This is a genomic window from Providencia sp. SP181 (assembly GCF_050446505.1).
Taxonomy (GTDB): domain Bacteria; phylum Pseudomonadota; class Gammaproteobacteria; order Enterobacterales; family Enterobacteriaceae; genus Providencia; species Providencia vermicola.
In genome coordinates, this window is record NZ_JBBPXM010000016.1 from 1 (window position 1) to 57671 (window position 57671).

The 57671-nt window shown below is 40.1% G+C and carries 42 protein-coding genes and 15 pseudogenes (1 of these 57 running past the window's edge); 31 read left to right on the plus strand and 26 right to left on the minus strand.

Annotated features, from left to right (window positions below; translation table 11 throughout):
- Nucleotides 1-170 precede the first annotated feature (170 nt).
- From AABS66_RS18805 to AABS66_RS18840, 8 genes and pseudogenes are all read left to right on the plus strand, one after another.
- Nucleotides 171-689 (plus strand): DUF2975 domain-containing protein, encoded by a 519-nt coding sequence (locus AABS66_RS18805; protein ID WP_430225282.1) that lies wholly within the window; start codon nt 171-173, stop codon nt 687-689.
- Between the two features lie 2 nt (nt 690-691).
- Nucleotides 692-895, plus strand: coding sequence for a helix-turn-helix domain-containing protein (locus AABS66_RS18810; protein ID WP_430225283.1), 204 nt, complete (start codon nt 692-694; stop codon nt 893-895).
- 249 nt (nt 896-1144) lie between these two features.
- The gene (locus AABS66_RS18815; RefSeq protein ID WP_430225284.1) at nt 1145-1849 is read left to right on the plus strand and encodes an IS6 family transposase; all 705 of its coding nucleotides are present in this window, start codon (nt 1145-1147) and stop codon (nt 1847-1849) included.
- Between the two features lie 572 nt (nt 1850-2421).
- Nucleotides 2422-3150, plus strand: coding sequence for a tyrosine-type recombinase/integrase (locus tag AABS66_RS18820; protein WP_430225285.1), 729 nt, complete (start codon nt 2422-2424; stop codon nt 3148-3150).
- A 387-nt stretch (nt 3151-3537) separates the two neighbouring features.
- Nucleotides 3538-4313: pseudogene (locus AABS66_RS18825) on the plus strand (IS5 family transposase).
- A gap of 206 nt (nt 4314-4519) precedes the next feature.
- Entirely contained in the window at nt 4520-5737 is a 1218-nt protein-coding gene (locus AABS66_RS18830) for an AAA family ATPase (protein WP_430225286.1), read from the plus strand.
- A complete protein-coding gene (locus AABS66_RS18835; protein WP_430225287.1) occupies nt 5727-6710 on the plus strand; it encodes a ParB family protein in 984 nt (327 codons plus the stop codon). Before AABS66_RS18830 ends, AABS66_RS18835 begins: the two co-directional genes overlap by 11 nt.
- A 226-nt stretch (nt 6711-6936) precedes the next feature.
- Complete coding sequence (locus AABS66_RS18840) at nt 6937-7887, plus strand: RepA family replication protein (RefSeq protein WP_430225288.1); 951 nt, start codon at nt 6937-6939, stop codon at nt 7885-7887.
- A gap of 1239 nt (nt 7888-9126) precedes the next feature.
- Here the strand turns inward: AABS66_RS18840 and AABS66_RS18845 are convergent.
- Nucleotides 9127-9832: pseudogene (locus AABS66_RS18845) on the minus strand (IS91 family transposase); the annotation flags it as partial.
- A 128-nt stretch (nt 9833-9960) separates the two neighbouring features.
- The gene (locus AABS66_RS18850; RefSeq protein ID WP_430225289.1) at nt 9961-10833 is read right to left on the minus strand and encodes a LysR substrate-binding domain-containing protein; all 873 of its coding nucleotides are present in this window, start codon (nt 10831-10833) and stop codon (nt 9961-9963) included.
- 100 nt (nt 10834-10933) lie between these two features.
- Here AABS66_RS18850 and AABS66_RS18855 point away from each other — a divergent pair, with 100 nt between their 5' ends.
- Nucleotides 10934-12124, plus strand: coding sequence for an MFS transporter (locus AABS66_RS18855; protein WP_430225290.1), 1191 nt, complete (start codon nt 10934-10936; stop codon nt 12122-12124).
- A gap of 171 nt (nt 12125-12295) precedes the next feature.
- Here the strand turns inward: AABS66_RS18855 and AABS66_RS18860 are convergent, their stop codons facing one another.
- From AABS66_RS18860 to AABS66_RS18880, 5 genes are read right to left on the minus strand one after another with little or no spacing between them, the layout of a single operon-like run.
- Nucleotides 12296-13150: a dimethyl sulfoxide reductase anchor subunit family protein gene (locus tag AABS66_RS18860; RefSeq protein WP_430225291.1), complete on the minus strand. Its 855-nt coding sequence runs from the start codon at nt 13148-13150 to the stop codon at nt 12296-12298.
- Between the two features lie 11 nt (nt 13151-13161).
- Nucleotides 13162-13707, minus strand: coding sequence for a DMSO/selenate family reductase complex B subunit (locus AABS66_RS18865; RefSeq protein WP_430225292.1), 546 nt, complete (start codon nt 13705-13707; stop codon nt 13162-13164).
- A 14-nt stretch (nt 13708-13721) separates the two neighbouring features.
- Nucleotides 13722-16304 (minus strand): molybdopterin-dependent oxidoreductase, encoded by a 2583-nt coding sequence (locus tag AABS66_RS18870; RefSeq protein WP_430225293.1) that lies wholly within the window; start codon nt 16302-16304, stop codon nt 13722-13724.
- A 26-nt stretch (nt 16305-16330) separates the two neighbouring features.
- Nucleotides 16331-17014 (minus strand): TorD/DmsD family molecular chaperone, encoded by a 684-nt coding sequence (locus AABS66_RS18875; protein ID WP_430225294.1) that lies wholly within the window; start codon nt 17012-17014, stop codon nt 16331-16333.
- Nucleotides 17007-18374 carry a radical SAM protein gene (locus AABS66_RS18880; RefSeq protein WP_430225295.1) on the minus strand — a complete coding sequence of 456 codons (1368 nt, stop codon included), beginning with the start codon at nt 18372-18374 and terminating at the stop codon, nt 17007-17009. The genes AABS66_RS18875 and AABS66_RS18880 overlap by 8 nt, the downstream gene beginning before the upstream one ends.
- Nucleotides 18375-18733: 359 nt before the next feature.
- Here AABS66_RS18880 and AABS66_RS18885 point away from each other — a divergent pair.
- Nucleotides 18734-19460, plus strand: a pseudogene (locus AABS66_RS18885) (IS6 family transposase).
- Between the two features lie 58 nt (nt 19461-19518).
- Here AABS66_RS18885 and AABS66_RS18890 read toward each other — a convergent pair.
- Nucleotides 19519-19800, minus strand: a pseudogene (locus tag AABS66_RS18890) (IS6 family transposase); the annotation flags it as partial.
- Nucleotides 19801-20404: 604 nt separating this feature from the next.
- Between AABS66_RS18890 and AABS66_RS18895 the strand changes: the two are divergent.
- The 6 genes from AABS66_RS18895 to AABS66_RS18920 all read left to right on the plus strand — a co-directional run bounded on the left by AABS66_RS18895 (nt 20405) and on the right by AABS66_RS18920 (nt 28139).
- Nucleotides 20405-20881 carry a spore coat protein U domain-containing protein gene (locus tag AABS66_RS18895; RefSeq protein ID WP_430225296.1) on the plus strand — a complete coding sequence of 159 codons (477 nt, stop codon included), beginning with the start codon at nt 20405-20407 and terminating at the stop codon, nt 20879-20881.
- 75 nt (nt 20882-20956) lie between these two features.
- Nucleotides 20957-21682, plus strand: a complete 726-nt coding sequence (locus AABS66_RS18900; RefSeq protein WP_430225297.1) for a fimbrial biogenesis chaperone — start codon at nt 20957-20959, stop codon at nt 21680-21682.
- Nucleotides 21648-23972: a fimbria/pilus outer membrane usher protein gene (locus tag AABS66_RS18905; RefSeq protein ID WP_430225298.1), complete on the plus strand. Its 2325-nt coding sequence runs from the start codon at nt 21648-21650 to the stop codon at nt 23970-23972. The genes AABS66_RS18900 and AABS66_RS18905 overlap by 35 nt, the downstream gene beginning before the upstream one ends.
- Complete coding sequence (locus AABS66_RS18910; RefSeq protein WP_272573754.1) at nt 23963-24913, plus strand: Csu type fimbrial protein; 951 nt, start codon at nt 23963-23965, stop codon at nt 24911-24913. Before AABS66_RS18905 ends, AABS66_RS18910 begins: the two co-directional genes overlap by 10 nt.
- Nucleotides 24914-25089: 176 nt before the next feature.
- Nucleotides 25090-26259, plus strand: coding sequence for a 5-methyltetrahydropteroyltriglutamate--homocysteine S-methyltransferase (locus AABS66_RS18915; protein ID WP_272573755.1), 1170 nt, complete (start codon nt 25090-25092; stop codon nt 26257-26259).
- Between the two features lie 233 nt (nt 26260-26492).
- Nucleotides 26493-28139: an alkaline phosphatase gene (locus AABS66_RS18920; RefSeq protein WP_272573756.1), complete on the plus strand. Its 1647-nt coding sequence runs from the start codon at nt 26493-26495 to the stop codon at nt 28137-28139.
- 130 nt (nt 28140-28269) lie between these two features.
- On the opposite strand, the gene AABS66_RS18925 is transcribed toward AABS66_RS18920, so the two are convergent.
- Genes AABS66_RS18925 through petA form a run of 3 tightly spaced genes read right to left on the minus strand, consistent with a single transcriptional unit; the run spans nt 28270 to nt 30887 of the window.
- Complete coding sequence (locus tag AABS66_RS18925) at nt 28270-29130, minus strand: cytochrome c1 (protein WP_272573757.1); 861 nt, start codon at nt 29128-29130, stop codon at nt 28270-28272.
- 2 nt (nt 29131-29132) lie between these two features.
- Nucleotides 29133-30338 carry a cytochrome b gene (locus AABS66_RS18930; protein WP_272573759.1) on the minus strand — a complete coding sequence of 402 codons (1206 nt, stop codon included), beginning with the start codon at nt 30336-30338 and terminating at the stop codon, nt 29133-29135.
- Complete coding sequence (petA, locus tag AABS66_RS18935) at nt 30339-30887, minus strand: ubiquinol-cytochrome c reductase iron-sulfur subunit (protein ID WP_272573760.1); 549 nt, start codon at nt 30885-30887, stop codon at nt 30339-30341.
- Nucleotides 30888-31319: 432 nt separating this feature from the next.
- On the opposite strand from petA, the gene AABS66_RS18940 reads away from it, so the two are divergent.
- From AABS66_RS18940 to AABS66_RS18960, 5 genes are read left to right on the plus strand one after another with little or no spacing between them, the layout of a single operon-like run.
- Nucleotides 31320-32336 carry an ABC transporter substrate-binding protein gene (locus AABS66_RS18940; protein WP_272573761.1) on the plus strand — a complete coding sequence of 339 codons (1017 nt, stop codon included), beginning with the start codon at nt 31320-31322 and terminating at the stop codon, nt 32334-32336.
- Between the two features lie 3 nt (nt 32337-32339).
- Nucleotides 32340-33356: a FecCD family ABC transporter permease gene (locus tag AABS66_RS18945; RefSeq protein WP_272573762.1), complete on the plus strand. Its 1017-nt coding sequence runs from the start codon at nt 32340-32342 to the stop codon at nt 33354-33356.
- Between the two features lie 3 nt (nt 33357-33359).
- Nucleotides 33360-34124 carry an ABC transporter ATP-binding protein gene (locus AABS66_RS18950; protein ID WP_272573763.1) on the plus strand — a complete coding sequence of 255 codons (765 nt, stop codon included), beginning with the start codon at nt 33360-33362 and terminating at the stop codon, nt 34122-34124.
- Nucleotides 34125-34141: 17 nt separating this feature from the next.
- Entirely contained in the window at nt 34142-34573 is a 432-nt protein-coding gene (locus AABS66_RS18955; RefSeq protein WP_273804968.1) for a pseudoazurin, read from the plus strand.
- Nucleotides 34574-34595: 22 nt separating this feature from the next.
- Complete coding sequence (locus tag AABS66_RS18960; RefSeq protein WP_430225299.1) at nt 34596-35945, plus strand: MATE family efflux transporter; 1350 nt, start codon at nt 34596-34598, stop codon at nt 35943-35945.
- A gap of 426 nt (nt 35946-36371) precedes the next feature.
- Here AABS66_RS18960 and AABS66_RS18965 read toward each other — a convergent pair.
- The 4 genes and pseudogenes from AABS66_RS18965 to AABS66_RS18980 all read right to left on the minus strand — a co-directional run.
- A pseudogene (locus tag AABS66_RS18965) lies at nt 36372-36856 on the minus strand (transposase); the annotation flags it as partial.
- Nucleotides 36857-37098: 242 nt separating this feature from the next.
- A complete protein-coding gene (locus tag AABS66_RS18970; protein ID WP_430225300.1) occupies nt 37099-37872 on the minus strand; it encodes a dimethyl sulfoxide reductase anchor subunit family protein in 774 nt (257 codons plus the stop codon).
- On the minus strand, nt 37865-38491 hold the full coding sequence (locus tag AABS66_RS18975; protein ID WP_430225301.1) for a DMSO/selenate family reductase complex B subunit: 627 nt from the start codon (nt 38489-38491) through the stop codon (nt 37865-37867). Before AABS66_RS18975 ends, AABS66_RS18970 begins: the two co-directional genes overlap by 8 nt.
- A 12-nt stretch (nt 38492-38503) precedes the next feature.
- Nucleotides 38504-40936 carry a DMSO/selenate family reductase complex A subunit gene (locus tag AABS66_RS18980; protein ID WP_430225302.1) on the minus strand — a complete coding sequence of 811 codons (2433 nt, stop codon included), beginning with the start codon at nt 40934-40936 and terminating at the stop codon, nt 38504-38506.
- Between the two features lie 671 nt (nt 40937-41607).
- On the opposite strand from AABS66_RS18980, the gene AABS66_RS18985 reads away from it, so the two are divergent.
- Both AABS66_RS18985 and AABS66_RS18990 read left to right on the plus strand, forming a co-directional pair.
- On the plus strand, nt 41608-42366 hold the full coding sequence (locus AABS66_RS18985; RefSeq protein ID WP_430225303.1) for a DeoR/GlpR family DNA-binding transcription regulator: 759 nt from the start codon (nt 41608-41610) through the stop codon (nt 42364-42366).
- A 53-nt stretch (nt 42367-42419) separates the two neighbouring features.
- Nucleotides 42420-43595 (plus strand): MFS transporter, encoded by a 1176-nt coding sequence (locus tag AABS66_RS18990; protein ID WP_430225304.1) that lies wholly within the window; start codon nt 42420-42422, stop codon nt 43593-43595.
- 716 nt (nt 43596-44311) lie between these two features.
- Here the strand turns inward: AABS66_RS18990 and AABS66_RS18995 are convergent.
- Nucleotides 44312-44890 carry a LysR substrate-binding domain-containing protein gene (locus AABS66_RS18995; RefSeq protein ID WP_430225322.1) on the minus strand — a complete coding sequence of 193 codons (579 nt, stop codon included), beginning with the start codon at nt 44888-44890 and terminating at the stop codon, nt 44312-44314.
- Entirely contained in the window at nt 44891-45214 is a 324-nt protein-coding gene (locus AABS66_RS19000; protein ID WP_430225305.1) for a LysR family transcriptional regulator, read from the minus strand.
- A 96-nt stretch (nt 45215-45310) separates the two neighbouring features.
- On the opposite strand from AABS66_RS19000, the gene AABS66_RS19005 reads away from it, so the two are divergent.
- Nucleotides 45311-45919 carry a short chain dehydrogenase gene (locus AABS66_RS19005; protein WP_430225306.1) on the plus strand — a complete coding sequence of 203 codons (609 nt, stop codon included), beginning with the start codon at nt 45311-45313 and terminating at the stop codon, nt 45917-45919.
- A 147-nt stretch (nt 45920-46066) separates the two neighbouring features.
- Here AABS66_RS19005 and AABS66_RS19010 read toward each other — a convergent pair.
- Nucleotides 46067-46791, minus strand: a pseudogene (locus tag AABS66_RS19010) (IS6 family transposase).
- A gap of 79 nt (nt 46792-46870) precedes the next feature.
- On the opposite strand from AABS66_RS19010, the pseudogene AABS66_RS19015 reads away from it, so the two are divergent.
- A pseudogene (locus AABS66_RS19015) lies at nt 46871-46957 on the plus strand (IS5/IS1182 family transposase); the annotation flags it as partial.
- 47 nt (nt 46958-47004) lie between these two features.
- Here AABS66_RS19015 and AABS66_RS19020 read toward each other — a convergent pair.
- Nucleotides 47005-48115, minus strand: a pseudogene (locus AABS66_RS19020) (IS3 family transposase).
- 175 nt (nt 48116-48290) lie between these two features.
- On the opposite strand from AABS66_RS19020, the gene AABS66_RS19025 reads away from it, so the two are divergent.
- The 3 genes and pseudogenes from AABS66_RS19025 to AABS66_RS19035 all read left to right on the plus strand — a co-directional run bounded on the left by AABS66_RS19025 (nt 48291) and on the right by AABS66_RS19035 (nt 50395).
- Nucleotides 48291-48749, plus strand: coding sequence for a YbaK/EbsC family protein (locus AABS66_RS19025; protein ID WP_430225307.1), 459 nt, complete (start codon nt 48291-48293; stop codon nt 48747-48749).
- Nucleotides 48750-49136: 387 nt separating this feature from the next.
- A pseudogene (locus AABS66_RS19030) lies at nt 49137-49560 on the plus strand (cytochrome b/b6 domain-containing protein); the annotation flags it as partial.
- A 123-nt stretch (nt 49561-49683) separates the two neighbouring features.
- Nucleotides 49684-50395 (plus strand): annotated as a pseudogene (locus tag AABS66_RS19035) (IS6 family transposase).
- 12 nt (nt 50396-50407) lie between these two features.
- Here AABS66_RS19035 and AABS66_RS19040 read toward each other — a convergent pair.
- Nucleotides 50408-51019 (minus strand): annotated as a pseudogene (locus AABS66_RS19040) (kdo(2)-lipid IV(A) palmitoleoyltransferase); the annotation flags it as partial.
- Nucleotides 50994-51691, minus strand: a pseudogene (locus AABS66_RS19045) (IS1 family transposase). The pseudogenes AABS66_RS19045 and AABS66_RS19040, both read right to left, overlap by 26 nt.
- 198 nt (nt 51692-51889) lie before the next feature.
- Between AABS66_RS19045 and AABS66_RS19050 the strand changes: the two are divergent.
- The 3 genes and pseudogenes from AABS66_RS19050 (at nt 51890) to AABS66_RS19060 (ending at nt 54408) form a co-directional block, all read left to right on the plus strand.
- On the plus strand, nt 51890-53038 hold the full coding sequence (locus AABS66_RS19050) for an alanine racemase (RefSeq protein WP_430225308.1): 1149 nt from the start codon (nt 51890-51892) through the stop codon (nt 53036-53038).
- Between the two features lie 94 nt (nt 53039-53132).
- On the plus strand, nt 53133-53345 hold the full coding sequence (locus AABS66_RS19055) for a hypothetical protein (RefSeq protein ID WP_430225309.1): 213 nt from the start codon (nt 53133-53135) through the stop codon (nt 53343-53345).
- A 169-nt stretch (nt 53346-53514) separates the two neighbouring features.
- Nucleotides 53515-54408, plus strand: a pseudogene (locus AABS66_RS19060) (IS481 family transposase).
- A gap of 35 nt (nt 54409-54443) precedes the next feature.
- Here the strand turns inward: AABS66_RS19060 and AABS66_RS19065 are convergent.
- The 5 genes and pseudogenes from AABS66_RS19065 to AABS66_RS19085 all read right to left on the minus strand — a co-directional run.
- On the minus strand, nt 54444-54737 hold the full coding sequence (locus tag AABS66_RS19065) for a cytoplasmic protein (protein ID WP_430225310.1): 294 nt from the start codon (nt 54735-54737) through the stop codon (nt 54444-54446).
- A 29-nt stretch (nt 54738-54766) separates the two neighbouring features.
- Nucleotides 54767-55144, minus strand: a pseudogene (locus AABS66_RS19070) (recombinase family protein); the annotation flags it as partial.
- Between the two features lie 352 nt (nt 55145-55496).
- A pseudogene (locus tag AABS66_RS19075) lies at nt 55497-56235 on the minus strand (IS6 family transposase).
- A gap of 234 nt (nt 56236-56469) precedes the next feature.
- Nucleotides 56470-57510, minus strand: coding sequence for an L-idonate 5-dehydrogenase (idnD, locus tag AABS66_RS19080; protein WP_430225311.1), 1041 nt, complete (start codon nt 57508-57510; stop codon nt 56470-56472).
- 24 nt (nt 57511-57534) lie between these two features.
- Nucleotides 57535-57671, minus strand: the 3' portion of a protein-coding gene (locus AABS66_RS19085; protein ID WP_430225312.1) for an SDR family oxidoreductase. 631 nt of this gene lie beyond the right edge of the window; only the last 137 of its 768 coding nucleotides appear in the window; the start codon falls outside the window, past its right edge; it ends in the stop codon at nt 57535-57537.

Consider the following 57671-nt stretch of genomic DNA (forward strand, 5'->3'; position numbering starts at 1 on the left):
AATCCAATAACGTTGGGTGTTTCTCACTTAGAGTATTTTTTCAATAATATCAATGAAATAGAGTCTTTGCTTAGTGTTTTTATTTATTGATATTCGATAATTGGTCTTGACAAGTTATCGAATATCAATAATTATTAGCTTTTAAAAGCTAAAGCCTATAGGAAATTAATATGAGGAATTTTTCTCACTCGCATAAAATACAAGTTCGGTTGTGTCTGACCTTGGAGGCTACACTATTATTTTTAATGTTTGCTCTTCCGGTTGTTTGTGCTTATTTATTGTTTTGGTCAGGGAGTAATAATCAATTTTTCCCTCAAGATGCGAAAATAATAGAGTGGACATCAGGAGATAGTTTATATTTCATTATTGACAATTTGGTAATTATTCTTGTCCTATTTCAAATGTATCTTTTCTGTAGAGGTGTGCGTAATGGGAATGTATTTACGAAAAGCAGAATTAGAAATGTAAAGTGTATAGGTTTGATACTTGTTATTGGATATATTGCTAATTTTTATATTCGTAATTTTTTTGATTCTATACTTGATGAATGGAACTCTGATTATATATCCATAATAAGTACTGAATTATATAGTTTACAGCAGCTACTACTGGGTGCAGGGGTCTTTTCTTTGAGCTATATATTTGAAAAAGGGAAAGAGTTGAAAGAAGAAAATGAGTTGGTGATTTAAAAATGTCAATAATTATTACTTTGGATACTGTCTTAAAAGAAAAAAAAATGAAATCTAAAGAATTAGCTGAAAGAATTGGAATTACAGAAGCCAATCTATCTATATTAAATAGCGGAAAAGGAAAAGCTATCCGTTTCAGCACTCTTGATGCTATTTGTAAGGTATTAGAGTGCCAACCAGGAGATATTATCAGGTATATCGCATGATAAGGTTAAAAGCTTGCTTTGACGACTGGCTGTGCCGTGACAAACCAGAGCTTTGAGCCAGGTTTGAGCCGCCTTTATGGGGCTTGTTGCAAAAATTATCTAGATGAGAAACACTCACAGTATTGATTATGTCTTATTAGGAATAGGCCATGCCATCGAATGAGTTTAAATGGAAACATTTTGGCACTGTTGCAAAGTTTGAATGGCTCATTATGCTAAGCTAACCAGCCCACTACGGAAGCTTACCTCATGAATGCATTTAAAGGTCGTCATTTCACTGGCATTATCATCCTCTGGGCGGTGCGTTGGTACTGCAAATACGGTATCAGTTATCGAGAACTTCAGGAAATGTTGGCTGAGCGCGGTGTAAATGTGGATCACACGACAATCTATCGCTGGGTTCAACGTTATGCACCTGAAATAGAAAAGCGGTTACGTTGGTATTGGTGTAATCCCTCTGACCTCAACAATTGGCATTTAGATGAAACCTATCTAAAAGTGAATGGTAAATGGGCGTATCTTTACCGAGCTGTCGATAGTCGAGGGCACACCATTGAATTTTATCTCTCATCGCGTCGTAATACCAAAGCAGCTTATCGATTTTTAAGAAAAATATTCAATCGAGCCAAAAACTGGCAAATCCCCAGGGTTATCAATACAGATAAAGCGGCACCGTATGGTCGAGCACTTAACCTTCTAAAAGAAGAAGGTAAATGCCCTGCACATGTAGAGCATCGACAAATCAAATTTCACAATAATGTGATTGAGTGTGATCACGGAAAATTAAAGCGCGTGATTAATCCGGCCTTAGGATTTAAATCCATCAAAACGGCACATGCGACGATTAAAGGAATTGAAGTGATGCGAGCATTGAGGAAAGGTCAGGCTGAGCATTTTTATTACGGACAACCATTAGGAGAAGTGCGTCTAGTGAACAGGGCTTTTGGGCTGTAATATAACTGAGCGCCAAAAACTCAGCACCACCATTTTATTTGCAACAGTGCCCTTTTTTTTAGTTGCGTTCAGGTTGTTTACTCGTTCATCCCTCATTTTCTTCAAAAGAAGACTTACATAGCTAAATCTTCCTATAATCGATTTTAAGCCATTTTTACCATTATTTAATGAATCATATTAGAGGTGGTTAGATATCCTCTCTTAACAAGTTCTGCGAAGCCTGTTTTTTGACCAATTCTTCTTGTTTTTTATTATTGCGCTTTACCGTCATTCTCCGCAATGGCTACATACTGATTATTTTCCCTTATTTAGTATGATCGTAATGCAGATCTTCACCATATCTTGTTAATTTGATTGGAAGATATTTATTGGAATACGTAACTTATTGCGGTTTAAAGGAAAAAACATGATAATAGCTAAATTCGCAGGGATAAAAATCGGCTCTAAAAGGAAAAAGGATCCGATGATCATCATGCGGGAATAGGCAACCTTTTGTTACCGCGTCACTTTTTATTTTATAGAGTAACAATAACAGTTGCTAACTATTAGTATCATGATTATAAAGGTGCTGTATGATGTCTACTTTTTTCCCTATCAATCCTGAAAGTGGTAAATCAATTTTACGTCGCCAATCTCAAGCGCTGTTATCAGAAGGGCATTTAGAGCGAGCTCGCCAATTACGCAGTTTAGCCATTGCTGCCGATTTGGATTGCCCAAAATATTTGTTAGCGCCAGAAGTGAATGAGTTACTCACCTTTATGCCAGATTTACATCAACGGACGTTAATTGAAACACTCTGGAATACGGGGGCACGTATCCATGAAGCGCTGGCATTAACGAAAGGGGACTTTCACTTGGATGAAGCAACCCCATTTGTTGTGCTGAGAACATTAAAGCAAAGAGAAAAACCGAATGAGGTGGGGCAAGTTAAGCCCAAATCGCGATCTAAACGGGTCGTTGCACTTTTTGATCCACACTATGTTCAGCTGATGAAAAGTTACTTTGTGACAATGCGTTATAAAAATCAAAGTCAAATCTGGCCAATACAAAGTGATAACACTGTCCGTAATTGGTTACGTGCGGCCGTTGAGCAAGCTAATGCCAAAGGGATTGATTACCTTGTTGATCCCATTACATGCAAGACATTTCGTCATAGCTTTGCCATGCATTTAATTTTTCATGGTGTCCCGCTAAAACTTATTCAATCGTATCTAGGCCACAAAAAATCCAGCTCTACGGATGTGTATACTAAGATATTTACTTTGGATGCGATGATGCACTTTGACATTTCTTTTAGATAACCATATTAGATATTATATTTTCAATATAGTGGTGATTTCAGAGTGAAATATTTAGTTGCAATTTAATAATTTCATTAAAAATCAATTTATTACAATAAATAAAATGATGGGGAGAATGATTTTAAAGAATATTATTGATAAGTAAACTAATTTTATATAATACTTATTTACTTATTTACTTATTTACTTATTTACTTATTTACTTATTTACTTATTTACTTATTTACTTATTTACTTATTTACTTATTTACTTATTTACTTATTTACTTATTTACTTATTTACTTTTAATATTATTAATCTTTTTTATTAAATATAAAATATCTTCTTAGAACCTATCCCAGAAGGAATTGTCAGTTAATACATAATGGCAATTTCTGAGGAAAAATGTGGCAGGCAGCAAATGGCAGATCAGCGATGAACTTTGGGAAAAAATGGCTCCACTAATCCCTGGGCACAAAACCCGTCATTCGCTGAATAAATACCGTAAACGTGCCGATAATTGTGCTGCAAGGAACGCTATTTTCTTTGTGCTCAGAACCGGTTACCAGTGGAATGCACTCAATGCGACAGGTATCTGCTCATCAAGCTTTGCCACCACCGTTTTTAGGAGTGCTGTGATGCCGGGGTTTTTGAGCGCTTCTGACAGAACGGATTACTTGCCTGTGAGCAATTGGGTAGAATCGACTAGTTATGGTTATCGATAAATGGTTGTATAACCAAATCACCGCTGGCAGGAGCAAAAAAAAGGTCGTAACCCCACAGGCCGGTGAAAACAGTGAGTAATGCGGAGTCTGATGATCGACGGTAACGGACTTCCTCTCTCACTGGCCGTCGTAGGGGCAAATACTCATGATACGGATACTTTCCAAGCTATTCAGACGGGCAGACCTGTCAGAAAGCTTCGACTGTGCATGGATAAAGACTATGAAGTAGAATGGCTGGAAGCCTACCTGAAGAGTCGCCGTCCAGTCACGAAAAGAAGAGTCTGAAGCCATCTGAACGACGGATTTTAAAGCGTATCGCTGGGTTGTTGAAAGAACTCACAGCTGGATGAATTGATTCCGTCCGTACTAACTCATTGAAAAAAAAGACTGAGAATTACGAGACCATGCTGTATTTCTCCTGTGGTTTCATTGTCTGGAATAAAATTCTATTGGGATAGGCTTTTAATTTTTCGTAGATCTATTAATATTGGCGATTTCAGACTGAAATACTTTCCTGATTTTATAACTAATTTCATATTTATCAATGCATTATAATTTATTTTTTGATGGAGATAAAATAATTCTGTAAAGGTTGTTTACAATGTCTAATTTATGTAGGATTATTCGTTCTAGTTAAGAATGCTGCATACGGAGATTATCTAGCATGGTTAGGGTAAATAATCAGTTCAACAAAATAGCAAGCCGTTCTGTAAAATTGTTACAGTCATTGACATCTCAAGTTCAATCGCAAAAAGAAGAACTCAATGAAACGACTTATTATCAAGTTTACTCTAAAGCTGCGGTCGCTAAATTACCTAAACTTACTCGAGCTAGTGTCGATTATGCCGTCAATGAAATGGAGAATGATGGATACTTATTTGAAAAAAGACAAGCCGGAACAGCATCAAAATATGCGATGACGATCCAAAATATTATCGATATTTATCATCACCGCGGTGTACCAAAATACCGTGATCGTTATTCTGAAGCGTTTACTTTTTTTGTTGGTAATTTAAAGGGAGGGGTATCAAAAACCGTCAGTACAGTATCATTAGCACATGCATTACGTACGCATCCTCATCTAATATATGAGGATCTTAGGATCTTAGTGATAGATCTTGACCCTCAGGCATCTGCGACGATGTTTTTGAATCATATGCAATCTATTGGAACTGTTGATACAACTGCCGCTCAAGCAATGTTACAGAATGTTAGCCGTGAGGAATTATTTAACGAGTTTATTTTACCTTCTGTTGTACAAGGCGTAGATGTTATTCCAGCGTCTATTGAAGATGCATTTATTGCATCTCAATGGGAGTTATTGTGTGCAGAACATTTATCTGGACATAATATTTATACTGTTTTACGTGAGAATATTATCAATAAAATTAAACAAGATTATGATTTTATTTTTATTGATAGTGGTCCTCATCTTGATGCTTTTTTATCTAATGCAATCGCAGCAGCAGATATCTTAATGACGCCGGTACCACCTGCACAAGTTGATTTTCACTCAACATTAAAATATTTAACTCGCTTACCCGAGCTCATTGACTTGATAGAATCAACGGGGGTCAGCGTTAATTTGATCAGTAACATTGGGTTTATGTCTAAATTAGTCAATAAAACAGATCATAAATTATGCCATAGTTTAGCAAAGGAAATTTTTGGTGGAGATATGTTAGATGTTACCTTGCCAAGACTCGATGGGTTTGAACGTTGCGGCGAATCATTTGACACGGTTGTTTCTGCTAATCCAGCCACATACATTGGCAGTACTGATGCGTTAAAAAGTGCAAAAATTGCTGCGGAAGACTTCTCTAAAGCTGTTTTTGATCGGGTGGAATTTCTTCGCTTGAATAGAGGTTATTATGCAAACTAAAAGAAAAACTATCGGAAGAACGTTGAGTGCCTCAACGTTAACGCATTTAGCAACGGATCAAAAGTACTCACAACGTTTTATGCTTAAATCAGGTAAGTCAGCTATTTTTTATTTGATTGACATTCCTGCTGATGAATTAGCAGAAAAAACTTTTGTAAGGTTCTTAGTTAATGGTCGAGATCAAAAAGCATTAACGCCAGAGTCACTTGCGGATATTACAAGAACCATTAAGTTACAACAATTTTTTCCTGCTATTGGCCACAAAATAAATGGAAAAATCGAAATTTTAGATGGCTCAAGACGACGTGCCGCTGCTTTATTATGTCATGTTGGATTATCTGTTTTAGTCACAGATTCAGAAATCAGTAATGATGATGCCAGGCAATTGGCTCTCGATATTCAAACTTCAAAAGAACATAACTTAAGAGAAGTTGGACTGCGGCTTTTAAAGTTACGAGAGAAGGGGATGTCACAAAAAGAGATTGCTCTTTTTGAGAATTTATCTGCGGCAAAGGTTACTCGAGCAATTCAAGCAGCTTCGGTACCAGATGACATTATTGCATTATTCCCGGTTCAATCTGAATTGGCTTATAGCGATTATAAAATATTGCTTACTATAGACCAACTTATTGATTCAAAAAAGCTTATTAAGCAAGACATCATTAATGATGTTAATGAAGGAATTGAAAGACTAATAGACATAAATAAAATAGCATCTGATGAATTAAAGAAAACAATTTTAACTACATTAAAAAATATTACAGAGCAGTTAGTCTCTAAAAATAAAAAAAATGAAGTTACAGTAAAACAACTTTGGGATTTTGAAGATAAAAATACTTATGCGAGAAAACGAGTGAAGGATCGAGGATTTAGTTACGAATTTAATCGGATGCCAAAACAATTACAAGAAAAACTAGATAAAACAATTCAAACAGTAATGCAGACATATTTTAAAAGTATAGTTAAAGAATAAAAGAAATTAAGCTTAAAGTGACCACGCTATAAGGTGGCAAGACATGGGATGAAACACACAAAATGTGCTGTAAACCCAAATAGAAAACCCCTGATATCTTCTCTATCTTGGCGGACTGAAAGATTATCAGGGGTTGTCAGAGTAATTCCGTTAGGGGTATGTTGAACTTCTAATGGGGAGTATAGAATTATGCGCAAAAAAATTCAACTCCTTCCGTACAACATAAGTGCGGAGAAGCATGAATAATGCCACTTCAAATCCTACAATTCCTTGTTCCATCGGTAAAATTCATCGGCATTATGCGCCAAAATTTTTAGGGCAATTACCGAAATTAGTACCTGTACGTCGCTTTGCTGCGGCCTTAAAGCGTCACGATTGGAACCGGAACCCCCATATTTACCAACTGCGTTATAGCCGAAAGCAACGGATATCTGTGCGTTCAGAGCGTCGAGAAACCTTTGATGCGTTAGCGATGGCCATGATTGCTTATGCAGATTATAACCCTGAAAGTGATGCACTGTTTGAAGTGATGTGCTCGGTGGAGAAGTTGGCCGAGTTGTGTGGACAACTGTATCGCTATGACTGTGGGCGCAAAAGTTACGACCCGATTTTACACGCATTGCGCGACTGGGAACAAGCCAACCTGATTGTCATTGACCGTGATTTTGATATCGAGGCCAAACAATACAAAGCGATGCGTATTTGGATACGGCCTGAATTTTTCCATGGACTCGGATTTTCTGCGTTAGAACTGCGTGAAGTGGTCGCTAGTTTTAGCCGTTGGATGGAAAAGAAGGGATTAAAAGAGAGCTACCAAAAACGCTACGCCCAACATGTCTTGCGACTTGCGCGCGCAAATGTGGCGTCACTCGACACTAAGCACAAACTTTGTAACTTGCTGAACAAGCTCAAAACCCTCGTGGTTGGGAAAGATGAAGTGCTCAAACACGAAAAGAAACATTTAGCTAAGGCCCTGAAGGAAAAGAAAGCGCTAGCCAAAAGTTTGGAAGCGCCAGAAAGCGCTGAACACGTCGCCTGGCGACGCTTTGAAGCCTGGAAGGTAACGCAGCCTATTGCGGCCGTCATGGCCTTCGAGCGCAAAATGAAATCCTTGTACCCAAGTATTCAAGGGAAGGCTATCTACCTGCATTACTTGAAACATTTGCTCGACTCCTAATTCATCCCCCTAAATTTACCGCCTTGACTGGCGGAGGTTCCGTTCGCCCTAAATCCGGACAGCTTGTTTTTTGAGGCATAAAGAGGTTGTCTCAATCGCTCAAATTGTCGCGATGATGACTGCTAGCCTATTTTCGGTTGCTATTTATGCTCTTAACTTCGAATGATGTTATACACATCAATTAACTTCGAATTTGTTTGGGGTTCTATAGTTAAATTCGTTTTTAGATTCTGAACTAAACGACCTTATAAATAAGGAGTTGCGGCTTTGCTTTTTCAAGCCGCACACTCTAAAGAGATAAAACCAATAAAGTCTTTGCTTACAAGCCATAAATGGCTGTCGCTCAGAAAACGGTGTCAGCATTGTGCCATTGCCCCCGTAAAGCTGGCCGATGGCCACCTTAACGCGCAGCTACAGCCGTTCATCGAGGCGATGCCTCTCGCCCGTCTCACTGCGTTTTTTAAAGGGTCAAATAAACAAAATAACGGTTTTACTTTCATTAGGCTTAACCGGGACAGGGGACGGATAGGGGCATTAAACAGTCCGTAACCGCTGACGCGGGTCTCGACGGCCCTAACCTTTATTCGTTATCTGCCACACTATTTGCCGTCTACAGCCCTACGGGCGGGTGATTTAGGTGAAATTTCATGATAACCTGCTATTAATGCATTGATGACAAAACGATTTTGGTGTGAGGTTGGAATGGAGCGCAAAACACTGACGTTAAAACGTCCGACGATAGAAAAAGAGTCGGAAAGTACCGAATCGGTTATTTAACGTCGCCGTAAACAGGTCGTTATCAATACACAGTGTAAACCGAATAAATCCACCAAAACAGCACCTATCCAACACCCTAAAAAAGTTATGCCCCCGTCTGCGAAAAAAAGGGCGAGGTTGTCATTCCTTTAGAAAAAAAGCCATCTCACAGACGCCGCCAAAGCAACATCTCCCGTTAAAGGAGGCTATCGGGAACCTTTCAGAACATTGACCACACCTATTTCCCAATGGACAACTTCGGCCGATGGCAGTTGGCACACGTGAAGCTTTATTAGCTGATAAAAAGATGCGTAAATTACCGATTTCGACTAAAAAGATGAAACGAAGTCTTGGTGGTTAGGAAGCTGGATGTCTTTTTTGCTCTAATATTCTAATCGCTATACTCAATGTCGATTATCAGTTTTATCGAACAGCGGTTGTTTGTATTTTCCTCGTTTAGATTTCTTTTTATACGGTTATTTGAATTTCCCAGCGGCGCTGGCACTGAGCCTCAAGAAATTGGCACCATTCGCGATAGTCACGAATATGTGGATAGCCCTCAGCCAGTAAGTTAAATGCGGCGTAATTTCTCCATAGTAAAGCAATGATAGCTTGACGCCAGTAACGCTCAACGATCTTTTTTTGAAAAAGATGGGCCGCCAGATGCCGTGTTTGAGGCAAAGTCCCTCGCAAGTCACGGATAGGTGAATATGTGGATGGGAATTCAGTTGACGCCCGTAGGTATGCAGGGTGACAAACAGGCCGATTTCGATACTGAGTTTTTTTGCCCATTTGAGCAGGGTATTGGCGGCGCAGGCGAAAAGTTGGTTGAGAATCGGCCAATTGTTTGTAAAAGCGGACCAGAGTTTATCGGGCATGGTGAAGGTAATGTGCAGCCATTCACAATCGGGGAGAATGTGTTGTTGCGGTGCAATCCACTGTTCTGTGGCTTTTACACTACAGGCGTTGCAACCTTTACTTTTGCAGCTTTGGCAGAAATATTTTGTATGAGAGCAGACAGGCGAAGTGCAACAATAACGGCGAATGCCCATAGCCCTGTTCCGCAGGCAAGCATGCGCTCGATGACGAGTTTAGTCCACTCGGGGACAGCATAACCGTTTTTAATGAGTAATTGGTTCCAGCCATCATCAATCTGGAAAAGAAGTTTTGCGGGGCGAGGTATATGCATTGATGATTATAGCGAGCGATGAAGTCTAAATAAAGTACAACTCTGACAGAGCCTTAGTTTCCACCGTAGGTGGGCAACTGTTCTACGTAATGACAACCTCTTAACTTCAAATAATGAGACACAATAGTCTATGCAAGAGTGCGTTCGAGTAGGTCAATCAACACTCTTACACGTGCCGGGACACACTTGGCTGTGGGAAAAAGTGCCCATATCGGCAAATTTTGAGGAGTCGCATCTTCAAGCGTGACACGGACTAAAGCGCCAGCTTCGACTGCCTTTTGCACGTCCCATTGACTTAGCAATGCCAGACCTATTCCCTGGGTACAGGCAGCTTTTACTCCCTCAGCACTGTTGCACGCGAAGTTTCCTGGGACGCCGATTTGCTTTAGCTCATCACCAACCATGAATGGCCAATGCTTCATCGACAATGCTCGGATTCCTCTATGGCTATTTAATTCCTGAAGCCGAGTCGGATGACCGAATTCCTCGGCGTAGCTTGGTGAGGAGTAGAGGTGACGGGGGTTTTCCGACAACTTTCGTCCGACCAACGTAGAGTCTTTTGGGTGAGTGAAACGAATAGCGACATCTATGCCGTTTTCGACAAGATCAAGGTGATCGTCGGTGCATATTAGCTCTATTGAGACATGTGGGTGAATTTTTTGAAGTTCGTGTAAAAGGGGAACCATGATCGCGCGTCCGAAGACGTTTGAACAAGTGAGCCGAAGTGTCCCAGAAGCTGTGCCTGGCTCTGGTATTACCGCAGTTCTGGCTGACTCCCACATATCCAGCATGGAGCGAACATAAGGCAGTAACACCTCTCCCTCTGGTGTTAGTGAACCTGCTCTTGTTGTGCGGTGGAACAGCCGGCAGCCTAGTTCTTGCTCCAGGGATGCAATTACTCGTGTCGTCGTCATGGCGCTGATCCCGAGACGGCGACTTGCCCTGGAAAAACTCCCCATCGAGACGACGGCAGAAAAGATTTCAATATCGCGCATGTCCATTATAACGCATTCCGTTATTTAGTGCATCATTAAACTATATTTACGACGAGTTTATATCACAATATGATACACCTATCAACAAACTTTGGAGATGAGTTTCATGAGGCATGAGCGAATAGCTCTTTCAGAAAGTAAACGGACAAACTGGGCAATATGGATTCTTGCCCTGGCAGCGTTCGTCATTGTTACAACAGAGTTCGTCGTTATCGGCATGGTCCCGACGCTATCCAGAGACTTGAATATTTCTGTCCCGATGGCCGGCCAACTGGTAACTGTCTTTTCCGTGATGGTTGCAGTTGTCGGGCCAGTAATGGCGACCTGGCTGTCGCGATATGAGAGGCGCAAGCTGTTCACATGGATTTTGGTGCTGTTTGCCATTGGCAATGCAGCCTCTGCGATGGCGCCCGGCTACTGGAGCCTGATGTTTGTCCGCCTGCTCCCGGCTGCATTGGTTTCTGTCTTCTGGGGCGTCGGCAGCGAGGCCGCCGGACAAATCAGCCCAAGGGGGCAAGAGGGAAAGGCCGTAGCACACGTTTATTTTGGTGTTACGGCCGCCTTGCTTCTTGGCCTTCCATTAGGGACTGTGCTTGGTGATGCAGTTGGTTGGAGGGGGGCTTTCTGGGTCTTGGCCGTTATGTCGCTTGTTATGGCTGTTGCGATTCATAAGGTTTTGCCAACGATCCCGGCTGATTCGCAGCGGAGTCTAAAATCCGATATTGCAATCCTAAAGAACCGCTTCTTTTTAGCCAATCTCGCCTTGTCACTAGGGATATTTACTGCAATTTTTACAGCGTACACCTACTTGGCGGACTTGTTGGAACGCTCGGCAGGAGTGGCCCCCAGCCACGTCGGATGGTGGTTGATGGGCTTCGGTGCCGTGGGTCTCATTGGGAACTATGTTGCCGGACGTATGGTGGATAAGCATGGGCTTGCAGCCACGGTCATCTTCTGCTTTGTCTTGGCCATTGGCGCTGCAAGCGCAGCCATCTTTGCCCAACAGACTGCAATATTCGTTGTTTGCTTGGTGGCTTGGGGTATCGCACACACAGCTCTATTCCCATTGTCTCAGGTTCGGGTGATGAACTCTACAGAGACCGGGAAGGCGGTAGCTGGAACCCTGAATATTTCCGCTGCAAATGGGGGTATTGCGTCTGGCGCTATTGTTGGCGGATGGGCTATAAGCATGGGTAGCATTGCCATAGCGTGTATTGCAGCCGCAGCTTTGGCTATTCTCTGTGGACTACTTTCTCTTATCATTGAACGCTGTCGTTATCCTCGAGGAACTTATTGACTAAAAAAACACGCTTCACTGCAAGTGTAGAACAGGTAATCCCGTGGAGGGGATTACCTTACTCATCACACTAAAGGCAAAAACATCTTTCCTTAATAAGGGCTTGTTGTAACAAGCCTGGGATAACCACCCACTACGCAGGTGGTTATGATTGCAAAGTACTATATAAAATTATCCCCCGAGTGAAAAAAATAGTACCCGCCCCACACCTTCCCCCGCAAAAATACACAGTGTAGCCAGTGACATTATTGCGGTGACAGGGAATGTTTGCCCTGCTTTTTGCCACAATAAACGACCAATAAGCAGCATTCCTAGCGCAATTAAAACGATACGTAAAAGGCTTAAACTGAGGAGCCCTTCGGGAAGCTCTCGGGGTGTTATTCCCATATAAATAGGCTCGCCCATATTGCCAAGCAGCGATAATGCACCCAGTAGCAGCATAATAATACCAATCAAACTGGTCATTAATGCCAGTTTAACGATAGTTTTTAATTGGTTTTCATCCCCTAAACCTAAACGGCGTAATCGTATCATGAAGAGTAACGCAGCGATGACACTGCCAAGCAGCAGGACAGTTCCAAAGAAACTCACGTAGGTGAATACCCCGCCCCAGAGTATAAACAGGGTGTCTGCATAGAGTGCCGACATTGTGTACATATAAGCAATGCCAGCAATTGCACTTAACAGCAATAATGGCGTATTGGCTTTTTGTTTCAACAACAAAAGGGCAGTACTGAAAAATAGCAGTGCCATATAGAGGATGGTTGCCCAAACTTCACGGCTCATCCAAGATGTTGATGCATGCAGTAAGGTATAAAACATGTGGAAAGGATTCCCTAAGTGGAAAAGGGAACCCAAAAGCCCGATACAACCTAAAGTAAAACTTGCGAGTATAGGGGGGGTGATTAGCGAGCTTACCGACGCATTATTTCTAAATGCACAGAAATAGCACAAAAGCGTAAACAGTAAGCAACCTACGGATGCTTGCATAAATAAGGTGAATATCACCAACGGAAATTCATGCATGATAAGTCTCCTTATTTTTTTGTACCGACAACCAGATTGGGTTTCGTGATAGTGGCGCTTGGAAGACCGCCAATATCTGCATTTGTGCCATATTTTTGGCGCAATTCACTGATTAGCCCAAACTCAATGGCTCGCATTGGGCAAGAATCAACACAAATTGGATTGCCACCTTGCTCACGAACATCAAGGCAGGTATCACATTTGGTCATCATCCCTAAGCTTGGATCAAATTGAGGAGCTTCATAGGGGCAAGCCCATGTGCAATAGCGGCAGCCAACACATTTACTGTGATCAACGAGGACAACGCCATCCTTTTCACGCTTATACATCGCGGTTGTTGGGCAATGGCTGACACATTGAGGGTCATCACAATGGTTGCAGGAAATGGATAAATGCCAGCTGCGAGGGCGTGGATATTCACCAACTTCAATATCATACACTCGGCGGAAATTTCGACCTACTTCCAGATGATTTTTGTCCTTGCAAGCAACGACGCATGTTTTGCAGCCGATACACATAGCCACATTAATATAAAAACCCACTTGTTGGTTATTCATTCTTCCCCCCTCCATTAAAGGACAATCCGTTGTGGAACACTGACATCAAGAGGTAATGGGTCACCTTGCCATTTTTCAATATTACATAGCATCGTGTTCCACCCAGATGTGCCAAGCCCCGTTGCAATTTGGATTGTTAAGGTGTTATCTGCACCCGCATGGTCAATTCCGGTTTTCTCGTCAATATCTGTCCAGCGACCATGGGGCAGTGCAACAACCCCGGGTTTCATCGTCTGGGTCACGAAAGCGGCGCGAAGAATTTTACCTTGAGGGCTACTCACCAGTACCGTTTCACCATGTTTTACCCCTAATTTTGTGGCGTCTGAGGTATTAATGTAAATCGGGCTGGACCATTGCTCGCGAAGCCACGGCACATTATCTAGGGTGCTGTGAGAACTTCTTAAATAGTGGGGGTTATATACTTGGAATGGGTAATCCCCTTTGATTTTTTTCGGAAAATCTTTAAAACTGGCTTCATAGCCACTTGCAGCAGGGATATATTCAGGGATAGGTGGTAATTTAGTCCACCCATATTCATTGGCCTTATCAACCAATGTCTGGCTGTAAATTTCAAACTTACCACTTGGTGTTTTTCTTGGGTGAGCCTCTGGATCACGGACGAAATCTTCATAAGCAATAAAGCCATAATTATCATCCGCAGTACGTTTGACTTGGTATTTTCCAACAGTAAGGAACTCATTAAGTGTTATTCGGCCTTGCTGTGTATTACCTGTGACTTGCCACTCATCAATGTCTTTTTGAGTGATGGTAATTAATGGTTCTTTTGTTTTTCCATCTTCCGCAATAATGGTTGCGCCATTCAATTTATTGAAAAATTGTTGCTTCTCTGAAATAGGGAATATTTCATCCACATCCGCCCCAAGTCTCTTGCCGAGTTCTTTTGCAATCCATTGATCACTTTTGGCTTCATACAGCGGAGGGGTAACATTCACCGCCGCAATTAAAACTTCACGATTGCTCGGTTGTAAAATAGTACCTTCTCGTTCCCATTCTGTCGTCACAGGCAGAACAATGTCCGAGTATTTGGCGCAGGTTTGTAAAACATAGGCGGCGGTAACCACTAATTCCACGTCTTTTCGATATGCTTCAATCCCTTGAGGGATATTGGCCCGAGTTTGTAATGTGGCATTAAACGGGTGCACAATCATCTGAATGTTTGCATCAACATCCCCAACACCCGGTTGGCGGAATTTCTTTTCCAGCAGGACTCGATTTAGCTCATTATGGTTGATTTTTAAGCTAATGGGATTTGGCACAGGGGGTAAACCGTTTGAGCCGGGTTCAACAATACGGGTGCCATTATTACTCGCAGCATAGTGTACGCTAACCCCAGTCATTCGACCTGGGCGGCCCATATGTCCAGTCATAAAACCCAATGTTGAAAAGGCATGTACCCAGCCTTCCCCATTATGAATGCGTGCGGGTGCCCAGCCTGTGAGTAATGCGACTCGGGATGTACCACCGATTTCTTTGGCTAAAGTGCGAATATCCGCGGCACTCAAGCCACAAATCTCAGCCGCCCACTCAGGGGTTTTCGGTTCCCCCGTATAGGTTCCCAATAAGTAATCTTTAAAATTCCCTTTAGGGTCGACACCGACTGGCATGCTTTCTTCATCAAAGCCGACGGTGCAACGACGTAGAAAATCCCAATCGATTAATGGGTTTTCGGGGCTGTCCATCTCTAATAAGGCGGACATAATCCCTAAGGCCAAAGCATGATCGGTTCCGGGGTTGACCGGATACCAATCCGCATCCATCAGTCCTGCGGTTGCAGTATAATTGGGGTCGATATAGATAAAACGTGCACCCGCTTCTTTAGCCTGATAATAATTGTAAGTTGGGCAACCTGGGCTGCTCCATGCAGGGTTGGCTCCCCAGAGAATAATTAACTGAGACTGCCTTAAGTCAAACCGATCATTGATACCAAAGCCATCATACCCTTCACCGACACCGATACATGTGGAGGTTTCTAACCATGCACCGTATGATGTTGTCCCCCAATCTTTGATAAATCCGCCAGTACCAGCATAGACTTTCTGAATATCAACGCCGTTCCCGCCAGTCACCCATACCGACTCATTGCCATATTTGGCTCTGATCCGCTTTGTTTCGGTTGCGATGAGATCTAATGCCTCATCCCAACTGATACGTACCCATTGATCTCGTCCTCGAAGGCTTTTATCACCACCGCCGCCGGGTGCCCAATTTTTCCTTTTCATCGGGTATTTTAGGCGATCTGCCCCAAAAACTTGCTTGCTCTGGGAGCGGCCTCTGAGGCAACCCCGTTGCTGAGGGAAATCAGGGGAGTCACTGGTGACATCATCTGTTTTTTGCCGAATGACAATACCATCAGACACTAATGCTTTATTAACGCAGCGCCCGCCGCAGTTATGCCAGCAAGCGACGGGTTTCCATGTGCCTTTTGTGGGAGGCACAACAGCGGGTGCGTCTGTCGTGGAAGGTAATGTTGATGCATGTAGTTTTTTGCTTAATGGTAGCGTCGCGACCGCAGAGGCTGCGGATGTCCAAGCAATAAAGGAACGGCGGCTCAAACCAATTATGGGTCTTTTTGACATTGCTTTTACCTCTTATTTTGTTCTTTTTATAAATTCATGAATTGATTCAGTTGTTTTAAATCGTGGCGTAAAAAAGCCTCCAGAAAATGGCTGAGTTGTTGGTAAAATAGTGTTTCGGCTTGGCTTGAAATCTGCTGACAAAAGGGCGTAATAAAGGTCAATAGGTGTGACTCAATAAATTCAGCGGAGATATGCAATAGCCCATTTATCTCATCCGTGAGTTGTAAATCGTGTTTAAGTGACGTGGTTATTTTTTCACTTAGGTTCCAGATAAAATCCAGCTCATAGCCAATATGGTCTGCGGCCTCTATTTCATTATCCGGCAAGAAAAAGGCATTTTGCTGATAGATGTTTTTGACATCTTGCGTGCATTGCTGGAACAAAACATGGTCGCTGGAAAGATAAGCAGACTCCCAAGGTGGGGCTGGGAGGGTTTCAGGGCCAATAAACAGACGTGTGAAATCCCAATGCACATTTTCATAATCTGCAACCCCTTGTTTTAACTTACGGGTCGATAAATCGGCCTGCATGAATGCCAATGCATTGGCTATGGCGGGTTGCTGATGACCAGATGCCAATAGGGGCAACCCGCTTTCCCGTAAATACAGTAATAATTCTGGTGTGGGCTCTTCGATAAATAATCGGCGTAGAAGGTCATAAGTTAATTGGCGTACAAAAAAGTACTCTAATCCTGAGCCATTATTATTCACATAAACTCCCATCAATATCAGTGAGTAAAAAATTGGTTGGTGTGGTGCATTCGAGGTGAACTTCTTTTAACACCCATTTCTCTTGGTTATCCGTGTCCACAATGTATGAGGCTAATAAGATGAAGAGATCCGGAAATTGAGTGAATACGGGAATATATTTTGGGTTAAATTGAATAAAGCCATGAAGTAAATCTTCATGAAATGGAATGTTATTAGCGCTAAGGATGGCAGCCAATTGATTGTTCTGATTATTAAAAATCTTCGCACATTTATAAAAATAATCTTGCGTAGAAAAGAGATAATATTCTGCATTAAAAAAGGTATTCTCTATTTTTCTAAACGGGCCATTGCTCTGATAAATTTGCCCTGTGTGTTTATTTTCAAGGGAACAATAGTGAACGCCAAGTGCTAAGTTTTCATTTAATGCAAATTCTAGCACTCTCAAGCAGGCTAACTCGCTACCTGAAACCGCCAAGCCTCCGGCATACCAATAATTATGGTAAATCTCATAAGGAGGATTTTTTAATAAAAATCCTCTTGATTGATAGGCTTGGCTATTGGTTAATGGAAAGCAAAACTCCAGCAAATTAATGCCGTCAATACCAATATCATCAAGTTTGCGCAAAAGTGCATACATTTGCGGTTCACTATTTGGAATAACAGGCATTTCAACCATTACCGAGGGAAAAATATGCCTTGCTAACGTAATACGCCGTAAAATTTTATCGATTTTTTCAGGGGGATCATCAATCTTAATGCTAAACCTAATCTCTTGCAGCCCAGCCTCAGCAAGTGCAAGCGCTGTTTTACGATCTAAAGGGTCTCCTGCAGTATAGAGCCGAGTGTGAGCCAGTGGAAATCGGTTGCGGACATGCTGAAAAAATTCAATACATTCATGGCGGTAAAGAAGAGGCTCTCCCCCCGTGAGCGCAATGTGCGTTGCAGGATAGCCCTGTGCAGCCATTTCATTCACTTCGTTGATGGCATCACGCATCTCATGTTGAAAGTATTCATAATTTTCTTGGTTTGGGTTGAAGCAAAAGTAGCAGTCACGGTGGCATTTTAATGATAAAAAGGAGGTATAGCTTCCTTCTCCGGTGCGGCATTGTTCACAAGCACTGGATATCCATTTGCTGTGGATGCTTTTTCCATTATTCGAAATCATCCCGCCGAGTAATTGAATATTCTTTTTTAAATCGCAAATTTCATTTTTATACGAAAAGGGTATATCAAAATCTAAACCATACTTTAATATGCCCTGTTTTGTCTCATTTTCAATATTACGGTAATTAAGCAAATAACGTTTAAGCTGATTATTTATTACTTTTAAAAAAATATCATCTTTGATTGGAGAGATCATAATGTACCATCTAACTTATTCACAATGACTAGTAAATAAAAAATATTATTACCTATCAAAAATGTTAATCCAGTGACTACTGGAACGGGATATTTGAACTAAAAAACCTTTATTTAAGATTAAATTATGTTTAAAAAATTTTTTTGTTCAAAATCAAAAAAAAGCCTAACATACCCAATTAGTAGTAAGTTAAAAATAAAAGCCTTTATCTTAACCAATTATAAAAACTTAAAGCTAAAAATTAGAAATAAGGAAGTGATGGAATAATGATACTGCAAGGTTCTGAGTAACGAGCTTGTTGCAAAAATTACCTAAGTGATAAACACTCACGACATTGTTCACCACTTTAGGGTAAACTCCTGCCACCAAACGAGTTTAAATGGAAACATTCTGCACCAGCCATCATCCTTTGGTGCTTACGTTGGTATGGCTCTACACCGTTAAGCTACGGAATGCTGGCTGAACGGGGAATTTCGGTTCACCGTTCAACGATTTTTCGTTGGTTTATTGAATATGCCCCACTTCTTCGTAAAAAACTCAAAAAGTATCAATTCCTTCGAGATGTTCCCTTCTGGCAGCTCGATGAAACTTGCGTCAAAGTGAATGGAAAATGGGTTTACCTTTACCGGGCCATTGATAAACACGGGGGAGACATTGGATGTTTATTTTTCACCTAAACGTAATCGTTATGCCGCCTATAAATTTCTCAAACGGATATTAAAACCTTATCGCTCCGAGTGGCAACCCAAAACCTTAAACACCGATAAGCATGCTGCTTACGGTTACGCCATAGCCCACTTAATTAAAGAAGGAAAACTCCGAGCTGACGTGAAATAACGGCAAATCAAAACCCTCAACAATCGGATTGAATCTGATCACGCCCCGATTAAAAAATTGATTGTGGCTACAGGAGGTTTCAAATCCGCTAAGCGTGCGTGGTCAACTCTCCAATGGTTTGAAATGTTGCGAAAACTGAATAAAGGTTAATTTGATAAATGGCTACGTCGTGACGAACCCGAATTTCGAGTGCAGGAGAGATCTGCCTTTATGAATAGATTATTCAATGTAGAGACCGTTTTAGCTTGAAATACCCGATTAAAACCGAGCAAAAAACGCACAAATTTATTATTTGCAACAAGCCCTTATCGACAGAACGATAAAGGTACACCCATTTACCATTCACATAGGTTTCATCTAAATGCCAATTGTTGAGGTTAGAGGGATTACACCAATACCGCCGAAGCCGTTTTTCTATTTCAGGTGCATAGCGTTGAACCCAGCGATAAATAGTCGTGTGATCAACATTTAAGCCACGCTCAGCGAGCATTTCCTGAAGCTCTCGATAGCTGATACCGTATTTGCAGTTCCAGCGTAAGGCCTAAAGGATGATAATCTCGGTAGAATGACGTCCTTTAAATGTATTCATACAAAGAGCCTTAGTAACGAAATAGTCAATTTTAGTATACCAGTCACTTAAACCTTGTAACAGTGACTATTGTAAAATACGTCCCTTCAATTTATTTATCGCAATAGTCATGATAACTGTTTTTTCATTTGATCGATGCTTTATGATCTCATTGAGGAATATCTTTTTTTATTGAATTTTATTATTCATTTAAATAGTTTTTATTTTAATTTTTTGAAGTTATGTAATTATAGTATATTTATCTTTATTTTTTATAAAAAATAAGATTTCTTATTTCATTGTTTTATTTGTGATAATTTCTCATTACTTTGTTTTGTCTTGGTATAAATAATATTTTCATATTTTTATATCTCAATATGTCTTTTTTGTGATGACTTTAGATATCTTTTATTGTGAAATTGATCTTGCCCCTGCGGAGTTTATGCCACAACGATTGCATTTCGATTAATTTATTCTAAAATACCGTGAAATGTTTAAATTGACGCTATTTTTACTCATTAATGATAATAATGGTGCTATTTTAAAACAATTAATTAACAAAGTGTAATGTGAAATGTTGTGTTAATTAAATGGAATATCAACTCGTACTCTCAAAGGTAATTCTGTGTTAAATAAATTTCAATACCTCGCTTTAGTGAGCACATTCGGTGTGGCTGTCACTGCATTTGCAAGTACAACAACGACATCATCAAGTACAAATGGCAACATGAATGTCTATCTCACCGTATTAAAGGCGTGTACAGTCTCTGTCAGTGATATGAACTTTGGTGAGCAATACAGTAACGCTGGCGACCAAACGACGGATGCTACCGCTTCTGTTGTTTGTACTCAAGGTACTGACTATAGACTAACCGCTGATGCGGCGCATGATTATGTGCTTAATGATGGTAATGGTAACAAAGTCGCCTATAAATTATATACTGACCAAGCGGGTCAAGTCCCAATGACCACAGGAACCACCGAAACAGGGACTGGCGCGCCTCAACAATTAAAGATTTATGGTAAAATCGCAGCAAGTTCATTACAACAAGCTCCAGCTGGAAAATATAAAGACACCGTTTCTATTCTAGTCGATTATTAAATTCCGCTATAAAAAAGGAGTCTCATTGGCTCCTTTTTCCAATATCTGACCCTTTTCCCAATATACAGTTAATTTATGCTTAAATTCGCCCATTTTTTTATCCGAATATCAATTTTTATTGCCCTATGGCTACCGCTTTCAAGCCATGCTGCGACATTACAAGTTTATCCCGTTAATATTGATTTTTCAGAAAATGAAAAAGCAAAGGCTGTCTATGTCTCTAATGCGGGGGAAAGTGCCATTAATGCACAAATTAGGGTTTTCCTGTGGCAACAAGATGCAGGTGAAAATAAACTCATAGAGACAAAAGATATTATTGTTAGCCCACCGTTAACGGATATTCCGTCAGGCCAACAACAAATGATCCGAATTATTTTGCCTAATCAAAAAACAACAAATGCAGAGCTATCTTATCGGTTAATTATTGACGAATTACCCGGCAGTGATGAAGCCCAAAATGGGGGCGCGATTAATTTTTTACTGCGTTATTCATTGCCCATATTTATTAATACACCATCCACACCTATTGATAATGCAAAAATTCATGTCTGGATTGATAAATCAACAACACCGGCATTATTAAAAGTCAGCAACGAAAATAACCAACATATAAAACTAAGTGATGTTGCAATCACAAATCAAGGTAAAAAGGTGGTTGTTAGCAAAGGGTTGTTAGGCTATGTACTCGCGAATAATCAAATGGAATGGCCATTACCTGCTCATCTTTCGTCTGGACAAAACATAGAAGTGACGCTCAATGAGCATAATGAACCACAAACATTCTCTATCAGCACTCGTTAGCCTTTTTATTTTTGGCCTATGCCCTGCGACTGCAAATACGGTTGAAACGCTTTACCTCGATGTTTCTATTAACAAGCGCGCTTTGCCTAATTTTGTGGAAGTTAGAAAAGAAGGTGATACCTTTTGGCTATCTGAATCTGAAATTAAAGCACTTTCATTAAATACGGATAATTTAGCTAAGCAAGATGGATGGGTACAATTAACGCCGCAACAAGGTATAAAGATTGATTACGACCCTCTTTCTCAATCTCTATCCATTATGGCGAGTGAACATTGGCTAGCAGGGGCACAAAAACCCAATATTCCTGGCCAAGGTTTTTTATTGACTGAAAACCAAATTGCCCCTGAAATTAAAGGTGGCGTCCTTAATTATGATCTATTTGCTAGCCATGATACATACAGTAAGAATATAAGCGCATTTACTGAATTACGGTTAATTGGCTACGGCTCCGGCCACCTAACAACCTCATTTAATAACCAATTATCACGAACACCTCAATCGACTGATAATAAATTCAATCGGTTAATGACCACATGGCAAACGAGTAATGTCGATACATTAAACACATTCATGTTGGGGGATGGGATTACTGGGGGCCAGTCATGGAGTAACCAAGTCCGTTTTGGTGGCGTCCATTTATCACATAATTATACCGTACAACCTAATTATAATATTACCTCAAAACCGATTTACAGTAATACAGCGGTATTACCCTCAACCGTTGATCTGTATATTGATGGTATAAGAAATAGTACACAACGTGTCGACCCAGGGCAATTTACACTCAATACAGCACCACACTTTTCAGGCGCGGGTAATGCTCAACTGATTATTACCGACATTAATGGCCAGCAACAAAAAATCGATGTCTCCCTTTATAATACAAATCAACTCATTTCGAAGGGGCTCTATACTTGGGATCTCAGCTTAGGCTGGTTGAGAGAAGATTATAACGAACGATCTTTTGGCTATAATTCTAAATTAATGCTTGTCGGCGATGGCCGATACGGTGTCACCGATAATTTGACACTAACAGGCCATAATGAAACCAATAGCGCATTACAAAATATTGGTGCGGGATACCATTGGCTAGTTGCCCCTTATTTAGGGGTAATACAAGGTAATATGGCTTGGAGCCAATACCAAAATCAATCCGGAACACAATGGGGCGCAGGTTGGCAGTGGAATAATAGCCAATTTAGCCTCTCCGTCAATCATCAGCAACGCGAAAATAATTATGCCGATGTAGCAACTCAGACGGGTAATTTAATGCCACGAAAATCAGATAATGCCTTCATGAGCTGGTCCTTTGAGACATTGGGAACCCTTGGCGGCGGCTGGATTTCCCGAGATTACCCTTCGACTCAAGTACAATATGCCAATCTATCTTGGTCAAAAACCTATACTAATTTTTTAACAGTATCCATTAATGGTGCAAGAGAGCTAGGGAGTCGGCAAAATAGCTCAATGTATTTAATGGTGAGTATTCCGCTATCCACCGAAAACTATGTCTCTCTTCAGACAAACTATGACAATAAGCGTGTGAACCAGCAAATTCAATATCGCCATAACTTACTGCCTGACAAGAGTGGCTGGGGTGGCGGAATAACACAACAGCTTGGCGAAAATAATAATCTTCATATTGATCTTATCAATCGAAGTGCATCAAATGAATGGCAAGTGGGTTATAACCGCGACCGTAATGATAATAACTATTATGTCAGTAGCAATGGTGCTATTGGTGTTCTCGATGAACATGTCTATTTTATGCGAAGATTAGGCAATGCATTTGCAATAGCAGATACTTCAGGCGTGCCTGATATCCCAATTTATTTACAAAATATTGAGGTAGGCAAAACAGACAAACAAGGGCGTTTACTGCTAAATGATTTATATGGATACGAACCGCAAAAAATAAGAATTAATGCTTTGTCATTATCTGCCGATTACCGTATTAAGGATACTGAAAAAATCATTGTGCCTCGTGAAGGAAATGGCACATTAGTCTCCTTTAATTTATACCGAGCAAATGCACTATTATTAAACGTGAAGCAAAACAGCGGCATTGAAATACCTTTTGCTGCATCGGTATCCATTCACCGTAATAACGCTTCAAATGATGATGTAGAAAAAACCCTCGTCGGGTATGGTAGTCAAATCTATTTAGAAAATTGGCAGACAGTGCAATCGATCGATGTCGTGTGGCCGAAAGGAAAATGTCAGATTTCTCTACCTCAAATGAATGATAGCGCTGAAGCATTTGTTGAAAAAGAGGTTATATGTTTCTAAAAAATAAAAATATACTCTTATGCGTACTAATTAGTCTACCCGCTGTTTCATTTGCGAGTGCTAATTGCTGGAATGGCTCAGGGACACAATTTAATTTTGGCACAGTGACACAAGGGCAAACATCTACAACAACAGGGAAAGTAGTTTTTACCTGCAACAATTATGATGGTGATACCCGTTTTATACGAGCATGCCTGCGCCTGCAAGATGAGGCACCACTTGCCATGCGGACAAATAGCACCCCAGCAAATACGCTCTATTTCAATGTTTATCCACTCAATAACCAGTCTATCCCTTTAAGCCGCTCTACCCCGCAATATGCCCAGCTAGACTATCGGTTGCCGAATGGTTCAACAGAAGAGGCCTATTTTAATTTGGCGGCTAAAATAGCCCCAAAACAGATGTCTCTCGCCGCGTGGACTTATTACAACTATGGCTTTATGACAGTCATAAAATACATGGTGGCTCAGCAAGAATCCCAATTGCTGTCATGTGAAGCGATGCCGGAAACAAACATACGAATAGTTCAATCTGCGGCAACCGCTGATGTCAAACAAGGGTGCCAAATAGATAATATTAGCGACATGAATTTTGGCTCGTTATCTCCGGTGAGTGGCCAAAAGTTATCAGCAAAAACAACAGCCAGAATATCGGCAACCTGCCCGACGGGCACCGCATTTTCCCTCGGATTAGGCCAAGGCTTACACTTTAAAGAAAACAGCCGCCAATTGTGTTCTGACACAAATTGTGTTAGCTACCAACTCTATCAAGATGCCGCTTATTCAACAGTTTGGGGAGATACTATTCACCACAATACTGTCGATAAAGTGTCTTCAGATGGACAAAGTCAACAAGTGGTTGTTTATGGGGCAATTCCCCCTCAAGAATGGCCGCCATCAGGCAAATATACAGATACGGTTGTCGTCACGCTATTTTATTAAGTTATATCATTTAATTAATCACATTTATCTACGGATGTATTAGTTGATTTCATTAAGTAATAATATCATCAGAAAATTGAATAAATTTCATTTACCAGTGAATTTTATTCCTCATGTCATGCATATATTAATGATATCTTGAATGACTTAATTGAATAGAGAGGAAAGATATTAACATGGCAACTTTCACCCCCCCATTTAAAGCGGATGTTGTTGGCAGCTACCTCCGCCCTGAATATTTGCATACAGCTCGCCGTGATTTTGCTAACGGTCATATATTAGCAGATGAATTTGAGTTGATTGAAAATAAAGCTATCATTGAATTAATCGAAAAACAAAAAGCGGCAGGACTTTCTGTGATTACTGACGGTGAATTCCGTCGCAGTTGGTGGCATTTAGATTTTATGTGGGGGCTAAATGGGGTTGAAAAATCAATTTTGTCAAAAGGATATACCTTTGATGGAATTGAAACTCGGCCTGAAACTGCGCGTCTAACCAGTAAAATCAGTGGTGAAAACCACCCTTTTATTGAACATTTTAAATTTTTACTGCCTTTTGCTGAAAATAACATTGTTCCTCGCCTAACGATCCCAGCGCCAGCCCAATTTTTTAAAGAACTGTATCGCCCTGAAAATAGAGAGAGTACACAGCAATTTTACCCAGAACAAGAAACATTAATGAGTGATATTGCTAAGGCATATCAGACGTTCATTATTGAATTATATCAAGCTGGTTGCCGTAATCTTCAACTTGATGATTGTACATGGGGCATGATGGTTGATTCGCGTTACCACAATTCTGGTATTGCAGAGAAAACCGCACATTCAAGCTGTGATTGCCATCCGAACCAAACGGTCATCAGCGACGATGTAAAAGCCTTAGCTGAAACCTTGCTCACATTGAATAACCAAGCTGTATTCAATGCACCAAGTGACCTTGTTTTGACAACCCATGTCTGCCGTGGAAATTACCGTTCAACATGGGCTGCAAGCGGGGGCTATGAACCCATTGCTGAAGTTCTTTTTGGGCGAGAAAATGTCTCCGCTTACTACCTAGAATTTGATACTGACCGCGCCGGCGATTTTTCACCTTTAGCACACGTAACTCAAGGGAAAAAAGTTGTTCTTGGGCTCATTTCATCAAAAACAGGGGAGCTAGAAAAGAAAGCAGAAGTTATCTCGCGTATTTATGAAGCAGCCAAATACCTTCCATTAGAGCAATTATGTTTAAGCACACAATGCGGCTTTGCATCTACAGAAGAAGGGAATGCATTATCAGAGCAACAGCAATGGGATAAAATAGCCTTAGTGAATGAGATTGCCAAAGAAGTATGGCCAGCTAATTAAGCGTAACGAGGTCATCCTAAATAGATGTGATTAAGGCAATAACCGGCTATTTATTGTTACACAAAGGATCAGTAAATAACGGTTATATGCCTTAAGGCATATATTAATATATTACCTTCTCATCAGAATAATCTTAATCTTTATTTTTTTAATCATCTTAATAATACTGAAATATCTATTTCCTATTCTCCAAGCTCACAAATTTTATTATTTCGACAGGGAATAAATTATTTATGCGCTTTCTAAAGTCACTTGCTTATAGTGCTATTTCAATTTCACTCACTTTTCCGCTATTCTCCGCCGCTGCGAATACCAGTGAGAAGCCTCAAACCGTTAAGAATGTGATTGTCATGATCCCAGATGGGATGAGTGTCACTGGTACAACACTTGCTCGATTATATAAAGGCGAATCCCTTGCCCTTGATCCTCTAGCAAGCGGTTTAATGACGACGTGGAATGGTGATGGGACTATTGCAGATTCCGCCCCCGCAGGCTCTGCCATTTCTTCAGGCTGGAAGTCCCAAAGTGGCAATATTGCAAGTACGGGTAAGAAATATGATTGGCCTGGTGTTAAAACACCAAGTCAAGGTGAAGAGCTTCGTCCAGTCGCTACATTGCTCGAAGCATCACGCCTTAGTGGCCGTTCCGTGGGGATAATTAGTACAAGTGAATTTATGCATGCAACCCCCGCTGACTTTAGTGCCCACGACCCTTCGCGCAAAAGCTATGACAATCTAACAGAACAAATTGTCTACAATAATCTGGATGTTATTTTAGGTGGTGGGGCTAAATATCTCAAACCTGAAAATCGTGCAGATAAAGAAGATATGGCGAAAATACTGTCATCTCGAGGGTACAACATTGTCAATACACCGAAGCAGCTAGATGCGTTTTCAGGTAAGAAACTTGTTGGCGTTTTCGGTAAAACTGATGAACACACCGCGCTTTCCTATGATTTAGATCGTGATGCAGCGCTTGAACCTTCACTGGCACAAATGACTCAGAAGGCCATTGATGTATTATCGCAAAACCCAGATGGATTCTTCCTCATGGTTGAAGGCTCTAAAGTTGACTGGGCTGCCCATGCCAATGATCCCGTTGGTATTATTAGTGATGTATTAGCTTTCGATGATGCTGTCGCTAAAGCGGTTGATTTTGCTAAAAAAGATGGAAATACCTTAATCGTCGCGATGACTGATCACGGTAACTCGGGTATTTCAATTGGTGACCGCTCTACCTCAGAGAACTATGATAAAACCCATTGGACCCGCTTCATTAACCCGCTGAAAAAGGCAAAAGTCACTGGCGAAGGTTTTGAAGCTATTCTCGAAAGTCAGTCAGCCAAACAAGATGCTGTAAAGATCCGCGCATTAGCAACACAATGGCTGGGCGTAGATGACTTAACGGATGAAGAAGTTAATAGCATCATGGGGGCTAAATCGGGTGCACTCAATTATGTTATCGGCCCTATTCTTGCTCAAAGAGCCAAAATTGGTTTCACGACAAATGGTCACACGGGTGAAGATGTGGTGCTGTATAGCTATGATCCACGCGGCCGTTTACTGGGTGGCTTAATGGATAACACTGAGGTCGCTCATTTCATGGCATCCGCACTTGATGTCAACTTGCAGCAGGCAACTGAGCAATTGTTCCTTGACGCAAATGCGGAGTTTAGTGCTAAAGGTGCGACCGTCAGTGAGGACTTATCTGATGCAGAAAACCCTGTTTTAGTGGTCACAAAAGGCGCCCAAACTCTACGGATCCCTCGTAACAAAAGCGTTGCTTGGTTAAATGATAACGAAGTTACCTCAGATGGCGTCAATGTCTATAATGGCTCACGCTGGTTTGTATCAAAATCACTGATTGACCAAATCAAATAACCTCATTTATTAGCAAGTAAAGCGCGCACCACTGGCGCTTTACTGACTTTTTTAGCCCCATAAAATCCGCCAAGATACGATAATTGCAGTTGGCAAACAGAGCTCAGTTAGTAAACAGAAATCGAAAAAATTATTGGTACTCCTTCGCACGCTGGATTTTTTTCCTCTGCGCATTTAACGCGAGCAACAACACCAGAAAAACAGTAAAATACCCGAGCACAATCCACCCCGTATTTTTTCTGCTTTCCAGATAAGGGTCCGCTGTCCATGCCAAGAAAGCCGTGACATCTCGAGCATATTGCTCCGCGGTTTCCGGTGCTTTTTTGCCTGTGGCATCAATAGGGTATTCAATGTCTCCATCATTTAACTGCTTCGGCATTAAGATCATGCCACCCGGAAAATAACGGTTAAACACCGTCGTCTCGGTTTCAGGGATCGCGTCAGAATACCCCGTTAAAAGCGCAAAGACATAATCTGAGCCTTGATCGGTGTAAGGCGTAAACATATCAAATAAAGATTGCGGAAAACCACGATCATAACCGCGAGCACGTGTAATATAGGTTAAGTCAACCGGTTCCTTTCCATTATTGAGATAAATGGCTTCTTGCGTATTGGCAAAAGGTGACGGAAAATGATCCGCAAGAGTGCCTGGCCGCTCAATAATCTCCCCCATGTCGTTGATGGCGGGAAAGACATTCTCCGCAGCAATAGATCTCGCTTTATCAATAGAAAGCTCAGGCCCGCCCACATCAGTTAACTGATGAAATCCAAGATAATTCAGGCTATGGCAGGCTTGGCATTTTTCTTGATAAACCTGCAATCCACGCCGAAGTTGCTCTTTGTCATATTGGCCAAATAACCCTGAATATGCCCAATTTTGCTGTTGTGGGGTTTCAGTTGGCGGCAACGGCTCATCCGCATAAACGGGTTTACAAAGTATTAATAATGAATAGAAAAACACGATGACTATTTGGTGATATTTTTTCATCATGATTAATCTTGAACCTCGATATATCGACGAGAAGGAAGAACAATAAAGAAATAAGCAAAATAAATAAGTGTAGAAGCTTGAGATAATGGCCTAACCCAGCCACTTTCCTGATTATTTTCGCTAAATACATTAATTAAATCGGGTCCTGTTAATGCTTTAGACCCCAACCAAGTTAGCAGCATCGCATTAGCAACCCAAAGCCAAAATGCGGTTTTGATAATGGGGTGGTAATGACGAAAACGTGATTTCGAATTATCTAACCAAGGTAGGAAATAAAAAACGAGCATGGCTGCGAACATCGCAACGAGACCAACAAGCTCATTAGGGAAGCAACGGAGAATGGAAAAAAACATCAGAAAATACCATTCTGGTGCGACAATTTCAGGTGTCACTGTTGGATCCGCTTTGATAAAATTATCGGCATGCATTAAATACTGAGGCGCAAAAAATAAAAACCAGACAAAAACCATGCAAAAGAGGGTCGTCTTTATCATGTCATCATTGGTTATTTGAAAATTAAATAATAATTTTTGCTGCTGTTTTTCTGTAAAAGGCTGTTTAATTGCCTTAGCAAAGGCTTGTTTTACTGTACGGATATGAATAATCGTAAATATAACAATAATAAAGGGGATGATGAAATGTAGGACAAAAAATCGCCCTATCATTGGTGTTCCAGCAGAAAACCCACCAACGACATACTCGTGTATTGTGCCACCAACAAACGGGATAGCTTTGCTAAATTCCGTCATAACGGTTGCGGCCCAATAACTCTTTTGCCCCCAAATCAGGCTATAACCAAGAAATGCCGTCACCATCAATAAAACATACAGTGTTACGCTCACCATCCACATTTTTATATAGGGGCGGCGATAAACACTGTAGTACATGCCTCGAAACATATGGATATAGCAGGCTGCAAAAAACAGTGATGCGCCTATTGTGTGCATATTTCGAACTAATTCACCTTGGTTCACATTCCTGACAATATGAATAATAGAGTCAAAAGCAAGTTCTGCTGTAGGAACATAAAACATGGCTAAAATGACGCCTGAAATAATTTGTACCAGCAACATTAAAAGTAAAATAGTTCCGATACCAAAAAACCAGAGGCCTCGAGTGGTTTTAGGCAATGGTATTGCTTTAAAAATCGTAAAAATAGAATTTTTAGCTTTTTTTTCCGCTATTTTTGAATGGTTTTGTCGCGACATTTAAGCGTCCTTTACACCAATACGTAATGTTAAACCATCATTCAAAAAGATGTAATCTGGCACCATTAAATTGGTTGTCGACGGACCTTTAACCACGCGACCAGAATTGTCGAACTCAGAGCCATGACAAGGGCAAACCCAGCCTATATCAGGGTGTTTAACTTCTCTTGGAATACAGCCTGCATGGGGGCAATTTCCAAAGACAACAAGCCAACGTTCATGGCCTACCTTCACTCGCTGTGAATCAGGTTCAGGATCTAACAGCTTTGCCGTGTTGTCTGCTTGGGCTGCGATGATTTCATCTTCTGTACGATATCGAACGATAACAAGCTTATCTCGCCAGATTTTTTTTAAAACTTGCCCTGGTTGCATATTTTCGAGATTAATGTCCATCGGTCCACTGCTGACTAAATTCCGTTTATCTGGGCCAAATGTCATGATTAATGGCCACGCCGCAATAGCAATCCCTGCGGTACCTATAATCTGTGTGAGTCGCAGTATACTTTTCCGACGAGTGAGTTGATCTACTTGTGTTTTGTTTTCATTCATTCTTGGGGCCCTGTAATAATATTTTAACAATCTGAAACAATTAAAATACATAAGAACAAGCTATAAATAAAAAAGTAAAAAGGCAGAGTAAAATATTATTTATTATTAAATTTAAATCATGATCCTTCCGTTAGAATAAAAACACCAATAGTAAATATTAATTAACATAATGATAACGATTTTATGTATTTAATTTTTATTTGATTTTTTATAATGTTTTTATTTAATTATAACTCATTGATATTAAATTATTATTTTTTAAAAAGTATTAATTCAATAAAGTATGCTATCACAAATGGAAATTATTATCATTTGAATTGTTCAGTTTTTATGATATTAAATACACCCGAATAAAACATAAAAAAAATATCTCTGTATATTCCGGGATGTATTTTTACTATCAATGCTGATTTTTTCTTAATAGGTATTTACATGAAAAAGGTACTCCGATTCGCCCTTCCTATCATTGCTGGCGCACAGTTATTTGCATCGGCCGCGTTAGCAGAAAAAAGCCATTATCCCTTAACCATTGACAGCTGTGGACACGCTTTAACTTTCGATAAAGCACCAGAGCGAGTTGTGGGTATAGGACAAGGGACAATAGAAATTCTTTATTCTTTGGGATTAGCGGACAAAGTGGTGGGGACATCCCTATGGGTTGAACCGGTTCTAGCTGAATTCAAAGAGGTTAATGACAAAATTGATGTTTTAGCGGACAACGACGTCAGCTTTGAAAGTATCATTGCCAAAAAACCGGATTTAATTACTAACCAATTCCAATGGCAAATTGGCGATGTGGGGGTAGTTGCAACGGTTGAACAATTTTCAGAGCTAAATATTCCCGTGTATACTTCGCCTGCTGACTGTGTGGGTAAAGACAACAGTGAAGGCGGTGATGGTGTTCGAAAAGATGCATTTAACATGGAATTGATATACAAAGAGATTTCAGATCTGGCTAACATTTTTGATGTACAAGATCGTGGTGAAAAATTAATTACAGATTTGAAAAATAGAGAATTAGCGGCGAAGAAAAAAGTTCAAAACTTACCCGCAAATACCTCCGCACTATTCTGGTTCTCAAGTGCAGATGCCGAGTCTGACCCATATGTTGCGGGGGCAAAAGGTGCACCAGGATTTATCATGTCAAGTCTTGGAGTTAAGAACATTGTCACCACTGAAGAAGAATGGCCAACGGTTAGCTGGGAAAATATTGTCCGTGAAAACCCAACCGTTATCGTTGTTGGTGATATGAATCGACGTCGTTTTCCTCTCGATGATGTCAACGTTAAGTTAGCATACTTAAAAAATGATCCTGTTTTAAAATTAATGCCTGCAGTTGAAAACCAACGAATTATTGTGATTGGTGCACAATCTATGAATCCGACATTGAGAACAATGGAAGGATTAGAAAAAGTGGCAGATGCATTGTCTAAAATGAATCTTCAATAAAAAATGGCATTAAATATCTTAAACCGCATAGGACTGGTGCTGCTTGCAGCGCTGGTTCTTTGTCTTACTATATTAGCTGGGACAGCGATTGGGGAAATTTTTATTCCTTTTGACGTTGTGCTAAAAGTGATTGCCAACAAAATGTGGAGTGCGGGTTATCCACTCGATAGGATCGAAGAGGGCATTGTTTGGAATTATCGGTTAAGCCGAACGGTTATTGCTGCGTTATGTGGGATGGGACTAGCCTTATCAGGCACAATCCTGCAAGCACTTTTGCGTAATTTACTGGCTGACCCTTATCTATTAGGCATATCTGCGGGGGCATCTACAGGGGCTGTTGCCATTGTGGTATTAGGTGTGGGGGCGGGTACCCTTTCTGTTTCATTTGGTGCCTTTGTCGGTGCTATTGTCGCCTTCGTGCTTGTCTCTTTACTGGCATTTCGAGCGGGAAAGGGAAATGGGGGCGTTATTCTTGCTGGGATAGCAGGCTCGCAGCTTTTTAACGCATTGACCTCTTTTATCATTACACACTCGGCCAGCGCTGAACAAACCCGTGGGATTATGTTCTGGCTATTAGGCAGTTTGTCAGGCGTTAGATGGCCTGATGTGTCGCTCGCTTTTCCAATTACGCTGATTGGGCTGCTTGTTTTTCTTTGGTATGCCAGGTCACTTGATGCATTTACATTTGGTGGTGAATCCGCGGCATCCCTTGGGATACCCGTAAAACGAACGTATGCTATTTTAATTATTTGTGCCACGTTGATTACGGCAACAATGGTCAGTATCGTGGGTGCAATTGGTTTTGTTGGGCTAGTCATCCCTCATGCAACCCGTTCTATTGTAGGCTTAAAACACCATCGTCTCTTGCCTGCAGTGGCAATCACGGGAGCCATTTTTTTAGTGGCGGCTGATATTGTTTCGCGAACAATCATTATTGGGCAAGTGTTACCTATTGGTGTGATTACGGCGTTAGTTGGCGCACCCATATTTGCATTAATATTAAGTCGGAGAGCACGTTAGATCATGGCTATCTTAGCGGAAGATCTATATTGGAAAAGTGGTAATAAAGAGATTATCAATGGTATTTCATTACATATTAAGCCAAATGAATTTGTGGGGATAGTGGGACCGAATGGTTCAGGGAAAAGCTCTTTAGTCTCCTTACTTTCTGGGATTAGAAAACCAACTCGAGGGCAAGTCACTTTATTTGGTCATGCCTTAAGTACATTGAAACCGAGAATGATCGCTCAACAGGTTGCTTTTGTACGCCAACATATTGATACTGAAGATCACATCACCGCTAAGCAATCTGTTGAACTTGGACGAACCCCCTATTTGAGTCTTCTATCTCCTTGGTCAAAAAAAGATGATGAAATCGTCAATCATGCTTTAGACATTGTTGATATGCAAGCAAAGGGAAATCAGTTATGGCCAACATTATCGGGCGGTGAGCGGCAGCGATTACACATCGCGAGAGGGCTAGTCCAAAAGCCTCAATTAATCATTCTGGATGAACCGACCAATAATTTAGATGTGCATCATCAACTGAATTTACTCAGTCTTGTTAAAAAACTGCAACTGACGACTGTGGCTGTTTTGCATGATTTAAATCATGCCGCCATGTACTGTGACCGCTTACTGGTGATTGATCGGGGATGTATAGTTAAAGAAGGTATTCCAAACGAAGTCTTAACAAAAGAATCGATCAAACAGATATTTAAAGTCGAAGTTGAATGCTATCAAGATCCAGCAGGATTGCCATTTATTCGTTTTATTCAATCATGTTAACTTTATAAGGTAATACTATGCGTCAGTCATTAATAGCTATTTTAAGCTTTTTCGTGTTAGTTGCTTCGTCTTATGCCGAAGTCCATGAGGTTAAAATGCTTAATCGCGGACAAAATGGGCCGATGGTTTTTGAACCAGACTACATTGAAATCAAACCGGGTGACTCCATTAAGTTTATTGCGACACATAAAAGCCATAATGCCGCATCTATTCCGGAATTAAGGCCAGAAGGCAGCGCATTATTTAAAGGAAAAATCAATGAGGAGCTTGAAGTGCCATTTGATATTCCTGGTTTTTATGGTATCCAATGTACACCCCATTTTTCAATGGGAATGGTCATGGTGGTTAAAGTCGGTGAAGCAAACCTTCCGGATAATTTCAGAACGTATAAAGCCCCAGGTAAATCAGATAAACGACTCAAAGACATCATTAACAATAACAAACTATAATATTGCTATTCAACCGTAAATTATGACAATAAAATCAGTACAAAAGCAAGAAGTTACCTTCAAACGTTACTTGTTGCTAGTCGTGCCATTGACGCTATCAACAATCACAGTCCCCTTACTGGGTGCTGTCGATACAGCTTTAGTGGGGCATTTGCCAAATCCGAGCTTTATCGCTGGCGTTACGATTAGTACAGTTATTTTTAATACATTGTACTGGTTACTTGGTTTTTTACGGATTAGTACAACCAGCTTTGCTGCCCAAGCCTTAGACAATCAAGCTCAGCTAAGCAGCGCCTTTGTGCGACCACTCTTTATTGCGCTCATATTGGGGGGGCTATTTATTTTATTTCGCTCGATGATATTTGAATCATTTATTCAAATATCATCCCCTTCCCCTGAAGTCTATCTATACGCCAAACAGTACTATGAAATCCTCATTTTTGGCGCACCATTTACCTTGATAAACTATGTTATTATCGGTTTTTTGATGGGTAAATCTCATGTGAAATTGGTATTGTATTTACAACTTTTCATTAACTTAGCGAATATTTGTTTATCGGTCATCTTAGTTTGGTATTTTCATTTAAACGTCAAAGGTGTTGCAATTGCAACGTTACTCGCACAAATCGGGACGACGGTTATTGGACTCATACTGATTAATAGAATGAGGGTGATAAAATTAACCTTAGATGAACTGAAATCCTATTTATCGCCATCATCTTTACGTGAAATAATTTTGATTAATGGTGACTTACTTATACGAACAATCTGTTTATTGATTGTCACCAACCTCTTTATTTCGCACAGCAGTGACTTAGGTGTCGAAGTTTTAGCCGCAAATAGTATTCTTTTCCAAGTTCAATATTTAATGGCTTATGTGTATGATGGCTTCGCTAATGCTATCAGCATATTAAGTGGTCAGTCTAAAGGACTAAAAAATAGTAAGTTATATAATAAAGTCGCAGGATACGCTGTCATTTCTGGTATTGGTGTATCTCTCGTTTTGACGCTAAATTGGTTAGTCTTTGATTCGTATGTTTTACGGCTCTTTACGAATCAGGATAACATTTTAACCTTAGCGTTAACATACAGCAACTGGCTTGCATTTTTTCCAATATCGATTGCCATGGGATTGATGATATACGGATTATTTTGTGGTATTAATTATGTCTCATCGATTCGTAACTCAATGATAATTAGTGTCATTATATGGTTATTATCCTCTAATATTCTTATTCCTTATTATGGTAATAATGGTTTATGGCTGTCATTTATTCTATTCTGCTTTGGGCGCTCATTACTGATATTATGGTTATCAGTGTCATATAAATTCATTGGATTAAATAAAAATGAAGATGTGAGTTCTAGATAAAAATTGGAATGTATTCAATTCAATGAGTGGTGACTATTATCCATAGCCAAAGTTGATATAAAGGTTATTGTGGTAGAATGTGTAGATAAAATTATTTTTCATGGTTAGATATCTTTACCAACACAGTGACGCTTTAATCAGGCGGACTGAGTATTATATTTCTATTAAACACTGACTACTTTTTCGTTTATTGACAATGAGAACAGTAATTCACTGAAATTATCATCTAAAAGCCTAATAATAGGCACTCTGCTCCTAGGGCGCGGTTTGTAACTTCACTCTACAGGTTTTTTTCTTTAGTTACATTCATGTTGTTTACTCGTGAATACCTCTTTTTCTTCAAAATAAGTTTTACGTAGCTAATTCTTTACATAATCGATTCTAAGCACTTTTTATCATTATTTAATGGATCTTGTTCACTACCCATTAATTGAGACACACCAAACTAGAAATTTCTAACGATTTGCGATATGCCTCTGTGGGAGGTGATTTAAATTTTCATGGGTTCGGTGAAGGTTATAATTTTATTGCCAAAGCCACACCATTTCTCGAAACTAGCTTAATGATTTAAATAAATACTCATTTAAAAACTCACGGTGAAACGGGCCATTAAAACGTTAGATAAAGCCATTTTGTTGCGGTTTACCCAGTTGAATATGACACAGTAAAACTTAATAATTCAATAGATTAACTGAGATTAATTCAGGGCCATTATCAACTCGAATTTGTTTCAGCAATCCTCTTTCGGTTTTTAAGCGCTCAAGCACTCTTATAATGCGCTCCGCGGGTAATGATGTACCAACCTCAATCGCCAAACATTCACGTGTTCCTTCATCAATAATATTGAGTGTCCTGAAGCGCTTACCACAATATAAACTGTCATGTACAAAATCCAGCGCCCATAGAACATTCGAGGGTATTTTCAACCACTAATGGTCTTTTTTCGACACTGTTGCAAAGTTTGAATGGGTAATTTATTTGATTAATCAAATTTAGAAGATCCATATTATTTATTTGTAATAGCCTCTCAAAGATGAGTAATAAAATTACGTACCTAGAATACAGCAGATGTAAGTATCAAATAGAAAAGCGACACACTACCATGCTTACGCTTAACTCCTGTATGCATGGTAGTCTTTTACCTCAAAAAAGATTACATCGGTAGCGACCATAAATTATAGAAGGCTATTCGACCAACCAGCTCAGCCATAAGCACCACGACTGCCATCATAAAAATTATCTTTTCAGATTTAAGTAACATATAACCAATTGCAGCAGCTATGCTAGCAGCCAGAAAAGCAGCTTGAACAATAAACCAACTATTTTGTGCAGTTGTCAAGGCAACATTAGCATTCATTAGCATCGATAAATATCCTGGGCGTATGATAAAGCTAACCAAGATTGCTATAATACTCACTAGCAACCCCAGGCGGTGAGCACCAAACAGTGCAGCTAACGTTCCTCCACCAATCAATGGTGTCAACATCATTATTGCTGTCGTATAAGATGAACTCCAAGTATCTACAGTAGGTAACTGATAAACCTGTGGAATTGCAAATAAAAATACAAAACCTACCGCCGCCGACAACCATGCTATTGTATTATACATAGCTTTTGCGCTACGCTTCAGCAGTAGACCAAGAGCGCTAACCCCTCCCAGAGCACCAAACACAGCAGAAAGTACAATTTCATTACTCATTGGAGAAAGTCCGACACGAAACAACATATTTATTGCACGGAGCGGCTGACCAATGTGGAAAATACCGATAATAGCGCCTAAGCCAAAAAAACATACCATAATAAAAAGGCCAATAGCCTTCCGTCGTTCATTAATATGACCCAAAGCACCGCTAATCTGCAACATGATAAATGCGCCCACAGCGCTTTGTGTAAATACTGTAAAGAATACCAAAGGTAGCTCATGCATGGCGCACCTCCCGAATATTCATGATTGCACCCTCTGTATCACCTGAAGCTCGCGAGTTTGGATGTGGTTTAATAATGAGGTTAGGGTGGGTTAGCGATGCAGTTGGTAATGGTGCAATCTGGTTTTCAGTTCCGTATCGAACTCTCAATTCATCAATTGGGCCAAAATCTAACGCACGTTGTGGACAAGAGTCCACGCAGATCGGACGTAGATTTTTTTCTAGTCTATCAATACAACCATCACACTTGCGCATCAGTTTAGCCTTAGCATCGAATTGCGGTGCTCCGTACGGGCACCGCATTTCACAATAACGACACCCAACACAAATGTCCTCGTTAACTAATACCAAGCCATCTTCTTTACGTTTGTGCATAGCACCTGTAGGACAGCCTGACACACAGGCTGGATCATCACAATGGTTACAGGCGATGGATAGATAATAGGAAAAAGTATTATTATGCCAACTATTACCTTCTTTTACCCAACTACCTCCACCATATTCATATACTCGACGTAATTTAGGTCCGACATCTAAATCTTTATTATCCTTGCAACTTATCTGGCACGTTTTACAACCAGAGCAGCGCGAGGAGTCAACATAAAAACCATACTGTTTCATTTTTGTTACTCCTTATGCGCGCTTAATTTCGACTAGGTTAGTATGATGAGGATTTGCTTTTGCCAAGGGGGATGGTTGATATTTAGTTAAAGTATTAAGGCATCCCCCAATATCTACACCGTTGCTATCTAGTTGAGTCCACGCACCTTGTGGCATGGCAACCACCCCAGGTAATATTCGATTAGTCACTTTACAAGGAACTTCTATTACCCCCCGGTCGTTAAATATATGCACTAGATCGCCAGACATTAGCTTACGCTCATTAGCATCTAACTGGTTAATCCACACCTCATCAGGAACTGCTTCACGTAACATTGGTACATTAGTGTAAGTTGAGTGGGTATGCCCTTTGGTATGAAAGCCAGTCAGTTGCAACGGGTATTTTACAGTCAGTTCCTTATTAAGGTGTGATTCTTGTACCACACAAAACTCTGGTACTGCAGGAATTCGTTCATATCCCTGTAATGGTAAATTTTTAGCTAAATCAGCCAGTGACTGTGAGTAAATTTCGAACTTTCCTGACGGTGTTGACAATGGGTTCGCTTCCGGATCAGCACGAAAATCAGCAAAAGCTATACTCTGCTCTTCGGTGGCAATTCCTTGATCAATCAATCCCATATTCTTAGCTTTATTCCATTCAGGTAAATATGAACGTTTTTCTCTAACTTGTTCATAAAGTATTTCAGCCCACTGCCCTTGAGTCCGACCTTCTGTATATTCATCTCTAAGGCCCAGATGTTCTGCAATATCTGCACAAATATCGTAAGTACTACGTACTTCCCACATAGGCGTAATAGATTTTTGAAATGCAATCATATAATTATGGGAGCCCACAGCATATGAACTATCAATCAAATCTTCCGCTTCAAGGTAGCTAGTTTCCGGTAATAGAATATCTGCATACTTAGCACTAGGTGTCATATGATTCTCAATGACAATAATAGTTTCACAGAGTGCTTCATCTGAAATAATTTTACGTGTACGACTTATCTCACTGTGCTGGTTCAATAAGACATTGCTTGACTGATTGATTATTAACTTAATTCCCGTTTTTAGCTGCTCAGCACCTTTTAACCCTATACCCATAGTCTGTGATGTGATTTTTTCGGGGTTTTTAATTGCATCAGTCCAAAGATAGAAAGAAATTGAGGTTTTAACCGGATTAACTCCGGTAGGTAATGCAGGTACGCCATACGGGGTACCGTAAGGCCAGTTACCACTATTTGTTCCCTGCAGTCCAAAATGTCCAGTAAGTATAGGAAGAAGTTGGATAGCACGTACGGTTTGTTCTCCATTTGCGTGACGCTGAGGTCCCCATCCCTGACATATATAACAAGCATTAGCAGCGGATAATTCACGAGCTAGTTGCCGAATTCGGCTCGCAGGGATACCACAAATATCAGCGGACCACTCAGCCGTTTTTACGATACCATCCTCACCCGTTCCCATGACATAATCTTTATAACTAGCATTTACTGGAGCAGTATCAGGTAAAGTACTACGGTCATAGCCAACACAATATTTGTTGACTTGGCTTTCATCGATTAAATTTTCAGTGATCAATGTGTATGCAATTCCAGCAACAAGTGCAGCATCGGTAGTTGGTCTAATAGGCAGCCATTCCGCATTTTCGGTTACTATAGAGTCGGTATAACGAGGATCAATAATAATTACTCGGGCTTTTGATTTGTCAATTGCACGACGAAGCTCTTCTACCTGACCTCCACCTGACATTCTTGTCTCAGATAAATTTAAACCAAATAAAACTACAAGGTCAGAATGGGCAATTTGTGTAAAATGGCTTCCTTCATATTTTCCATATGAAAATTCTGATGCAACATTAATTTGAGCATCTGAATAACTATTGTGAAAATTGAGATAACCCCCTGACAAATTTAAAAGGCGCTCCCAAGCATGTGTTCCTTGGGTGTTATGCCCTATAGCACCTGTAGAATAATTATAATAAATTGCCTCACGTCCATATGTCTCTGTTACACGATTCAATTCAGCAGCCACTAAAGCTGTCGCTTCATCCCATGATATACGCTTAAACTTACCCTCTCCCCTTTTACCAACACGTTTCATTGGGTATTTAATACGATCAGGGCTATAGACACGCCAGCGACTAGAACGTCCGCGTAAGCAAGGCCGAATCTGATGCTCACCAAAAATAGAATCGTTTTTTACATCTTCAGGCTCAATACGAACAATTCTATCATCCTTCACAATAACTTTAAGTGGGCAACGACTGCCGCAGTTAACTAAGCAAGCGCTATGTTGGACAATTTCAGCAGATGGTGTTTTTTGGGGGGATGATGCCCCCGCGGTTGTAGAAAAAGGCAAAGAGATTGTATTACCAAGTGCAATTGCAGCACTTAATTTAGCACTAACAGTCAATGCATCTCGTCGTGATACAGATGCTTTTAACATTTCTTTTATTTTCATATTTAATGTTCCACGCATTTTCTTTATTTATTATAAATAGTCAAAAATGGCATTAGAGCCCATCACAAAATCGAAATAACAATGATAATTGTGATTCAATCAAGCCAAAATACTCATGATCAAGATCAACCAATTAACCAATTAACCAATTAACCAATTGAGTATAATTAAATCATTAAATTATGGGGATATTATGAGTAACTTATGGAATAAATTTTTAACTTATAAATGTCAAAAAATATCTTTATAAACAATAATATATTGAATGATTCGAAACTAAAAGCAATAACACCTAAACTATGCTGTGGCCAACAAACATCTGGGCAACGAGCCCCTCAAAATACATTCGCAGAGCATAATTCACACTTTAGTATAATAAAAATGAACACATCGAGCCTTAGTGTATACATTTCTTATATTTAGGTTTTAAATGCATTTTATGATTTAAATTTAATAAGTTAGGGCTAATAACCGTACCTAGATTACAGAGCATAAAAAAGTCAAGTAAATAGCGAGGCTCCTCTTTTCAATAGATTACCTCAGTAGATAGGTGTAGTTAGCCATCTACTTAAAAGTAAAATATAAAACTTTCAAAAAATATCAAATATTGAAAATTCGGATGAAACATGAAAGAATGAGTAAAAACAAGAAATCAAATTAAGAGGTGTCATATGCTCAGTCAAGAGCGCCAAGATTATATCCTTGCTCAATTGGCAGAAAATGGGAGAGTAATTGCTGCTGAATTAGCAAAAGAATTCAATGTATCAGAAGATGCAGTAAGACGGGATCTTCGAGAATTAACACGCTTAGGTTTATGCCGCAGGGTTTATGGTGGAGCTTTGTTACCCGCTCCAAATTCTGGGAATATAAAGCAACGAATGACCGACTTAGTTGAAAATAAACATCACCTCTCCAAGCAAGTCATTAAATATATTGAAGATTACCAAACCATATTTATAGATGCGAGTTCTACTAATATTACCATTGCATCTGAGCTTCCTAAAACAAAAAACATTACAGTCATAACAAATGCACCAGCAGTTGCTGTCGCACTATCTGAACACCCTCTTTGTAAAGTCATTGTGCTGGGTGGAATTTTTAATCAAAGCAAAGGGGCTTGCTTAGGTAATACAACTATTCAAGAATTAAAAAAAATCTATATAGATGTATTAATTCTTGGTGCATGTGGTGTCGATAAGACTTTAGGCGTTACGGCATTTGATCCTGAAGAAGCTGAATTTAAACGTTGCTTACTAGAGCAAAGCTCTCGTGTTGTAGTTGCTGTTACCTCAAACAAAGTAGGAACTATTGCCCCTTATAAGTTAGCTGAAATAAGTGAGATTGACGTTCTAGTGATTGAAAATAATATTAGTTCAATAATTATTAAAGAATTTATTGAAATGGGGATAAAAGTAGATGTTGCTGAATAATTTTATTAATAACTCATTAACTCCTTTTACTAGCTATTAAATGAAAAATGGGTATGAATACTGAAAATATAAAATATCTCAAAACTCGCAGGGCATTGTTCGGGTGTTTCCTTGTACTCGGTTTCGTGATGGCCTCATGGATCGTGCGAACCCCCTCAATCCGTGACGTATTGGATGCATCCACTGCAGAGATGGGACTCATCCTTTTTGGGTTCTCGATAGGCTCGATGGGCGGGATTCTCTTAGCCGGCAACATCGTAGCTCGCATTGGTGCAGACCGTGCAGTCTCCGTTGGGATGATGCTAGCTTTGATAGGTCTGTGCATTCTGTCGAGCGGTACACACATTGCTCAAGCTTGGATTACAGGTTTGGGGTTAGGACTGGTCGGTTTCGGAATGGCTCAAGCCGAGGTTGCTGTCAACGTGCTGGGGGCGCATGTGGAACGTGGTCTTGCTCGCCCGGTGTTGACCCTGGTGCACGGCTGCTTCAGCTTAGGTACGACTTTAGGTGCCGTATGTGGCCTGATGCTGGTCGCACAAGGCCTATCAGTCAGCTCACACATGCTCTTCATTTGTGTACTATTGAGCCCAATGCTGATCTATGTCACCTACGGTGTGACCGGAGCGCATGGCGCACGCTCAATGGATTCAGGAAAAAAAAGAGGTTTCGTGTCCACCATCAAGGACGATCCCAAACTCATCCTTATTGGTTCAATAGTTCTGGCTGTGGCTCTGGCCGAAGGTTCAGCTAACGACTGGCTACCGCTGCTGATTGTGGATGCCCACGAAACGTCCGAGGCCATTGGGTCCCTTCTGTTCATCGCATTCGCTGCTACGATGACTTTGGGTCGATTTCTGGGTGTGGGCGTGCTACGCCGCTTCGGCCCTGTTCAAGTAATTCGCGCGAGTGCACTCATAGGTGCCATTGGAATACTGATCGTCGTTCTGGCCCCATCCTTATTTGTCGCAGGTGTCGGTGTGTTCCTCTGGGGGATCGGGGCATCACTGGGATTTCCCGTGGCGATGTCAGCTGGTGCCTCTGTTGGTCACGACACATCTGCCCGCATCGCGGTTCTAGCCACGATAGGCTACATGGCATTTCTGGTAGGCCCTCCGTTACTAGGCTTCATTGGCGAACATATCGGTCTTCGGCTCACAATGCTTGTCGTCTTAGCACTGTTGGCTCTACCATTACTATTAGCAACAACGCTCCAAAGGGGGAAACTCTAGGTGTTCTCTGAAACTTTAAAAAAGCCTTGCTACCACGTCAGATAAACAGAGGCATATTTCAGTTTTACTCAGAACCTCGGCTGTCATTTAACTCTTAAAGAACTAGTTTTTTTCTTAACACTGACGGTATTTTACCAACATGAGCTGAGTAGGGACGAGCACAGTTATAAGAAACTCCCTATTGCGGCCGCTAGCATGCTAGGGCATCTTAGTGTCTTGCTGGGTTCCGCTTTGCTTGGTTATATAGCTCAGGGCATAGAATTAGTTGGATCTTTCGATGGACTGGAGGTGCTACTCGCTACAATTGTACTGATCATACCGCTTGCATTTACGAAGCGACTGAGTCGCACCATGAATCGTTGAGATCCTGAGTGGACTGGATTTGGCTGTGTAACAATATAGAATCATCTAAGTTATGGGGCTTGAACGATGTGTGATGGCCCCGTCTACATAACTCGGGTCATGTGCAGAACTCTTTTGAACTGACAGATTTTTACTCTCTAGTCTTAGGGCCATGAAAAATAATTTGCATGTTTGACCACAAATAAGCGAGCTTCATTCTTAAGCCAGTTATTAAACATCACACCAGAGTTTTAGTCCCTCGAAACTACCCATACGACAATTAAAGAGCATCTAATGATAGTATAACTGAGGTTCAAGGATTCAACCACATCATGTCATTTGTAACAAAGCCTTCTAAAGTGAACAAAATAAGCTCAAATATTCCTTTCTATTTCTGACTTCACTGTCTTTTCTAGTATTTTAGTTAGCCATATACGAAATGGATTATCATTGCTTTTTCGATGCCATGCGACGGTCACATCAAACGGAACCATTTGTTCTTTAGTTTCCAGTTTACAAAAATTACCCTGTGCCCCTATCGCTGCAGTAATGAATGCAATAGCATCATTCGCTGCGAAAAAAGCACTAAGAGTCGTATAACAGGGTAACGTAGCTATAATATTGTTTTTCAACCCTGCATTGTTAAAAAAATCATCAACCAGATTTTCTATATTACCAGCACTTGGAGCAAACTTAACGGCGGGAATGCCTGAAAATAGCATATTCATTTCGAGTTTTTTTGGAATGGCTGAGCCATTTCTAACCACACAGCAGTATTCTTCACGTAGGATGTTTTTTCGTATTAGTCCAGCATCAATATGGTTCGAAAAACCCAAGACCAGATCGATCCCTCCAGAATTAAGACTCTCAACGTGATAGTCAGCATTGAAGTCTTTGATTTCAATGCTGGCTCGCGGCGCTAGAATATGAAGTACCTTCAGGAAGGATGGGATTTAAATAAGTTGTGCGTATTCGTTGGCCATTATACTGATGCTAAAATCCTGAATATTAGGATTAAATATCTGGGGCGAACGGAGCCTATTTACTCCATCCAGAATTTTCTCTACCTTAGGCTCAAGGGAAAGTGCATAGTCGGTTGCCTCTAGTCCTGAGTTCCTGCGTACAAACAACTCGATGCTGAAATAAGCTCTGAGTTTTTTTAGGTATATACTAACCGCCTGCTGAGAGATACCCAGTTTTAAAGCTACCTTTGTGACATTGGGTTCTTTAACTAGTAGTAAAAATACACGCATATGTTTGATATCAATAGAATCCATTTTAAGTTGTATCTCATACAATCGAATTTTAATTTAAATTGTATCATATCCAATATATGATTTATTTGTTTTCAGTAAACATATCCGAGGTAAGTAATGAAAACAGTTATTCTGATTGGGGCACAGGGAAAGATGGGTAAAGCAGCCCTAACGGGCTTGGAAGATCATAACGTTATGACTGCTAGCCGTTCAGGAAACGGCACTGATTATCAGGTGGATATAACTAGCACTGAATCTCTAAGACTTCTTTTCGAGAAAGTTGGTTCTTTTGACGCTGTAGTTAACGCAGTTGGACACTGTGAGTACGCCAATTTTGTTGACATGACTGACGAACAATGGTCGCTGACTGTGCAGAGTAAAATGCTTGGTCAAATTAATACCGTTAAAGTGGGTATCGAATACATTAATGATTGTGGTTCATTCACTTTAATCTCAGGTATTCATAATGTGAAACCTATTTCTGGCTCAATCGCTGATGCGACTACTAGTGGTGCTATCGATACTTTCGTGCAGTGTGTAGCTAATGAACTGCCACGTGGCATTCGTATTAACGTGGTAAATTCAACCGTACTGGAAGAAGCCTGGGATGTATACGGTCCAATGTTGCCAGGCTTCCAGCCTGTTCCAGGCAAATTAGTCGGGAAAGCCTTTCAACGTTCTGTTGATGGATTTATTAACGGTAAAGTTTTATTTGTTGATGCCTAACTACCTTTAGGTCTGCGATAAAAAGTAACTACCATAGCCTGTGGGGGATTGAACTTCTAGGCTATGGATAGTAGGAAAGCATAGAAAGTGTGGGCTTGTTGCAAATAATAAATTTGTGCGTTTTTTGCTCGACTTTAATCGGGCATTTCAAGCTAAAACGGTCTCTACATTGAATAATCTATTCATAAAGGCAGATCTCTCCTGCACTCGAAATCGGGTTCGTCACGACGTAGCCATTCATTAAATTGACCTTTATTCAGTTTTCGCAACATTTCAAACCCTTGGAGAGTTGACTACGCACACTTAGCGGATTTGAAACCACCTGTCGTCACAATCAATTTTTTAATCGGGGCGTGATCAGATTCAATCCGATTGTTGAGGGTTTTGATTTGCCGTTATTTCACGTCAGCTCGGAGTTTCCCTTCTTTAATTAAGTGGGCTATGGCGTAACCGTAAGCAGCATGCTTATCGGTGTTTAAGGTTTTGGGTTGCCACTCGGAGCGATAAGGTTTTAATACCCGTTTGAGAAATTTATAGGCGGCATAACGATTACGTTTAGGTGAAAAATAAACATCCAATGTCTCCCCGTGTTTATCAATGGCCCGGTAAAGGTAAACCCATTTTCCATTCACTTTGACGCAAGTTTCATCGAGCTGCCAGAAGGGAACATCTCGAAGGAATTGATACTTTTTGAGTTTTTTACGAAGAAGTGGGGCATATTCAATAAACCAACGAAAAATCGTTGAACGGTGAACCGAAATCCCCCGTTCAGCCAGCATTTCGTAGCTTAACGGTGTAGAGCCATACCAACGTAAGCACCAAAGGATGATGGCTGGCGCAAAATGTTTCCATTTAAACTCGTTTGGTGGCAGGAGTTTACCCTAAAGTGGTGAATAATGCCGTGAGTGTTTATCACTTAGGTAATTTTTGCAACAAGCCCTTTAATCGTGACTCACCCGTTGGAAGAAAATAGTCGAAAACTATGAGGTAATGCTACATTTTTTTTGTGCCATCATTGTCTGGAATAAAACCATTTAAGGGTCTAATCTTATTATTTTATCTTTAGTTATAATGTCCACTCTCCATTAATTGAGACACGCCAACTTAGAGTTTTCTAACTGTTTACTATATGCCTCTGGTGGGAGGTGATTTAAGCTTTCGTGTGTTCGGTTTTGGTTATAATCTTGTTGCCAAAACCACACCATTTCACGTACTTGGCTTAATGACTCAAATAAATACGCATTTAAAAATTCACGACGGAATGAGCCATTAAAACGTTCGATAAAACCATTTTGTTGTGGCTTACCGAGTTGAATATGGCATAGCTCGACTCGATTATTTGTAGAATAATTCAATAGGTTGGTTGAAATAAGCTCAGGTCCATTATCCACGCGTATTTGTTTCGGCAGTCCTCTGTCAACTTTTAAGCGTTCAAGCACTCTAATAACCCGTTCAGCTGGCAACGATGTATCCACTTCAATCGCCAAGCATTCATGTGTTCCTTCATCAATAATATTCAATGTTCTGAAACGCTTGCCACAATATAAACTGTCATGTACAAAATCTAGTGCCCATTGAATATTCGAGACTTTTTCAATCACTAATGGTCTTTTTTCTCGTTTCTGCAGCGTTTTTTTAGTCCGCCGCTTCAGGTTTAGCCCTAAGCGACAATAAACGCGATAAACTCGTTTATGATTAAAGGGATAGCCTTGAAATCTTAACCGGAAATAGCATTTCCAGAAACCTGACTGAGGCGATTTTGCTAAAACAGTTTGTATGGCATCAATCACTACACCGCCTTTTTTACGCCAATCAACGGGTTGACGGTAAAACGTTGCTCCGGATAACGACGTTAACTGACAAGCCTTACTGACTGATAAACCTGCCTGTTTTAACGATTGAGCGCAGGACTTCTTCTCAGCCACTACCAACCCTTTTTTGCAAAAAGTTCCTTCATCGCATGATTTTCAAGGCTAACTTCCGCAAACATTTTTTGAGCTTAGTATTTTCGTCTTCTAGTTCTTTTAATCTTTTAACATCATTAGCTTCCATACCATCGTACTTTGATTTCCAATTGTAATAGGTGGCATTGCTAATTCCATTTTGGCGGCATATATCTTCCACTTTCATACCAGAATCAGCGAGTTTTAAGATATTAACGATTTGAGTTTCAGTAAAACGGACTTTTTTCTTCATGACCTCTGCAATGGTTAGGGCAGAAAATCTAATTATAGCTGTCTCATTTTAGGGGGAGTGGACAATAACAATAAAGGTTTTTTATATTGAAGTTTTTTCAGTATAAAAGTCTAACTTTTCAGTTAATAATAATTGCTTGCCATAAGTTATATTGATTTATATAAAGAGGAAAATAATGAGTATTGAATCGGTTAAAGAATTTATTGCACATCATGCACCAGACATAGAAATTATTGAGACTGAGGGTATTACTGCAACAGTTGAACAAGCTGCAAATGTTCATAATGTAGAACCTAATCAAATTGCAAAAACCTTATCACTTAAAGTAAAAAATACTGTAGTTCTTGTTGTTTGTGCAGGTGAAGCACGGCTTGATAATTTAAAAGTGAAGCAAGCTTTAGGTGGTAAGGCTAGAATGCTTAGAGCTGATGAAGTTGTGGAATTGACAGGGCATCCTGTTGGTGGTGTTTGCCCTTTTGGTCTTCCTACTAATTTACCAGTGTATTGCGATATATCTCTTAAAATGTACCAGGAAGTTGTTCCTGCCGCGGGATCGATAAATAGCGCATTAAGGATATCACCACAACGTTTAGTTGAGTTAACAGAGGCATCCTGGATTGATGTTTGCCAATAATAAAGGGTTATATGAAGTAACGTAAATTTCTAACTCAAACTGAAATTGACGCTTTGTTGAGAGTAACAAATCAAGGGAGGTTATCCTGAACGCCATTATAGCCTATTCTTAATTGAATTTTTACGCTGTTTTCAATCGATAAATAATATTAATTTTATGGAGAATATCTTCTATGTTAGAAGATTGAAAGGTGGACTCTATCAACCACTAGATTCTTTAGAAATTGAGGTAATACGCAGAGCCCAAGAACGATTGGTTTTTGTAGTCCTGAAAGAGCTCTGGCTATTTCTTTCACGAAAAAATTAGCGACTATAACGCTCCCTAATTTTTTAATTAATGGAACGTACGGTAAAATAGCAGGACTGGCTATGAAAGTTCTTACATGCCTTATTTATTTTTATGTTTATCAGATACCTAAAATATAATTTTGTGGATAAACAAGACCTTATTTGGGCTAAAAACATTCATAAAGTTTTACATAATGAAGAAGCTGGCGATATTGGTCATTATAACCTTAGCAAAAAAGAGTTTATTGGGTTCTCAGCCTGTGCCTTATCATCCTCACAATCAGTGTAATTATTATTTCGCTGATTATTTCTCAATTTCAATCATCTGCGCAGCATTACTGGCGCACTCACTGTCTACTATAGTTCTGATTATCACAGTTGTTGTTCATGCTTATGCAGCCTTTTGGGTAAAAGGCTCGATTCGTAGCATGGTCGAAAGCTGGCTGGCTCGTGGATGGGCAAGAAAACACCATCTTCGTTGGTATCGCGAAGTGTTAGAAGAAGAAAAAGAGAAGAAAGAATAATCGTAAATTAAAGCCACCAAGCAGCGTCATTTATGGTGGTGTTTGGCAAATATTTCGGCATTGTTGCAAAGTTTGAATGACTCATTATGCTAAGCTAACCAGCCCACTACGGAAGCTTACCTCATGAATGCATTTAAAGGCCGCCATCTCACTGGCATTATCATCTTTTGGGCTTTGGGTTGTGCGTTGGTACTGCAAATTCGGTATCAGTTATCGAGAGCTTCAGGAAATGCTCGCTGAGCGTGGTGTTAGTGTTGATCACACGACAATCTATCGCTGGGTTCAACGTTATGCGCCAGAAATAGAAAAGCGATTACGTTGGTATTGGTGTAACCTGACAGACCTTAATCATTGGCATTTGGACGAAACTTATATCAAAGTGAATGGGAAATGGGCATATCTTTACCGAGCTGTCGATAGTCGAGGGCACACGATTGAATTTTATCTCTCACCGCGTCGTAATACCAAAGCAGCTTATCGATTTTTAAGAAAAATATTCAATCGAGTCAAAAAATGGCAAATCCCCAGAGTTATCAATACAGATAAAGCCGCACCTTATGGTCGAGCACTTAACCTTCTAAAAGAAGAAGGAAAATGCCCTGAATATGTTGAGCACCGACAAATCAAATTTCACAATAATGTGATTGAATGCGATCATGGAAAATTAAAGCGAGTGATTAATCCGACTTTAGGTTTTAAATCCATCAAGACGGCACATGCGACGATTAAAGGAATTGAAGTGATGCGAGCATTGAGGAAAGGTCAGGCTGAGCATTTTTATTACGGACAACCATTAGGTGAAGTGGGTCTAGTGAACAGAGCTTTCGGTCTATAACCCGCTTTGTACAGAAAGGTTCAACTTTATTAGTTTATTTGCAACAGTGCCCGTATTTTTAACAGAAAAAAATGGGGCAAACACGGTACCTTTTCGACCAAAATCTTGATCTGGAGCAAACCAGATAGCTTTCCCTTTTTTTACTTCTTGTACCATAAATCTTAAATTTTTGCGGTTAATCATTCCTCTTCCTGATCTACAACGTCCTTTTGTTTGAATGTATTCCATCGCCTTATTATTATGCGGCCTATACATCGCATTAACTGGAAAGCAAAGCCCCATTACCCTCTCGCCTAACTCTAATGACATAAAGTGAACGCCGATGATAATGACCCCTTTATTTTTGGCATAGGCTTCTTTATAGTTAGACATCCATTTGACTTGAAATAGTTTTTTTATTTTTTTATCGCTCCAAAACCACGCTATTCCTGTTTCAAATAATGCGATGCCAAGCGCTCTTAAGTTTTGTATAACTAGAGCGTCAATTTCTTTGGTATTTTTATTTGGAAAACATAATTCCAAGTTTCTCTTTATTATTGAAACTCTTCTTTTAATAAAATACTTCGAATTTTTGGTCGTGTATTCAATATAGAGATCATCATAATAGATAGTGTTCACGTTCAATGAATGTCCCGATGATTTTGTCATGCATTTCAGGTGACTTCGAGTAACCTAACGTCTTACGGTTAAGGCGCTTCAAGCGGTTTCTCAGGTTCAAATTCTCTCTTTCTATTCGTTGCGTATAAAACTTACTTGCCATATGTTTCTGCTTGGGCAATATCTCATAAGCACTGAACTTATCCGTGCACCAAAAAGCCACATTAAACCTAGACAGTAAAGCCAGTAACTGGCGAAGAGTCCTTTTGTTTCGACGACCAAAGGTATGAGCAATAATCCGTTTTAGGCGGAGCTCCCACGCATACCAAAGCCAGCGTTGTTGCTTCTTATTAACTACAAAAGACCACTGTTCATCTACTTCGCAAAGGAGTTCAATGTGCAGATTATCAAGGGGTAAAGAGGTTACCTGCCTTGGCGAGAGTTTTTTAAAGTGCGAACAACCGCATTAATGCTGATATGAAGGGCTCTAGCGGTATCACGAATACCGGCATTATTCATCGTGAGGTCGATAATTTTATCTTTGGTACCGGGCTGGCAGGCACGATATTCATAGTCGAGTTGGAAGCTTCGGCAGCAGCCTTAGCAGCGATAACGTTGATGACCAGTGCTCCCTAGGCCATGTTTTTTCACTGAGGGAGTTTGTTGACAAAATGGGCACCTTACATCAACTTTAGCCATGAATATTCTCCGATAAATTACCCTATATTACAGGTTACTCACCAGATTGAATACATGACCCATTTTGGATACACTAGAGTAACTTTTTATATTTGGAAAAGAGCCCACGAATAATATAGTGAAAAAAATGTTTATCAGTAATAATAGTTATCCTATTTAATTAACAGCAAGATAATCTAATCAAAAAATTATATAACAATGATGAATTTTAATAATCAAAGCCTTAGACCTACTTGGGTTGAGTTCGATCTTTCTGCAGTAAGATATAATATACGGCAATTAAAAACTCTGTTAGGGCCCCAGACATCTATCTATGTTTGTCTCAAAGGAGATGGAAATGGGGTCGGGGCAATCGCGGTTGCTGTGTGTGCCCAAAAAGAAGGAGTAGCAGGCTTTACTTTTGGTAATATAGATAGCGCGCTTCAATGTAGAGAGGCCGGCATAGTCGCCCCCATATTACTTTACACAAGTTGCCTTCCTGAAACAGCCGCTATATTAGCTCGCTACGATATTATGCCCACTATTTCAACTTTGGATGATGTTGTTCAATGGGATAGATCGACTGAAGCGCCTTTGTCTGTCTTTTTAAAAATAGATGGCGGGGGCTGGCGAGCTGGTGCCTTTCCTGAGAATGCAGCTGAAGTTGCCTTTGCAATTAGTCAAAGTGAACACCTTACCCTAGCTGGCGTCTATGGGCATCCCATGTCAAATTATGATTTTTGCCATGATGATAAATATACGTTACAGCAAATTCAAGCGATACGCCTAGCTTGCGATATGATAGAAAAAAGAGGAATAAATATAGGCACAACAATAATATCTAGTTCATCTATTATACTGGAATACCCTTCTGCGGATATGAATGCTGTTGACCCCGGCAGATTAATTGTAGGAATGCCTTTTAATGCTATTTTGGAAAGAAGCATTAATTGGCGTCCAGCTCTTGTTGGGCTAAAAAGTAAGCTTGTTATGGTTAAATCTACAGATAATATTGAAAATACTCCAAGCCCCCCTTTTTGGGGAGAAACTATACCAACAAAATTGGGATTAGTGCCGTTTGGATGGAGTGATGGTTATCCTCGCTCTATTCCCAAAGACAAAAATATAACAGTTTTAATTCGAGGGAAACGTGCAAAATTACTTCCTCCGTGTCACTCAGAGATGTTACGAATTGACCTCAGTGATATCCATGATGCTCAAATCGGTGATGAGGTTGTATTTCTAGGTTATTCAGGTGACGAATGTATTACGTTGAAAGAACTAGCTAATCAGTGGGATATGAGTATCCAAGATGTTTATTATGCTATTAGCAAAAATATTCATCGAGTTTACAATGATGAATATTAATTTTGGTTCTGTTGAAATGATGTGATGGGCGCCCCCCATAATGTAGCCAGTGCTATAATTTGATTAACTACAATTAATCTGGGAGTAACATCATATGAACAAGGTCAGAGTTGTTGGTATTGATATCGCCAAATCTGTTTTTCAAGTATGTGTCTGGATGATTGATGGTTCTATTGCTTGGAACAGAAAAATATCTCGCCAGAAATTGCTAGATACTATCCGCCAGTTTGAACCAGATACTGTAATTGCAATGGAGGCTTGTTCAACCTCTGGTAATCGTCCCATTTTTAATGGAAATTCACAGTAGAATTTTGGAGTTGCTTTTGGTTTAATTTTTGCATAGGTGTTATACCACCGAGCCCCATGTTAGGGCGCTCGTGATTATAAGTCCATAACCAGTGCGTTGCTTTATCTATGAAAGTCTGGACTTCGATTGACAATTAGTTTTTTCTAATTGTAGCCGGAGGTCAGATATAATGAACGTTAAAGCTAAACGAGATATTGCACATAAAACAAAAATCTTAAATCATGCCCGTGAGAGCAAAAATATTGCTAAAACTTGTCGTCATTTTGGGATCAGTAGAGAAACTTTTTATACTTGGAAAAGAGCTTATGAACGAGATGGCGAGAAAGGATTAATCAACAATAAACCTTGCCCTGAAAATCCAACCAGAAGAGTTGCAAAACACATCGAAGAGCTGGTTATTTATCTGCGTACGACTTACCATTTTGATCCCCAACGTATCGCCTGGTATCTTCTACGGTTTCATAACATCAAAATATCACGCTCTGGCTGCTACTATGTATTGCTAAGAAACAAATTAAACCAACTTCCCCAGAATCAGCGAAGTCGCTCTAAACCACTATTTAAACGTTATCAGAAACAAGTGCAGGACACCATGTTCAGGTTGATGTGATTTAATACGCCTGATGGACAACGAATCAAACGTTTTCAATATACGGCGATTGATGATGCGACACGGATCAGAGCACTTAAAATTTATGAAAGGCACAATCAAGCTAATACTATTGATTTTATTAATTATGTTGTAAATAAATTTCCCTTTAGAATCAAAACAATTAGAACGGATAATGGGCACGAATTTCAATCGAAATTTAATTGGCATGTTCATGACCTAGGGATGGAGCATGTTTATATCAAGCCAGTTACCCCCAGATTAAATGGGAAAGTAGAGCGTTCTCATTTAACAGATAAACAGGAGTTTTATCAATTAATCGATTATAAGGATGATGTCGATTTACATGAAAAATTAGCTGAATGGGAGGCGTTTTATAATTGTCATCGCCCCCACTCAGCTCATGCTGGTAAAACACCGTATGAAGTGTTAAAAAATAAACTTGGTCTTTAAGACTAAACGTCAGCCGAGGTTCTGAGTGACACACATTAATTAATAACAGATTGACCTTCTATTATTTTTAAAGACCAACGACTTCCACCATACAGTGTTGAACCAATGATTTCTTCCCATATATCGTGTTCGGTGAGTAAGTGTTTAATCGATTGGAATTCGATATGCGTTAAAACGCCTTCTTCTTCCCCATTTTTTGATAGCAAAAGATAACCTTCAGGTATGCGAACCGAGGATTGAAAGGCGGCCTTTGCAGATAAACGATAAAATGTGGTGATTGTATATCCTCGACGTAATATTCCGAGGAGTTGTTCTGTTGGTATCGCCATACGTTTTTCCTCTCTAAATAGAATGCTGATTATTTTTGTTGATAACGTAGTTGAATTCGACAGACTTGAGAACAGCTATAGCCAGTAGCCTCAGCGGTTTCTCGAATACTCAGCCCTTTATATTTTCGGTAATAAATTACTTTCTCATGACGTTCTTTATCCGCCTGCTTTCCTTTGTATTTACCTAAAGTTTGGGCGCGTTCGATACCTTGTTTTTGTCGTTCACGGCGACTGATCCAATCTTTGTGTGACATGGCTGCCATCAAATCAATCAACATGGTATTAATAGCAGAAAGTACTGCTTGAGTGATGGGATCATTTTGTGTGGGGTCATAGTTATTTAAGGCTTGCCAAGATGTTGGAATATCAAGGCTGACAATCCGTAACTCATGTTGCTCTATCTGCATATTGATCTTCAGAAGAGGCCCTGAGGTAAGCTCGTATGAACATTTTTTCACCAATCTATCGCATTTAAATTATCTCATTAAAAGTATCGCATATAGGTTATAGCATTGATAGTGAATTGATGGTTTTTAGCATATATCATTGGAGTATAACCATATGACAGGAACGACCTAATATAGGTTTTGCATATCATTTAAATTGTGTTTAATAGTAATATGATACGCTATTATTGAAATAGCCTTAATGAAAGATAAACAACTATTCTTCAGGCACTGATTGAAATTAATGCAACAATAATGGGCTTGTTGCAAATAATAAATTTGTGCATTTTTCACTCAGTGTTTTTAGGGTATTTCATGCTAACATGGTCTCTATATTGAATAATCGATTCATAAAGACAGGTCGCTCCCGTACCCGAAATTCAGGTTCATATTGACGTAGCCACTCATCAAATTGACCTTTATTCAGTTTTCGCAAGGTTTCAAATCCTTGAAGAGTTGACCAAGCCCGCTTCGCCGATTTGGAGCCGCCCGTGGCAACAATCAACTTTTTTTATCGGGGCGTGATCCGATTCAATACGGTTGTTAAGGGTTTTGATTTGCCGTTATTTCGCGTCAGCTCGGAGTTTTCCTTCTTTAATTAAACGCGCTATAGCGTAACCGTAAGCTGCGTGCTTATCGGTATTTAAGGTTTTGGGTTGCCGCTCGGAGGGATAAGGTTTTAATACGCGTTTGAGAAATTCATAGGCAGCATACCGATTACGCTTGGGTGAAAAATAAACATCCAGCGTATCTCCGTGTTTGTCTATTGCGCGGTAAAGGTAAAACCATTTTTCTTTCACTTTGACGTAGGTTTCATCGAGCTGCCAAGAGGAAACAGCCCGAATGAATTGATATTTTTTGAGTTTTTTACGGAGTATTGGTGAATATTCGATAAACCAACGATAAATGGTAGAGCGAGGAACTGAAATACCACGTTCAGCCAACATATCACTGACGTGGGCATAACTCAGTGAGGTTGGACCATACCATCGAAGGCACCACAAGATAATGGTTGGCGCAAAATGCTTCCATTTAAAATAGTTAGACACCATGGGTTTCCCCGTGAACGAGATGAATACTTCAGTGTTTATCATCAACTCAATTTTTGCAACAAGCCCCTATATTACAGGTTACTCACCAGATGGAATACATGACCTAATAAATTGTAATAATCAAGTCAATCTACTTAATTAATCTAAGTGTTAAAATATTAAGGTTTGAGTTTTAATAATTAAAACTCAAACCTAACTAGCACTATATCTCCATAGCAATAAATACGTTTAAGTTTAAAATGTCACAAGTACCTTTGATGAAACTGTTTTATCCGCTGCTTGCAACAAGGCTTTTTCTATCTCTTGATACGGGTATGAACCTGAAATAAGAGGCCTAGGATCAATGATACCATTTTGCAGCCATGTCACAGCGGTAGCAAATTCATCGATGAATCTAAAAGAGCCTTTCCAACTGATTTCTTTTACCAGCATTTTAGCTACTGGGTATTCAACAGTATTTTTTCCCATACCTACTTGGACAACAATACCATTTCTTTTTGTCATATCAACAGAGGCAGAAATAGCGATCGATGAGCCGCTTGCTTCAAAAGTGACATCAAAGTAGCCTTTATCTTCCTGATAAGCCAATAAATCGTGATTATTTGAAGCGTCAAGCACTTTATTGGCACCCATTTGTAATGCAATTTCTCGACAACGTTCACTTACATCGGAAGCAATAACTTCACTAGCCCCCGATGCTTTTGCTGCTGCAATGATCAAACCACCAATGGGGCCTGCACCAATGACCAGTACTTTTTTGCCAACAAGGCTGCCAGCAACATTGATTGCATGAATGGCTACAGCAGTGGGTTCACTGAACGCCATAATTTTTGAGTCTATTTGAGGGTCATAAGGGTAGCATTGTTGTTCACTGACGACGACGAACTCCGAGAATCCGCCATCAACATGCGGGTTAAATTGCGCGCTGCCCATAAATCGCATATTCGAGCAGACATTTTGCTTTCCTTCAAGGCAAAATTGACATTGATTGCAAGGTTGTGATGGGTTTACTGCGACTTTGCAGCCGACTTTCAATGTCGAATTTTTGGGCGCAATATGCACAACCCCTGAGAACTCATGGCCAATAACCATTGGGTGTTTTAAAATAGAGAGTCCCGCATGCCCTTCTTGATAATAGTGGATATCGGAGCCACAGATACCGCCTGCTTCGACCTTTACGACAACTTGATCTTCCGAGTATTCCAATGTTCTTTCATCAATGCGGATATCTTGCTTTTGATGAGCAAAGCAGGCTTTACAATGTAATTGATTCATTTTTATTTATTCCGTTATGACGCATTAAAGTACAGCTAACCAACCACCATCAACATAAATAATCTGGCCATTGACATAATCAGAAGCGGCAGATGAAAGGTAAATTGCAGTGCCAATAAGCTCATCAGGTTTACCCCAACGCTCAGCAGGGTTGCTATTGA

Excerpts from the sequence above, each read along its gene's own strand:
- AABS66_RS18805 (WP_430225282.1), top strand. The coding sequence starts at position 171 with ATGAGGAATTTTTCTCACTCGCATAAAATACAAGTTCGGTTGTGTCTG.
- AABS66_RS18810 (WP_430225283.1), top strand. The coding sequence starts at position 692 with ATGTCAATAATTATTACTTTGGATACTGTCTTAAAAGAAAAAAAAATG.
- AABS66_RS18815 (WP_430225284.1), top strand. The coding sequence starts at position 1,145 with ATGAATGCATTTAAAGGTCGTCATTTCACTGGCATTATCATCCTCTGG.
- AABS66_RS18820 (WP_430225285.1), top strand. The coding sequence starts at position 2,422 with ATGATGTCTACTTTTTTCCCTATCAATCCTGAAAGTGGTAAATCAATT.
- AABS66_RS18830 (WP_430225286.1), top strand. The coding sequence starts at position 4,520 with ATGGTTAGGGTAAATAATCAGTTCAACAAAATAGCAAGCCGTTCTGTA.
- AABS66_RS18835 (WP_430225287.1), top strand. The coding sequence starts at position 5,727 with ATGCAAACTAAAAGAAAAACTATCGGAAGAACGTTGAGTGCCTCAACG.
- AABS66_RS18850 (WP_430225289.1), bottom strand. The coding sequence starts at position 10,833 with ATGGACATGCGCGATATTGAAATCTTTTCTGCCGTCGTCTCGATGGGG.
- AABS66_RS18855 (WP_430225290.1), top strand. The coding sequence starts at position 10,934 with ATGAGGCATGAGCGAATAGCTCTTTCAGAAAGTAAACGGACAAACTGG.
- AABS66_RS18860 (WP_430225291.1), bottom strand. The coding sequence starts at position 13,150 with ATGCATGAATTTCCGTTGGTGATATTCACCTTATTTATGCAAGCATCC.
- AABS66_RS18865 (WP_430225292.1), bottom strand. The coding sequence starts at position 13,707 with ATGAATAACCAACAAGTGGGTTTTTATATTAATGTGGCTATGTGTATC.
- AABS66_RS18870 (WP_430225293.1), bottom strand. The coding sequence starts at position 16,304 with ATGTCAAAAAGACCCATAATTGGTTTGAGCCGCCGTTCCTTTATTGCT.
- AABS66_RS18880 (WP_430225295.1), bottom strand. The coding sequence starts at position 18,374 with ATGATCTCTCCAATCAAAGATGATATTTTTTTAAAAGTAATAAATAAT.
- AABS66_RS18900 (WP_430225297.1), top strand. The coding sequence starts at position 20,957 with ATGCTTAAATTCGCCCATTTTTTTATCCGAATATCAATTTTTATTGCC.
- AABS66_RS18905 (WP_430225298.1), top strand. The coding sequence starts at position 21,648 with ATGAACCACAAACATTCTCTATCAGCACTCGTTAGCCTTTTTATTTTT.
- AABS66_RS18910 (WP_272573754.1), top strand. The coding sequence starts at position 23,963 with ATGTTTCTAAAAAATAAAAATATACTCTTATGCGTACTAATTAGTCTA.
- AABS66_RS18915 (WP_272573755.1), top strand. The coding sequence starts at position 25,090 with ATGGCAACTTTCACCCCCCCATTTAAAGCGGATGTTGTTGGCAGCTAC.
- AABS66_RS18920 (WP_272573756.1), top strand. The coding sequence starts at position 26,493 with ATGCGCTTTCTAAAGTCACTTGCTTATAGTGCTATTTCAATTTCACTC.
- AABS66_RS18925 (WP_272573757.1), bottom strand. The coding sequence starts at position 29,130 with ATGATGAAAAAATATCACCAAATAGTCATCGTGTTTTTCTATTCATTA.
- AABS66_RS18930 (WP_272573759.1), bottom strand. The coding sequence starts at position 30,338 with ATGTCGCGACAAAACCATTCAAAAATAGCGGAAAAAAAAGCTAAAAAT.
- petA (WP_272573760.1), bottom strand. The coding sequence starts at position 30,887 with ATGAATGAAAACAAAACACAAGTAGATCAACTCACTCGTCGGAAAAGT.
- AABS66_RS18940 (WP_272573761.1), top strand. The coding sequence starts at position 31,320 with ATGAAAAAGGTACTCCGATTCGCCCTTCCTATCATTGCTGGCGCACAG.
- AABS66_RS18945 (WP_272573762.1), top strand. The coding sequence starts at position 32,340 with ATGGCATTAAATATCTTAAACCGCATAGGACTGGTGCTGCTTGCAGCG.
- AABS66_RS18950 (WP_272573763.1), top strand. The coding sequence starts at position 33,360 with ATGGCTATCTTAGCGGAAGATCTATATTGGAAAAGTGGTAATAAAGAG.
- AABS66_RS18955 (WP_273804968.1), top strand. The coding sequence starts at position 34,142 with ATGCGTCAGTCATTAATAGCTATTTTAAGCTTTTTCGTGTTAGTTGCT.
- AABS66_RS18960 (WP_430225299.1), top strand. The coding sequence starts at position 34,596 with ATGACAATAAAATCAGTACAAAAGCAAGAAGTTACCTTCAAACGTTAC.
- AABS66_RS18970 (WP_430225300.1), bottom strand. The coding sequence starts at position 37,872 with ATGCATGAGCTACCTTTGGTATTCTTTACAGTATTTACACAAAGCGCT.
- AABS66_RS18975 (WP_430225301.1), bottom strand. The coding sequence starts at position 38,491 with ATGAAACAGTATGGTTTTTATGTTGACTCCTCGCGCTGCTCTGGTTGT.
- AABS66_RS18980 (WP_430225302.1), bottom strand. The coding sequence starts at position 40,936 with ATGAAAATAAAAGAAATGTTAAAAGCATCTGTATCACGACGAGATGCA.
- AABS66_RS18985 (WP_430225303.1), top strand. The coding sequence starts at position 41,608 with ATGCTCAGTCAAGAGCGCCAAGATTATATCCTTGCTCAATTGGCAGAA.
- AABS66_RS18990 (WP_430225304.1), top strand. The coding sequence starts at position 42,420 with ATGAATACTGAAAATATAAAATATCTCAAAACTCGCAGGGCATTGTTC.
- AABS66_RS19000 (WP_430225305.1), bottom strand. The coding sequence starts at position 45,214 with ATGGATTCTATTGATATCAAACATATGCGTGTATTTTTACTACTAGTT.
- AABS66_RS19005 (WP_430225306.1), top strand. The coding sequence starts at position 45,311 with ATGAAAACAGTTATTCTGATTGGGGCACAGGGAAAGATGGGTAAAGCA.
- AABS66_RS19025 (WP_430225307.1), top strand. The coding sequence starts at position 48,291 with ATGAGTATTGAATCGGTTAAAGAATTTATTGCACATCATGCACCAGAC.
- AABS66_RS19050 (WP_430225308.1), top strand. The coding sequence starts at position 51,890 with ATGATGAATTTTAATAATCAAAGCCTTAGACCTACTTGGGTTGAGTTC.
- AABS66_RS19055 (WP_430225309.1), top strand. The coding sequence starts at position 53,133 with ATGAACAAGGTCAGAGTTGTTGGTATTGATATCGCCAAATCTGTTTTT.
- AABS66_RS19065 (WP_430225310.1), bottom strand. The coding sequence starts at position 54,737 with ATGGCGATACCAACAGAACAACTCCTCGGAATATTACGTCGAGGATAT.
- idnD (WP_430225311.1), bottom strand. The coding sequence starts at position 57,510 with ATGAATCAATTACATTGTAAAGCCTGCTTTGCTCATCAAAAGCAAGAT.